This is a genomic window from Xenorhabdus stockiae (genome assembly GCF_002632825.1).
In the GTDB taxonomy this organism is placed as follows: domain Bacteria; phylum Pseudomonadota; class Gammaproteobacteria; order Enterobacterales; family Enterobacteriaceae; genus Xenorhabdus; species Xenorhabdus stockiae.
The window spans coordinates 1-57671 of record NZ_NJAJ01000027.1 but is presented as its reverse complement, the minus strand read 5'-3'; the positions used below and the strand labels follow the sequence as shown (position 1 = coordinate 57671).

Genomic DNA, 57671 nt, shown 5'->3' with positions numbered 1-57671 from the left:
CTACAACGGATGAATATGGCGTGGCTTTGACACAGGTTACCAGCAATCACGTAGTCGCTACTACAGTTACCGCTACGGCGATGGGGAAAAACGCTATGGCGCATATTGATTTCGTTCAAATAGAATCGATTTCCTTACAACCTGAAAATATCACTATAGTGGTGGGAGGTTCTGTGCAGTTAACAGCTACAGTAATGGTAACAGGGAGTATAGCTCTAAGCGGCATAGAGGTTAATTTTACCACAGATGCTCCCTACTATCTCAACATGGTTTACCCAATGTCTGCGAAAACGAATTATAAGGGGCAGGCCATGACAAGATGTAGCAGCATGGAGGGTTTAATAACCGCTACCGCCACGGCGTTGGGAAAAAGTGCTACAGCGCAGATTTATGGTGCTATAGTGAATTCTATTTCTTTACAACCAGAAAATAGCTTTGTACCAGTGGGAACCTCCGCATCGTTAACAGCTAAAATAATAGAAGAAGCAGAGGGTGTAGAGATTGTTTTCAATGCAGATAATAAAGGTATCACATTAGTCCCATTGTCTAACACAACAAACGCTAAAGGTGAGGCTACGACACAGATTACCAGCAATCAGGAGGGCTCCACTACGGTAACAGCTTCTGTTCCTATGCATATGATGCAGTGGATAGATCCTTCTGTGCACAGTACAGCGCATGTTACATTTGCTAAACCTTACATTATTACAATAGCTCCTGATAACGCTGAATTAGGAGAAGGCGGTTCTGTAACATTCTCAATCGGAGTAAAAGGTCTAAATGATAATGTTTCAGGTAACGTAGAGGTTTCTGTTAGTGCTTTTTATGTTACTTTTAGTCAACCTTCAGGATCAGTGTGGCTTGGTGGTGCTTGGTTCCACACGGTAGCCACTCTTAGCGAGCCCACCGCTATAATACAGCATGATATGTTTGAAACAGTTACCGTTACCGTTAAGGATTCACAAGGGTATGTTCAACATGCTTATGCAAAAATTAATTTGCTACAATCTGGCGCGTATGGAGGTGGTGTTGGTCTTGAGTGATATCAGTTCATTATTCCATAGTAAAAGTCGAAATCACTGGCTGTGGTATATGGTTGCTGGATTCTAGTTCTATCCAATTTCTCTATCGATTTCTGCAATTTCATTTTGTTTAATCAGCCCTTATTACTGATAATAAGGGCTGATTTCTGTCGGATTCAGTTTCAATGAGAAAATATTTCCTGCGCAGTTACCTTATTATTCTGGCCATTTTATTGATTCTGCCTGCCACTTTATGGCTGGCCGACAAAATCTGGCCTTTGCCACTGAAAAACGCCCCCGCCGCACGCGTTGTGGTAGGCGCTGATGGTTCACCTTTATGGCGTTTTGCTGATAGTGAAGGGATCTGGCGTTATCCCGTGACTCTAGAGCAGGTTTCTCCTGAATACATTCAGGCACTCTTAACCTATGAAGACCGTTGGTTTTACCAGCATCCGGGAGTGAACCCAGCTTCATTGTTACGGGCAGCTTGGCAGGATATACGCGCTGGTAAAATTGTCTCGGGGGGAAGTACGATCTCTATGCAGGTTGCCCGTTTGATTGATCCTCATTCACGTACTTTTGGTGGGAAGTTCAAACAGCTTTGGCGTACTCTGCAATTAGAGTGGTACTACTCAAAAGATGAAATTCTGGAGATGTATCTGAACCGGGCGCCATTTGGAGGTACGTTACAGGGCATCGGGGCGGCAAGTTGGGCTTATCTGGGAAAATCGCCGTCAGATTTATCATCCGGTGAAGCGGCATTATTGGCAGTTTTGCCACAGGCTCCGAGTCGTTTAAGGCCGGATCGCTATCCTGAGCGGGCTCAGGCTGCCCGTGACAAGGTATTGCAGCGATTGAAGCAATATGGTGTTTGGTCAGCAGAAAAAGTGGCGGATATTGAGGACGAAAATTTGTGGCTGGCTCCCCGTCAGGTTCCTCAACTTGCCCCTTTGTTGGCAAGGAGAATGGCTCTCAATAATCAGCAGGAAATTATCCGAACCACTATTGATACCGGCTTGCAGCGCCAACTGGAAGATATGGTGATTAACTGGAAATATCAGTTAGCGGAAAAAACATCAATTGGTGTGCTGGTGGTCGATCATACTGATATGACAGTGAAGGCTTATATTGGCTCGGCGGATTTTCAGGATAACAGCCGTTTTGGCCATGTTGATATGGTCAGCGCGTGGCGCTCTCCGGGTTCGACATTAAAACCGTTTCTGTATGCAATGGCTTTGGATGATGGCCTGATCCATGCGGAATCTCTTTTACAGGATGTTCCCCGCCGTTTCGATAATTATCGGCCGGGAAATTTTGATAGTGGGTTTAATGGCCCGGTCAGCGCCAGTGAGGCACTGACTCGTTCACTAAACTTACCTGTAGTACAGCTTCTGGAAGCCTATGGCGCGAAACGGTTTACTGCCAATTTGCGTAATGCAGGTATGACGCTGCGTTTCCCTCTGGGAAGTGAGCCGAATCTGGCGCTGATTCTGGGAGGAACGTCGGTTCGTATGGATCAGCTGGTTTCTGTTTATAGCGCGTTTGCCCGTCAGGGAAAAGTCTCTCCGTTACGCTTTACTGCACAGCAGGAACTGAGGGACAGACAGCTTTTTACTCCGGGAGCCGCCTGGATTGTCAGGCGGATTATGGCAGGGGAAAGCCGCCCGCTACCGGATAATGTCTTGCCCGCCGAAGTGCCGCTGGCATGGAAAACAGGCACGAGTTATGGCTATCGTGACGCATGGGCAATCGGTTTAAATGCCCGATACACCATCGGTGTCTGGGTCGGCAGGCCGGACGGGACACCTGTAGCAGGGCAGTCTGGTTATGCGACTGCAATTCCTATCATGAACCAGATTCATGGATTATTGATGGCTGATCTGCACTATGGTTCGCAACCTATTCCTGTTGATCCGCGACCGGAGAATGTCAGTCAGGCAGTTATTTGCTGGCCGAGTGGTACGGCATTCCGGTCGGAAGACAGCAACTGCCGTCAGCGCCGTTTGAGCTGGATTCTGGATAACACCATTCCGCCGACACTGCCATCTACGGGGCAGGAATCGATTTCGGGTATCCATGAACAGATATGGATCGATAAAAACGGTTTACGTGTTGCTGCCGATTGCACTGATGCCCGACCTGAAACAATCTCTTTATGGCCTATTGCACTGGAAGCATGGCTGCCAGAGAAAGAGCGTCGGGCAAATCGTCTTCCTCCAATTAATCCTCAGTGCCCGCCAATGAAAACAGATGACGCACCGTTATTGATTACCGGTATCCGAGAAGGGGATGTTCTGACTCGCTTGCCCGGTCAACGGACGTTGGATCTGCGGGTAGCAACACAGGGCGGTCAGGGACAACAATGGTGGTTTTTGAATGGTGAGCAGGTTACCGTGACTGAAAATAACCAGTCGTGGACGAAAACATTGTCACAGTCAGGAAAATATCAGCTTAGTGTTTTAGATCTGAGTGGGCAAATCAGCATAATTAATTTTGTATTAAAATGATCCGGTTACGATTTGTGGTGTGGGTCAAAAATTTCGTCATAGACAAAAAATTAATCGTATTTTTTGTTTTAAAGTAAACTTATTGCTGCTCTGTTCGGAATATATTGATCTTTTAAGATGTTGAGTCAGTAAGTTGTAATTTATTTAATAGCTGTATGTTAATTCAACCAGTGAGGAAATAAAGATGAAAGTTGTTTCATATGCTTTGTTACTGGGTTTATTTTATATACCCGTTTCTTTGGCAGATACATCAGCAAAAGATATTGATAATAAAATAGTCATTAAAGAAGTGGTTAATCAGGGCGCATTGAAAAAATGCACACATTTATTACCTGAAGGACATAAATATACTATTAGCATTATCGGTACTTCTGATAAGACAACAAAAGACAGTAATGAGCAGTTTACAGGGCAATTTGAAGTTTCTGATGAAACTAAAAAACCACTGGATGAGAAAAGACAAGAACAGGTTAAGCCTTTTATTCAGTGTGTGAAAGATACGGTTTTGTAACTGAAGTTGTTTAAATAATGATATAACGCGCGAAGTCAATGATCTTGGTCAGAATGCCTAAGCGGGAAATTATCGCCTGCATAGGCATTATTTTATAAAATGAATCAATAAGACAGTGCATATCGATAGAAAAGTAAGATATCTGAAATAGGAGTTAGTGCTGAAAATGTGTTTAACTCGTATCGTCTTTAATTGGTTTGTACTGCAAAAATGTGATTTGTGCTAAAAAATTATCATTTTCGCTAAGAATGTTTTAATAAAATGTTGTGTTTTTTGTAGGCAAGCCGAAAGTCTCCTCCTATAATCAACGCCTATTTTTATTCCTGTCAGGAAAACAGGATAAATTCTGTCCTTCTGTGTTATCAGGGGGAATATAAAATTAAAATGAATCATCGCTGAAAGTGCCAAAGGGGTTATCCAATGACGATTGAACGTACTTTTTCCATTATTAAACCTAATGCTGTGAAGAAAGATGTTATCGGTTCCATCTATGCTCGTTTTGAAAGTGCCGGTTTTAAAATCATCGCTGCTAAAATGCTGCATTTAACTCGTGAACAAGCTGAAGGTTTTTATGCCGAGCACAAAGGCCGCCCTTTCTTTGATGGTCTGGTAGAGTTCATGACATCCGGCCCAATCATGGTACAGGTTTTGGAAGGTGAAAATGCAGTTCAGCGTCACCGTGATCTGATGGGTGCAACTAACCCGGACAACGCGCTGGCCGGTACTCTGCGTGCTGATTATGCCGACAGTTTTACTGAAAATGCGGTACACGGCTCAGATTCCATTGAATCTGCAAACCGTGAAATTGCTTACTTCTTCAGTGATGATGAAGTTTTCTCTCGCAGCTAATATTCAATAAGTTTCGAGCCGCTTCAAAAAGACGACCTGAAAGATGGTCGGGATGTTTAGTTCTCGTAGCATCTGAACAGTAAAGTTTGTACAATGTCGCGCCCCGCTGATTTGACTTAGCGGGGCGTTTATTATTTCATTTCAACAAACGATTAACGCTGGATATGTTTTCGCAAAAGAGAACATGTATTGAGTTATGTTTATGAATATGAAGTCTGTTTACTGAATCAGTAGTCACCGCATGAAAACTTAGTGCTGAAATACAATCAGCACAGAGCCGAAAGTGTAACAACGAGGCGATGTAACAATATGTCCCAGACAATGTCCCAACCTAATACAGCCGAACAATGTTCAACTTCTGCCACTTCTTTCACACCTGATAAGACTTTTACGCGGGATAAGACAAGCGGCAAAATTAATCTGCTTGATCTCAACCGCAAACAAATGCGTCAGTTTTTCATTGAAATGGGGGAAAAACCTTTTCGTGCCGATCAGGTCATGAAATGGATGTACCACTATTGCTATGACGACTTTGAGCAAATGACTGACATCAATAAAGTGCTCAGGGCAAAACTACAACAGGTTGCTGAAATCAGAGCACCTGAAGTTGCAGAAGAACAGCGTTCTTCGGATGGTACTATCAAGTGGGCAATTACTGTTGGCGATCAACAGGTCGAAACAGTTTATATTCCGGAAGATGACCGGGCGACACTGTGTGTCTCATCTCAGGTAGGGTGCGCTTTAGAATGTAAGTTTTGCTCTACTGCCCAGCAGGGTTTTAACCGCAACCTGCGGGTTTCTGAAATTATTGGTCAGGTTTGGCGTGCCGCTAAAATTATTGGCTCGCTGAAATCCAGTGGTCGCCGCCCAATCACCAATGTGGTGATGATGGGCATGGGAGAGCCGTTGCTGAACCTGAACAATGTGGTGCCGGCCATGGAAATCATGATGGATGATTTTGGATTTGGCCTGTCAAAACGTCGCGTAACCCTATCAACATCCGGCGTAGTGCCTGCACTGGATAAACTGGGTGATATGATCGACGTTGCTCTGGCAATTTCTCTTCATGCACCCACTGACGATATCCGTGATGAAATTGTACCGATTAACCGTAAGTACAATATCGAAGAGTTTCTGGCTGGTGTCCGCCGCTATCTGACTAAGTCGAATGCTAATCAGGGACGGGTCACGGTAGAGTATGTGATGCTCGATCACGTGAATGACAGCGTGGAACAGGCTCACCAATTAGCCGAATGCCTGAAAGATACACCAAGTAAAATCAACCTGATCCCCTGGAACCCGTTCCCCGGAGCACCTTACGGGCGCAGCTCCAACAGCCGGATTGACCGTTTCTCCAAGGTACTGATGGGGTATGGCTTTACTACCATCGTGCGAAAAACCAGAGGTGATGATATCGATGCTGCCTGTGGACAGCTGGCTGGCGAAGTTATCGACAGAACCAAGCGGACAATGAGAAAACGTCTGGCAGGTGAACCTATTCAGGTAAAAACAGTCTAATTTTTTGTTCAATTCTTGTAATTGGCTAAAAATCTGGCGAAGTTTGACATATCCTTATAAATGAAAATGATATGATACGGAAATCAATAATTTGGTCTATAGTTTGTTTGAGTCTGGTGGCTGGTTGTGCGGAACATTCTCAGAACCGGTCTCATCATGCTGTTGCAGTAGATACCCGATTACAGTTAGGGAAAGCGTATCTGGCAGAACGGAATTTATCGGCTGCCAGATTTCATTTTCAGAAAGTTTTACTGGCTGAACCCCGTCATCCGCAAGCTCATTTGGGGATGGCGCTGCATGAACAATATGCGGGTCAGCCTGAATCCGCCGACCGTCACTACAGAATGGCAATGCAGTACGGAGCAGGAGATGATACTGTAATAGGTCATTATTACGTTTTTCTCTGTGAACAAAGACGGTATAAAGAAGCTAAAAATTTGGTCTCGGACAATTTGGTCACAGATAATTTGGTTATAAAGAGTAACACCGGCTTCTATGCCCATTGCGGTGAATAATTGCAATAAGTAGGAGTTGTGATAAATGATTGCCTACGTTTTATGCAGTATGAAATGATTTCGCTACACAAGTTAAATTGTGTCTGATAGTCAATTAACTTGTGTGAATATTTTAACCTGAACAGTACCAGTGTCCTTAGATAATGAAGACTGAAACTCATCCAGAAGAAGCTAATCTGACAACGGGTCAGATCTTGCGTCAAGCTCGTGAAAAACATGAGCTTTCTCAGCAGACTGTGGCAGATCGCTTGTGTCTTAAAGTGTCCACTGTTCGTGATATTGAAGAAGATAATGTTCCTGACAATATCGTACCCACATTTTTTCGCGGTTATATCCGTGCTTATGCGAAACTTGTTCAGGTGCCTGAGTCTGAGATCTTAGCCAAGATCGATGTACAGATGCAGCATAAGGCAGTAAAAACATCTCAGATGCAGAGCTTTTCTGCCCAAAAAATACGTAAGAAACGTGATGGCTGGCTGATGAAATTCACATGGCTTGTCATTATTGTGTTATTGGGTATGACAGGTGTGTGGTGGTGGCAGAATTATAATATTCAGCAAAAAGACTTGGCTTCAATGACAGAACAGTCTGATATACAGGCACAAAAGTCTGCCAGTGAACTGAGTGATACTCAATCTGTGACAGCCAGTTCCAACCTAAATACGACAGAAGTGCAATCTGGTACAGCTCAGACAGAGAAGAATGTACAAGTACCATTAAATAGCACAACTACAGACAGTCAGGTGCCATTATCTTCCGGTGCTCCTTCATCAACTCAGACTGGCTCAGTGCCACAGTCGGGTAGTCAGCCGCTGACAGCTTCTGGCAATACTGCCTCCACAGGTGTTTCTCCTGTAAATCAGGGAGCAGAGAATTCAGTTACAACGAATATCACGCCAGATGCTGTGTCATCAACGAATCCTGTATCAACAACTCCCTTATCAACAACCGAAAATCAGTCCAGTGTCGCGAACAGCAATGAACTGGTATTTAATTTCAAAGGCAGATGCTGGCTGGAAATTAAAGATGCTAACGGTAAGAAACTGTTTAGTGGTACCAAAAGTAAGGGCGATAGCCTGAAATTATCAGGAGTTTTACCTTATTCACTTAATATCGGGGCACCTGCTCAGGTTGAGGTAGAGTTTCAGGGAAAACGTGTGAATATGGATGCGTTTATTAAGAAAGGCACCAATGCCAGACTGACATTGCCATAAGCGGATTTATGGTTTTGACACGTTTACTGGGCACATACTTTGAGACGAATGTTGAGCTGGGGTTCAGGTTCGTCTATGTGTATTATTCACCACAGCATAGTTGTAATTTTTATAAATAAAATACAGGGATGTAGGGGAGTAATGTAAAAATGCATAATGAATCACCGATAACAAGACGTAAATCCACACGTATCTATGTCGGTAATGTACCTATTGGAGATAATGCACCTATTGCGGTGCAGTCAATGACGAACACACGGACAACAGATGTTGAAGCGACTGTTAATCAGATCAAATCGTTGGAGCGTGTAGGTGTTGATATTGTCCGTGTTTCGGTGCCAACCATGGATGCGGCGGAAGCCTTTAAACTCATCAAGCAGCAAGTCAATGTCCCGTTAGTTGCCGATATCCATTTTGATTACCGTATCGCATTAAAAGTTGCCGAATACGGTGTTGACTGTTTGCGTATTAATCCCGGGAATATTGGTAATGAAGAGCGGATCCGTCAGGTTGTAGATTGCGCCCGCCATCATAATATACCAATCCGTATTGGGGTTAATGGCGGCTCTTTGGAAAAAGATTTACAGGAAAAATACGGAGAACCGACACCAGAAGCCTTGGTGGAATCGGCTATGCGCCATGTGGATATTCTTGACCGTCTTAACTTTGATCAGTTCAAGGTTAGTGTCAAAGCATCTGACGTCTTTCTTGCTGTAGGTGCCTATCGTTTGCTGGCTCAGAAAATTGATCAGCCGCTTCATTTAGGCATTACCGAAGCAGGCGGTGCCCGTGCTGGTGCGGTGAAATCTTCAATCGGTTTAGGAATGCTGTTATCCGAAGGTATTGGGGACACTTTGCGTATCTCTCTGGCGGCAGATCCGGTAGAAGAGGTTAAAGTTGGCTTCGATATTCTGAAAGCACTGCGCATTCGTTCCAGAGGTATCAATTTCATTGCCTGCCCGACCTGCTCACGTCAGGAATTTGACGTTATCGGGACAGTCAATGCGCTTGAACAACGCCTTGAAGATCTGATCACTCCGATGGATGTTTCCATCATCGGCTGTGTTGTCAATGGTCCCGGAGAAGCTGAAGTTTCTACATTGGGCGTGACCGGCGCAAAAACAAAAAGTGGTTTTTATGAAGATGGCGTCCGTCAGAAAGAACGTCTCGATAATAATGATTTGATTGACCAGCTTGAAGCGAAAATCCGGGCCAAGGCTGCGATCCTTGATGCCAGTAAACGGATCAGTATTAATCAGCTCGAAAAGTAAAATTCAATACCGGCTCATGTTATTTGAGTCGGTATTATTTTGTTTGCTGATTGAACCTTGAGAATATTCGCTTTTATAATCGACTCTATTGTAAAAATATTAATAAGAGATAAAACATGGCAAAAAACATTTCGGCTATTCGTGGCATGAACGATTGCCTTCCTGCTGAAACAGCGATTTGGCAACGTGTTGAGTCTACAATAAAACGTGTGCTGGCTGGTTATGGCTTCAGTGAAATCAGAACACCGGTTGTAGAGCAGACCCCGTTATTCAAGCGAGCTATCGGGGAAGTGACTGATGTGGTCGAAAAAGAAATGTATACATTTAATGACCGCAACGGAGAAAGCCTGACCCTGCGCCCGGAAAACACTGCTGGTTGTGTTCGTGCCGGTATCGAACATGGTCTGCTGTACAATCAGGAACAGCGTTTATGGTACATCGGTCAGATGTTCCGTTATGAGCGCCCGCAAAAAGGCCGTTATCGTCAGTTTCATCAATTGGGTGCAGAAGTGTTTGGTCTTCAGGGGCCGGATATTGATGCTGAAATGATCCTGATGACTGCGCGCTGGTGGCGGGAATTGGGCATTGCTGAGCATGTGACACTAGAATTGAATTCCATCGGTTCTCTGGAAGCACGGGCAAACTATCGTGATGCTCTGGTTGCCTTCCTTGAGCAGCATAAAGATAAATTGGACGAAGATTGTCTGCGTCGCATGTATACTAACCCATTGCGCGTACTGGATTCTAAAAATCCGGAGGTTCAGGCACTTCTTAACGATGCTCCGGCTTTGTTTGATTATCTTGATGCAGAATCAAAAGAACACTTTGACGGACTGTGCCGGAATCTGGATGCTGCGGGTATTCAGTATCGTATTAACCAGCGTCTGGTACGTGGTCTTGACTATTATAACCGCACCGTTTTTGAATGGGTCACTTCTGCTTTGGGTGCGCAGGGTACAGTCTGTGCCGGTGGGCGTTATGATGGTCTGGTTGAGCAACTGGGTGGGAAATCAACACCTGCGGTCGGCTTTGCCATGGGCATGGAACGCATGATCCTGTTAGTTCAGGAAGTGAACCCTGAATTTGTTGCCGATCTCACGGTTGCAGATGTTTACCTTTCTTCCTTCGGGGAAGGTAGTCAACAGGCAGCACTGATTCTGGCAGAGAAAATCCGTGATGAATTACCGGAATTACGCCTGATGACCAATCACGGTGGCGGTAACTTTAAGAAACAACTGGGGCGTGCAGGTAAGCACGGTGCCAAAATTGCCCTGCTCTTAGGGGAAGATGAAATTAGTACAGGTAATGTCACTGTGAAAGATTTACGTAATGGTGAGCAACAAACATTACCACAACAAACGATCGCAGCACGTTTGAGCGAACTGTTAGGCTAAGGAGAGACTCTGTGGAAGTCTATACCACTGAAACTGAACAAGTTGATGCAATAAAGCGTTTTTTCGTTAACAACGGTAAATATATTGCTGTTGGCTTAGTACTGGGGATTGGGGCAATTATTGGCTGGCGTTACTGGCAATCTCATCAAACAAATCAGTTACAAGATACTGCAACAGCATTTGAGCAAATGAACCAGTCATTAGCATCAGGTTCGAAAGAAGGTATCTCGGCCGCAGAGAAATTCGCTAACGAAACGAATAATATCTACGGTGTGATGGCAGATATGGAACTGGCAAAACATTCGGTTGATAAGAATGATTTGGCGCAGGCAGAGAAATATTTACTGACTGCTTCAGGTAAAGCTAAAGATCAGGATATGCAGGCTTTGTCTGATATTCGTCTGGCCCGCATTCAGTTAGCAGAAGATAAAACTGATGCAGCATTAAAAACGCTGGAGCAGGTAAAAAGCAAAGGATGGCAAATCATCACTGAGAATATCAGGGGTGATATTCTGGCGAAGAAAGGCGATATAGCAGGTGCGCGTGAAGCATACTCCAGAGGGTTGGAATCTCAGGGAGCTCAGGCTTTGAAAGAGAGAATGCAAGTTAAACTAGATAATTTATCCAACTAAGGGAGCCAACTCTAATGCAACTGCGTAAAACACTTCTGGTTGGGCTGGTTGCTTCTGTTCTGCTGGCGGGTTGCTCAAGTGAACAGGATACGGTCATAATGTCCCCGTTGCCAAAGGTTGAAAACCAATTCAATCCTCATGTGGTGTGGGATAAGTCAGTTGGAAGTGGAGTTGGTCATTACTACTCTCACTTATCACCTGCATGGCAAGGCTCTGCTGTTTATGTTGCCGATCGTAATGGTATTATCAAAGCATTTGATATAGATAGCGGCAAAGAGTTGTGGTCTACCGATTTGTCAGAGAAAACAGGCTTTCTATCGTCACGTTTGCCTGCGTTATTGTCTGGTGGTTTGACGGTATCAGGTGATCGTCTGTATGTTGGCACAGAGAAAGCCAAAGTGATCGCATTAGATGCTACAACCGGCAAAGTTGAGTGGGAAACTCAGGTTGCTGGTGAAGCGTTATCCCGTCCGGTGTTAAGTGATAACCTTATCCTGATTCATACCGGTAATGGGATGTTACAGGCATTGAATGAGAATGATGGCTCTATCGCCTGGTCCATCAATATGGATACACCGCCATTGTCTGTCCGTGGCGAATCAGCACCCGCTGTGGCATATGGCGCTGCGATTGTCGGTGGTGATAATGGTCGTGTCAGTGCGGTGCTGCTTTCACAGGGGCAACTTATTTGGCAACAGCGTATCTCTCAGGTCACTGGCGCAACGGAAATTGATCGTCTGAATGATGTTGATATGACACCGGTCATTTCTGATAATGTCATTTATGCCATTGCCTATAATGGCAATCTGGTTGCAATGGATATGCGCTCTGGTCAGATAATCTGGAAACGTGATCTTGGTTCCGTCAATGATATGGTTGTGACTGACAACAATATTTTTGTTGTAGATCAGGATGATCGTATTTTATCCCTGCGTAAAAGTGATGGGGTAACCATTTGGTCCCAGAACGATTTGTTGCACCGTAATCTGACAGCCCCGGAAATGTATAACGGCTATCTGGTTGTGGGGGATGGAGAAGGTTATCTGCACTGGCTGAATATGGAAGATGGTCAGTTTATGGCTCAGCATAAGGTTGATAGCTCAGGCTTATTAAGCCGTCCGGTTATCGCCAGTGATAAACTGATGGTGCAGGCAAGGAATGGTAAAGTTTACCTGTATACACGCTGATATACAGTAAATATTTTAATGCGTTTTATCCGAACACGGCTCCTGTAATGACAGGAGCCGTGTCGTCTTTTTAGTATCTTGCAGTTATGAGAAGAAGATTTTGTTGTGAACGAACTTCAAGCGCCTCTTTTTTTGCGGGATATCGATTTACATTTAGTCATGAGGCATCAAAAATGATACCTGTCGTTGCGCTGGTTGGGCGCCCCAATGTCGGAAAGTCTACTTTATTTAACCGCTTAACCCGTACCAGAGATGCATTGGTCGCGGATTTTCCCGGTTTAACCCGCGACCGTAAATATGGACGTGCGGAAGTTGAAGGGAAAGAATTTATTATCGTTGATACCGGTGGTATTGACGGAACAGAAGAGGGCGTAGAAACACATATGGCTACGCAATCTTTGATGGCAATCGAAGAAGCAGACATTGTCCTGTTTATGGTTGATGCCAGATCCGGGTTGATGCCTGCGGATCATGCGATTGCAAAGCATTTACGCAGTCGTGAAAAATCGTCGTTTTTAGTCGCGAATAAGACTGACGGTATCGATATTGATACATCTGTTGCTGAATTTTATTCTCTGGGATTGGGGGATATACATTCTATCGCTGCTTCTCATGGGCGTGGCGTAACACAATTGATTGAGCACGCACTGTTGCCTTTCTATGCAGACGAGGAAGGTGCAGAGGAAATTGAATTAACGGAAGAAGAAGCTAACGCTGCTTACTGGGCTGAGTTAGAACAGGCTGAACAAGACGCTGTCGAAGAAGCTGAGCAGGAAGATGATTTCGATCCGACAACACTGCCATTGAAGTTAGCAATCGTCGGGCGTCCAAATGTGGGTAAGTCCACACTGACTAACCGTATTTTGGGTGAAGAGCGCGTTGTTGTCTTCGATATGCCGGGTACAACTCGTGACAGCATCTATATTCCGATGGAGCGTGATGGCCGTGAATATGTGCTGATTGACACAGCGGGAGTTCGTAAGCGTGGCAAGGTGACAGAAACGGTAGAGAAATTCTCTGTTATCAAAACACTTCAGGCAATTGAAGATGCGAACGTCGTTATGCTGGTGGTTGATGCTCGTGAAGGCATTTCGGATCAGGATCTTTCCCTGTTGGGCTTTATTCTTAACAGCGGCCGCTCCTTAGTCATCGCGGTGAATAAATGGGATGGCATGACTCAGGAAGATCGTGATCATGTTAAGGATATGCTGGACTTACGTCTGGGGTTTGTTGATTTTGCCCGTGTCCACTTTATTTCTGCTTTGCATGGTAGCGGAGTAGGGAATCTGTTTGATTCTATTCTGGAAGCTTATGAAAGTGCGACCCGTCGTGTGAATACGTCCATGCTTACCCGTATTATGCGTATGGCCGAAGATGATCATCAGCCACCAATAATACGCGGGCGCAGAGTCAAAATGAAATATGCTCATGCCGGAGGATATAATCCGCCAATCGTTGTTATTCACGGCAATCAGGTAACAGGTTTGCCTGATTCGTATAAGCGCTACTTAATGAATTATTTCCGCCGCTCTTTAAAAGTGATGGGTACACCTATTCGTATTCAGTTTAAAGAAGGGGCTAACCCGTATGCGGGTAAGAAAAATACATTAACGGCAACACAGTTGCGTAAACGTAAGCGTTTGATGGAACATTTGAAAAAGCGTTAATTAAGCAAAAAAATAAAGAGCTATTTATAGCTCTTTATTTTTGTTTAAGACTATTAACCATTCTGATGAATAATTGAATTGATTATCTTCTGGCTTATACTTCTTAATATCGAATGATTAATTACTTTTTTCTTTATCAATTTTAGTTATATCTTTTTTTTGTAACGAGGAATTTTGGGCTGATTTTTTCATTAACTTATTAACATCATGCAATGTTTTTAGCACATACTCCTTATCTTTTTCATCGCAGTGCTTTGCAATATACTCCAGCAAATGGGGCGGGACTATACAGCGTTGATTTGTTGTGTTGCACATAATATACCCAATTTGTTAGTGTGTGAGCCTGGTATCTATATAATATCCTCCATTTTTCAAGTGCTTCTTTGCTGGCTACACTCACGCACTCCAGTCACCGTTTTTATAAATATACGATGCGCTATGATCCCAGAGATTAATGAGCGGCTTTTGTGTTCCATCGGAAACCAGCCTTTATCATTCCTTTGCCGCCGTGATACACATTGAAACTCGTTGGATATAACATACCTTGCTAGTCTAAATGTTAGTCAAAATAATTAAATCAGTCACTACTAAAAATGTAAATTTTTTTATTCATTTATTTTGTTAATTATATATGTAATAAGAAAATAAATTTTCAGAACCACAGTTGATCTTATATTATTGGGAATTCATGTGGTTGAAGAATTTAATTAAGATAAAACTGATTTGATTAGAAAAAATCATAGCCTGATAAAAAAGAATATAGAAATAAATATGACGATAACAACAGGGGTTTTCCTAACCCCTGTGCCAAAAATATTATTTTATCGTCAGCGCAGGACACCCACTTGATGCCATGCATCAGTGACAAGATTTGAAACATTTTTACCAAAGAGCTTGCAGGCATTACTTACCGTTAATTTAGCAAAATCATCAAAATTTGCTTTGTTAGACAGATTATTATCTGTCAAAGTGCTGTACCAGATTTTACCTGCTTGCTCCCATGAATACCCTCCTAAAGCTGTTGCTAACAGGTAGAATGCTCTATTTGGAATGCCTGAATATTTATGAACTCCGCCGTTGTCATTTGAAAAAGGAAGATCTTCATACTGATCCATATGACCTATTTGATCATCATCTGAATACGCAGCTCCCGGCTCCTTGAACGAACGCAGGGCAAGATTTGGATCATTATTAGGGTTCATTTTTGGCCCGAAGATCCCCTGACCAATCAGCCAGTCAGATTCCCCTGCTTTCTGATTATTCGAAAATTGTTTCACCATAATACCGAATACATCTGAAATAGACTCGTTGAGAGCACCTGCTTGATAGGCATAGTCCAGATTTGCTTCATATTGAGTGACACCGTGTGTCATTTCATGGGCGGTAACATCAATACAGGATGTGAAGCGATTAAGATACGACTTCATACCGTCACCAAAAACCATCTGGTTGTCTGCCCAAAACGCATTTGCATAATTTTCAAGATAATGTACTGTAGCGACTAACTTAAGTCCTTTATTATCAATTGAGTTACGGCCAAAAATTTCTTTATAGAATTGATAAGTTATACCAAGATGTTCATAGGCTTCATCAACACAAATATCCTTACTTTCAGAGGAGCCTTCAGTCCGTACTGTTTTTATACCTGGATACTTATCTGTATTTTCGGCATCATATATTACTCTATCCAGATTCTCATTATCTCCTGGATTATATATCAGTGATGAACTTCCCATGCCAGCATAATAATTCATTAAATTATAAGTATGATTTAAAGCTTTTAATATTGGAGCCTTATCATTTTCATCGCAATTTTTAATAATATATTCGAATAAATTTGGAGGAATAATGTTGTGTATCGTATTTTTGTACATAATGATACCCCGATTTATTTTTAGATGCTGTGTATTTTTTGGGATCCCAATTAAATTATTAGCCTAAGTCACAAGGTTTTCTACTAATTAAATGCTTTTTTCTTATTTTGTTTTTATTAATCTATAAATATAACAAAGAGCTAAAATGGCTATTTGATATTAATTATATGATTAAGATGAAATTAATTTAATGTTGATTAATAATACTATATTAATGTTTTTTCTGCTGTTTTTTTAGGTAAAAGAACGCCAACTTCTTTCCAACACTCTTTGGTAATGTGGGCGATATTCTTGCCAAATAATCTTTCTGCACTCTTAATAGTTAATGTAGCGAACTCATCAAAAGTGGCATATGAAGATAAACGATTATCTAATAAAGTTTCATACCAGATTTTTCCAGCTCTCTCCCATGAATAACCTCCCAGTGCAATTGCAAGTAAGTAAAATGCTTTGTTCGGGATCCCTGAATATATATGAACTCCTCCATTATCCAGCGTAATTGGTAGCTCTTCATATTGATCCATATGAGCAACCTGCCTATCGTTGGAAAATGCTGTACCCGGCCTTATAAATGAGCGTAAGGCAATATCAGGTTTATTCTCTGGGTTAAAACGAGGACCCAGTATTCCTTTTCCCAGTAACCAGTCGGATTCATCCGCTCTTTGATTATTGGCATACTGTTTTACCATTATGCCAAATGCATCTGAAATAGACTCATTCAGAGCACCAGACTGGTAGGCATAGTAGAGATTAACTTCATTTTGAATAACTCCATGTGTGAGTTCGTGTGCTACCACATCAATAGCAGAGGTAAAACGATTGAAGAACTGACCATCGCCATCACCGAAAACCATTTGCTTTCTTGACCAAAAAGCATTTAAGTAATTTTTACCATAATGAACAGTGGCAACTAATTTCAGCCCTTGGTTGTCAAGTGAATTGCGATCAAAAGCCTGACTATAAAACTCATGAGTTTTTCCAAGATACTCATAGGCTTCATTAATGGCAATATCGTCGCTGTCAGGCATACCTTCACTTCGGATTAATTTCTTTCCGGGGAACTCTTCTTTCTGTTCTGCATCATAAATAGTTCTGTGTAATTTTATTTTTTCATCATGTTTTATCTCATATTCCGGCTGTGGAATACCTTCAAATGCCGTAATGTTCATTAAATTATAAACATGATCTAATGTTTTTAATACATATTGGTTAGTACACTCGTCACAGTGATTGGATATTTGTTCTAAGACAAATGGAGGAATTAAACTGCATCTATTAATTGCTTGTCTGTCCATAATTATCCCCTGTTTTGTCAGTGCTATGTTTATTGTTTTTGGCGCCCATTTGCATACTATCGATAATTAAAGTGATAGTCATCAGGGTAAATATTGACTTTTTATAACAGAATATTGTTAATGGAATGCTATCAATAAATTTATTAATCTATTGATATAAAATCAGGGTTGTAATATATACAATTAAACTCAAGGTAGATAGCCAGCAAAGAGATAACTTGAAAGACGAAGTGTATATTCAATTTTAAATTTAGATTAGAGCAGTGATAAATAGCCCAATACATATTTATTCTATTGGGCTACTCTCGGATTTATTTATATCCAATCTTTTTTTATCAGAAATGATGTATAGAGCTCTTCTTCGGAAGAATTTGGCTCAGGGGAATAATTATACTCCCAGCGAACTAAAGGAGGCATGGACATCAGTATAGATTCTGTTCTCCCGCCACTTTGCAGACCGAACAATGTTCCTCTATCCCAGACTAAATTAAATTCAACATAGCGACCACGGCGATATAATTGGAATTGCCTTTCCCGCTCTCCCCAGCCGATATCTTTTCTTCTTTCAACAATAGGTAGATAAGCTGACAGGAAACCATTACCCACAGCTTGTGTGAAATTGAAGCAAGTATCAAAATCGGGGCTATTTAAATCATCATAAAACAGCCCGCCAATACCGCGAGGCTCATTACGATGCTTAATAAAGAAATAATCATCACACCACTTTTTATATGTGGGATAAATATCCTCACCAAATGGCTGGCATAACGTACTGGCAACAGTGTGCCAGTGAACGGCATCCTCTTTAAAGCCATAATAGGGAGTGAGATCAAACCCGCCACCAAACCACCAGATGGGGGACTCGCCTTCTTTTTCTGCAACAAAAAAGCGTACATTAGCGTGACTGGTTGGAACATAAGGGTTCTGGGGGTGAATAACAAGGGAAACTCCCATTGCCTGATAGCTGCGCCCCGCCAGTTCAGGGCGGTGAGCTGTTGCTGACGAAGGCAGGGAATCTCCGGTTACATGGGAAAAGTTCACGCCTGCCTGCTCAAAAACCTTACCTGATTTTAAGACACGGCTGCGTCCGCCACCACCTTCCTCCCGTTGCCAGCACTCTTCGATGAAATGGGAATGATCATCCAGACGTTCAAGTTGTTTACAGATTTCGTCCTGTAATGAGAGGAAAAAAGTCTTAACTTGAGATATATTAGCTATATTCATAATTAAAGTATAACCATTTGATATTATTTAAAATAATTACAATTATTTAACGAGGTTGTTTTTGTTTGTTTATGCAATTGTTTATACATAGAACGCTGAACAAACTTATAAACAAGACATAAGATAAGAACAGTGTAAAAGAAAAGACAGGAAAGAATAAGAGTGAATTTGTGCTCAATAAAACGAGGCTAATGTGCTAACCGTTCTGATCTTGTGAAGAAGTTGCGGTTTATCTCGCTGAAAGTTTTTAGGAGGGACAATTACGAATGTTACTGCTAGTGAGAAGATACCCCGTTACGGCTATCTTCCCGATGATTTTCAAGTGGTGGATTACTATTTTTATGATTTATCTCGAACCTTACGTTCAATCAATTCACCATACGAATCAAAATAACGGCTAGGCCAAATTTCTGAGGGATGTATTTCAAGATAGTTAGCTATTATCCATTCGCCTTTCGGCCACGGTCTGCTGAGAGTATTTGCTAATGTAGATGAACTGAGGCCGGATTCACGAGAAACAGCCGCTAAGGTTGTACCACGTTTACGTAATGCGGCGATAATGTCGGCTTGATGCCAATCATTTTTAACGTTATTCATTCCTGCTACCCCTTCCATTAATTGAGAAAATTGATGGTGGCGATTCAAGCAAGGTTCGCATTACCGGGCTAAGATTCCGGTGAGGCCGAAGCCTCCCCTGCCTGAATCACCATTGAAAGGGTGAACGAGGCCACTGGTAGAAACATCCTACCAGTGTTCTTAGCTCAGGGATGCGAAGCCCTGACCACTAGATTTTGCTAATGGCGGGGCTACTTTAACTGATTGGTTTATCGGACTCAATAAGCGAATCAGTATAAACGCTTAACTTTTTGTGTTATATGCCGTCTAGATGAGATTTGATACCTTGCTACTTTGAGTTCAAGCAAATATGACAGTCAACTCCGTGCTAATAAAGGATGTTGGGGCGATCCCAAACTCAGAATAATTGTTCTTTCTCCATCAAATTTTTTGTAACGAAAAGAATAAAGCCAGAATTATTATTCTGGCTATGGGATATATATAAAATATCATTTAGTTTTGGCTATTAATTTTAAAGAAAGTATCCCATTGTTTAGCATCATCACTATTCAAAATAACACAAGTATCAGTCATGTTTTTTAGTTTTTTTTCACTGTCTTCACTATCAGAGGAAGTAATTAAATCGTAATTTCTTCCATTAATATTTTTTTTAAACTCACCAACACTATCTGGGCATATTAAATTTTTATTTCCGGCTGAAAATATTCTTATTCCATAGATGAAAAAGCTTTTCTCAATCTTGTTTGTTGTCGATGTCATCCATAAGTGCTGGGGAAACATGTTTGGCTGGTACTTGTTACCATCAATTAGAAAATGATGGCTTTTATTATCCATGATTCCAATAGAGTAAAGAGAACTATTCACTAGCATAGAGGTTATATTAGGAAATAGAATAGATGTGGTTATTATGGTTAAAATAACAGAAATTGATAATTTTTTTGCTAATGGAATTATATTTCCATTTCTGTTTTCACTACTTGATGGAGCGTTTTTTATATCATCAAAATATACTATTGCTGGAAGAAATGATGATAGTGAAAATATAATCATGAAAACCCATGCTATTAGCAATGATATTATTTTCTCTCCTGTACTATTCTTTAACAGCAAACTAACAGGAAGCGATATTGATAATGTAGCGAATACTATTATGAATGTAGCTATTAGTACTTGACCGACCTTTTTAAACTTATCCGAAATACTATTATTTTTAAAATCCCCTTTAAATAATGAAATTGATATAAACATTAAAAAAGATAATGTTGCTATTATGGTTATGGCTAGTAATGCAGAAGGAGGTGAGATTATTTTTTTAACACAAGGAACATGAGGAAGGAATGCTAATGTTAAGAATAAAGTTGAACCTCCCCAACCTAGCAACGGCATATATATTGGTTTTTTAATTATATCAGGAAATATGGAATGGTGAAAAATAAGTATGGAGCTAGGTAGAATGAGGGTTATAACTATAGCGATCGAGAGAATTACCGAAGATATTAATAAAGGTATCAATCCTATATTAATTGAGAAAGAGTCTATTAGTAAATCTAGTCTACCAATATTATTTAAATAACTCCATACCATTATGCCGGACAAAATCGTCAAATAAGGTATTAATTTAACCATTCTCTTACTAATTTTTTGGTAAATTTCTTTCAACGCTTCTGTTGTTTGACTTGTCATAATGCATCTCGTTAAATATTGAATTATTAATAATCAAGAATCACCTTGTAGACAATAAAGATACAGTTGTAAAGTATCTTATTGTCCGATTTAGTCGCACTTTTATACAGAATACTGTCAAATAAGCTAGAGACTAACCCCCAAAATGTGTGCAATATCTAACCTTTTGATCATTTGATTTCATTAATTTTTATACTCCACAGGCATTAAAAAAATCAATCCGTTATCTAAATTCCATCAAAACTATTCAATCGCTGCTGCTGTTCCTCACTTAAGCTAAATGCAAAGTCTTCATGCTCATTCTGCCATGTGCCAAAACTCATCAGGAACGCAATCGCAGGGTCTATTTTATTCGCGGATGTCTTCTTATTCGGTTTGATATTGGCGTTCGCATCGGTTTCCATCACCACATTAGACATCGCCCATGCCAGCACCGGGTCACCGTTGTGACGAATAATCTTGCGGTTAACGAACACCTCAGCCGATTTTGCCACAGGGCTAAAGCGCATATAGGTTTGCGGGAAGGGTTCAACATCCAGCCCCACACCCTGTAGTTGCGTGCGTAGATGCGTGGCATTCCATGTGTCGAAGCCGAACAGCTTGATATCAAAGTGTTGACTGTCTTTGAGAATATCATCTCGAATACGATCATAATCAATACAATCGCCTGTCGTGGTACGTATCCAGCCCATTTGCGCCCATTGACGGTAGATTGTCCGGTTCTTATTGGCGGGGGTTTGTAACTAGGCTTCGGGTAGGTAATGGCGGGTCAGCAATAACAGCTCATTATCCACAGGAAAGGTGTAACAGATGCTGGTGATATCGCCTGTGGAGGATAAATCTAACCCAGCGTAACACTCCAAGCCTTCCAGGTCGTTTTCGTCATAGTCGAGTTGGCAGGCTTTCCATGCCCCTTCGCCCATCCACGGCGTTTCACCCTGACACCAGATATTAAAGCGTTTGGTTAACATTTCCGTCCATTGTGAGGGAATGCCCTGCGCTTTCTGGATGGTGTCATGCAGTGCGGTGCTGTCTACGGAAATATCCAAATTCGGATTGGCTTTAATCCAGAGCGATTCATCATCAATCTCGTTCACATCATCCAGCTCGTAAATCAGGGCAAACAGCGATGCGTTCTGTTTTTCGCCGTCCAGTATCTGACAACAATAATCATAGTGCTGTTTACAGGCTGAGATTACATTACTGCCCGCCGTGGTAATGGCAAACAAAATACCTTCGGGACGTGCGCCCATACCTAATTCAAGGGCAGAGTAGACGGCGTTATCAGGGTGCAAATGATATTCATCGACAATCGCCAGACTGGGGTTAGTACCTTCGATGGTAGCAGCTTTGGCTGCCAGCGGTTTTAGCAGGTTATTGCTCTTCGGATAGGTTATTTTGTGTTGCTGGATAACAACCCGTTTTTTCAGGGGCTTTGATAACAGACTCATCTGGCGGGCATCATCGAATACAATACGCGCCTGATCGCGACTCACGGCGGCGGTGTAGATATCCTGCTGGCCGTCCTCCATCAGCAGAAACCAATTTGCCAGTATCGCGGCAACGGTAGACTTTGCATTTTTGCGTGGGACTTGAATATAAGCACTGCGATATTTCCGCCTTCCGGTTGCTTTGACTTTGAAGCCAAACAGGTTGGCAAAGGCGAACTGCTGCCACGGCTCCAGCATAATCGGTTTACCCCGCAAATGACCTTTGACGTGCGGACAGTAACGGGAAAAGGCAATAAACCGTGCCACCACCTCCGAATCAAACAGATAAAGTGAGTTATTCAGGTCGTTAAGGTAGCGTTTCATCGCCTGTTTTACCCGTTTACAGGCCGGAATTGTGCCGTTTTCGATATCAAAAGCGTACTGTTCCCATGCGTTCATAGTCGGTCTAGCTCGTCCTCTTCTTCCGTTTCCACCGGATTTTTGCGCCGTGATACGGGATCAAAACCCAGCAACGCCGACATTTTTATCATGATTTTTTCAGCATCGGCTTTGGCACTCAATGATGGATTACGGCTTTCGCTGCCCTGACTGTTCACAATGCTAAAGCCTCGGATATCAAGGTCTGCCACCGCTTTTCGGTAAATGGCATAGTTGACGCAATACAGCTCTAAGTTGTTCCAGTCGGCGGCGTTCAAATCTTCCCGTTCGTTTAAGATTTTGCTTTTGGCCTTCCATTGACTGGCGGCAATCTCATTTAAATAAGTGGGCGGTTTGGGTGCTCTTGCCATAATGTTTTCTGTTCCTTGTGATTTATTTTCAAAAAAATTGCCGTACGTAAAAATTGAAGGAGGGGGCGGTTCTGCTCAGAGGAGCATTTGTCATTTTTGATACCCCCCACCCCGTTATTTCATTTTGTTATTATTCCAAAGCTAACCAACCGTGCCGCTTCTGCTTCCTGTTCCTGATAGCTTCCCTGTTTGCGCTTGGTTTTGGTGATGGGGTCTGTCTGGACGGTCTTACGGTTATGGCAGGCATGGCATAGTGCTTGATGATTAGATGCAGGCCAGAACAACACATCACTATCACTATTAATTGGGATAATGTGATCCACAATGGTGGCAGGTGTGTAACTGTTTTGTTTGAGACAATGGACACATAAGGGATTCGCCCTGAGATACATCAGTCTGTACTTACCCCATCGGTTACTATAGCCACGTTCGGTACGTGTACCGCGCTGCCTGTTCTGTTCCTGCCGATGTTCTTCACAGCGACCAGACTTTACCCGTTGTTTACAACTCGGATAGCTACAACGTCTTAACGGTTGCCACGGCATCAGTAGATCCCCACATCACGATAGACAGACCACAGTGATTTGATGGTAAAAGGCACTTCTTTTAGCTCAACATCGGTTGCCATTTCCCGATTTTCATACAACAAGCCGATATAGAGCAGGCAACCAACTTTAATCGCTGGCGTGAAAACCAATCCTTTATCAAAGCGTTTACCGATATGTTGCTGGCAGACTTCCAACGCAGCGGCGGCATAGCCCGTTAATAAGCTATCATCAAGGGTGTAATCTTCCTCCAGTCGGCAATGCTGTTTGATTTCACTCAGGGGAATTTCAATCCGGCTCATCGGAATATGCCTCCCTTGCAAAGCAGCTCTAGGCGGGGGTATTTCGCATCGGGGATGACCGCCATAATGCTAAAAGCGGTGCCCGTCGTGTTCGCGCCGTGAAAGGTAATGCTGTTCGCTGTGGTCACATCCGCACGATAACGCAGCCAGATACGCACGGTGGCTTCGGAGAACACGGCGCCGGATGCCACCAGCTCCCGCCCGCTAATCGCTTTGACTTCTGCCCAGACCGTGGCTAAATCCACCCAGTTGTTGAGCACTTCACCAAATTTACCCCGACTGGCTTCATTTTTTCGGATTGTCACCCGATGCCGTAATCTGCCTGCTCTCATGCCTTCCCCTCCGGTTGTTGTTTGATTTCCACGGTTTGCTTCCATGCCTGACTGAATTCATCGCCACCAGCACGGGGCGATAATCCCTCGCGTTCACGGGCTTCATTCGGACACATCACACCGGATTTAATCGCCGTCTCATAACTCTGGAAACGCTCTTTCGGATTGGTGCGAAGCAGATCGGCGGTATCAAATTCCACCTGATAGCGAATGCCTCGTTTTGGTGAATTCATCAGTAAGGCGGATTTGATTTGCTGCTCAAAATTGGCAAGCCACGGGCGCATAGTGATTGTCAGAAAAGCACGGGAAGCCTCGCTAAAGTTACTGTAGGTACTGTTCGAATACTCTTGCAGAAAGATAGGACTAACGTTGAACATCCGGGCGATATCGTCAATAGTGAAACGGCGGGAGGCCAGCCACTCCGCATCTTGGTTATTCATGCCTAATTGCTGGTATTCCATCCCGCCTTCAAGTATTGGCGTTTTCCCTCGCATTGCGAGCGCCCTTATAACGTTCGAGGGCTTCCAGTGCCTTATTGCCCTTGATGCCATCCAGCCAGTCAGCGGCTTTAATCACTCCCGCTGCCATCATGCCCTCTTTCATTATGCTGGCACCGTGGCGCTGTTGTGCCAGCCCCAAACCCAGTGTTTCACGGCAGATGGTGACTGGCGAACGCCCCAAAAAGCCATCTTCGGTGGCATAACGCAAATGCAATACTTCTTCTTGTAGGTAGGTTTTGACCTTGCCGCTATAAGGTTCGGTAATGGTGTAAGCAAAGCGGTGATCCGATAATCGTTGCGGCACAACCGCTGACGGTGGGTAAGGGTGCAACGATTGTGGCTGTCCGTCTTTGCCCCAGACTATGACTGCATACGCATTACCATTGAGTAAGCAATGGCGCATTAAGGTTCGTTTAAGCTGAAACGGAGTCTGGCAGTCATTCGGGCGTTCATTAAGCAAATAATCTACCGGATGATCGCTCAACCATTCGCGAGACTCTTTACCGTGCTGGTGCTGAACCCGATAGAGATAACAAGGCATGGTGGCTATGGCTTCACTAATCACAGTGACGGCATTCATCACGGCAGGCAGACCTTCGGCTGTCGAGGGTGAAACATGCTCGCCGGATTTGGTGTTAGACATACCTGCCAGAGAAAAAAATTCATCAATAGTCATACTGCGGGTTTCTGGGGCTTTACGGGTAAAAGGCCACATGATTACACCTCAGACAGTTGCAGCCAGTAATGACGCAAATCCGGATTACTGAGCTTAACCGCATTGAGTGAGCGTTTGGCAATTTCTACGCCACTATCAGGATAAGCGGGTAAGCTGGTGATCGTGATTTCCCGAAGTTCTGCTTCCAGAACGGTTCTGATATAAGGCTCTTGACCTATACCCCACTGATCTTTGATTGTCCTGAATCCGAAGCTCATTCCGGCAATATCACCACGTTCAACCAATGTCAGCACATCGCGGCCTAATTGGGTATCTGGCGGGGTTAACTCGAAACGTAATCCGGTGGTATCTTCGCTAAGTTGCAATGTACCGGACGTAGTGCGGCCTAACAGGTTCATATGATCATGCTCATACAGTGCTCTGATATCTGCACCCGCTGCTAAGCTGGCACTAAACGCATTCGGGGCGAATTGTTCGACAAACTCATCCCACAAGACTTGTGATCGGCTGTTCCACTTAATCACGTAGCCTGTCAGTTTCTTATCACTGGCAGAAAGTGATGCCGTTCTTAATTCAATATCATTCATTCGATAGACTCCAAGACTACGAAGGGGCATCGTACCCCTTGTCGTTAACCCGCTTTCATGCCTTTGATTTCCAGCACTTTGATTGCGTTGGAATCCACCAGCCCACCGCCCAGATATTTATCGGTATGTACCTTATAGAACCCCGGTTCGGTGATATTATCAGGACGGGTACGGATGCCCGTTTGATGGTCAACAATGAAGTAACCGCGTTTGAAGTCACCCAGAGCAATGATGTTATCTGGCATAAATTCGAGATAGTGGACAGGCAAACCCAGCAACATATCAGGATCACCCGCTTGTAGACGTTCGCGCCAGATGTAATCCCCGCTGCCATTTTTCAGCTTCTGTACGTTGGCGGCTGTTGTCGAATTCATCACCCATACGGCGTTTTTGCGGTATTTGTTTTTGAGTAAGAATTTCAGGTCAATCAGGCTATCGGCTTCAAGGCTAGTTGCTTCCAGCTTTTGTAGTGTACCGAACGCACGTACCTTGTCAGTTTGGGTGTCACGGGGATAAGACAGAAAGCCTTTTGCTTTCTTACTGCCGTCACCACTCACGAGATCGGTTTCTTCGGTATCAACAAAGGTGTCAGCGATTTCTGAGGCTAACCAGCCCAGAATATCGACATCGCTAAAATCGATGATTTCTTGGGTAGTCTTAGGATAGGCATAGATAGGAAACAGCTTGATACTGACTTCTTCCATCTTCGGTGTCGCCGTCTCACTGCGTATCTTGCCTTCTTCTCCGTGGACTACGGCTGCGCCACCGACCGAAACAAGCTGTTTATATTCGTTGCTGCGTGTGGTCTTCATCGTACAAATCCGGCGCATGACCGACTCATCAGCTAGTTGCTGCATGATCTGCCTGTTCAGTTCCGGGATAACGGTATAGCCGCCGTCTGAGGGGATGTTTGTAGACAAGGAACGGGCTTCGCCAGTCAGGATATAGTGGCGCAGTTCATCATTGCTGAGTGTTTTATTGGCGGGCTGGTTCTTGGCCTGATTGCGTTCTTCATCCGATAAAGCCTCATAACGGGCTATTTCTGTATTCAGCGCATCAGACTGAGTGCGCAGCTCGTCGAACTGTTTGGCTTCATCGGGATTCAGTGAGCGTTTTTCATCTTCGGCTTTGGTCAGCAGCGAACGCATTTGTTGGGTTAAATCGGCTTTTTGTTGGCGCAATTCGAGTAACTTTTTCATGATGTTTTTAATATTCCGTTTTTCAGTAAAAGATATTTAACAACATGAAAAATAATAAAAAATACCTCTAAGCAAAAGGTCTAAACAAGGGGAAACATGAGGGCGGAATATTTACAAATCTTTGCGTTTCGTGGGTGGTGTGGGTATGCGATATTTACGAAGGGTGTAGATTAGACTTCAGTGTTCAGCCCCCAGAGAATTCAGTGTGTAATTTGAAAAAGAAGGCTGTAGAGGTTGAATTGAGTGAGCAAGTGAAACGGATGGAGTAAATTCGTTGATGAATATGCTGATATATTTAAGTCCTCAGTATCTTTCCTGTCTTGAAAAGCAAGGATGGATAAGATGCATATAGTAGATAAGCTAACTAACCGATCTCACTGTTGCGTAGGCATATTTTTTTGGGGGGGCATATGACTTGTAGAGTCCAGCTTATAGGCATATATCCAGACGCACATATGTACATCACATCAACCTTTTATGATGGATATGCAATAAACGAATTCACTGTTGCTTGCCATGGCGTGGCGGATGGTCTTTTGATAGATGGAAATATCTGGCCTCCTGATGCAGTGGCTGAATGTATTCAGTCATGCACAACCGTTTATCCATTGCATAAAATCCATATAATTGCCTGTAACTCAGCGAATCATGATATCGCCTCTACCGCCGCAAAAATATCATCAATAATACGGGATACTGAAGTTAAGGGATATGTAGGCTCAGTTTATATTAATTTCAGGCATGAGGACGTTTATCAAAATTATTTAGCTAGTGGGAATAATTCCGCTTCTATTGAAAGATATCTTGAAAGAACTGCTGTAACCGGTCGAATACATACAAATAATGTTAATAATTATTACTGTATAGTATTCAAAAATGGCATAATGGAAAGGTGGAGAAGTATTTGAAAGCTGAATCAGTCGAAGCGGAATTTTCTGTTAGTTAACGGAAAAATCGAAAAATAACTGTACCATCTGTACCACTTGTAATATTTTACTTTTATATCAATTAATTAAGGTGATACAGATAGGGGGGTAACTGTTAATAACTGTCCATATCTGTACCATTGAGATTAAAACTCCTGCCTTAAATCTATGCCTAAATCTGTCGGCTCAATGAACCTTTGCAGACCACGCAGGGTAATATCAACTCACAGGGATCTTCTTTGTGGTTCTGGATTTCAACCACAGCCCATGCAACCACCAGATCGCTATCACCATCATCAAACCAGACGCGCCATTTTCCCGTTGTAGGGGATACTGCTTTAACTGCATAAAAAGGGGTAGACATCATAATGAGTACCTCCTGCCAGAGAAGGAAAGGTTTCTTTCTGGCTGGCTTCCTCTCTTTAATAGGTACAGTTGTGGTACAGATATGGCACAGATATTTAAATAACTGTACTAACTCAATACATTGATAAATATATGTTTATTGTTAACTGGTACAGATATCACAGTTATTTTCTGTTTTAGCTTAGAAAGCATCATTTACCCCCATACCTATCATTTGAGCAAAACGTACTCTCAATTCGTTGACACTGGGTAACTCATAAACAATACCTATTCCCCGGCCTCGCCTGCCTGAGCTATCAAGCCCCATCTTAACCATTGTGCTACCGACCCGCCGACGAGCAGCAGGCTCTGTTTCTTCCTCGTTGTTTTCCCTGCACCACAGTAAATAGCTGTCTATCAGTTCACTGACAGGAATTCTTGCCATGCCCCGAAATGGTTCGTCTTTAGATAATTCAGCATATAGGTACGCATATAGGCCAGTCAGACCGAACAGAATTTCTTCCTTAAGTGCATCGGTCTGCGGTGCGCGGTGGCGGTCAAATTGTGAGATATCGTAATGCAGCAGATAGTGAAGTAACTTAGATGCTCCGTTATCATTCAGCCATTGATAAAGATTATCGAAATAGGCTTTATCCTGTGCCTTCGTTCCGTCTGGCTCAAGTACCAGATAACGCCGCTCTCTGATACCCGCTTTCAATGCCTGAGTGCTGTTACTGGCAAAAATCAGACGCGAAAAGTTCACCATAGGCTCAGCATCTATACCTTTACGCTCAAGGTTAAACGTGGGTTCACTAATGATCCCGCGCAACTTTTCTCCGTCACTGGCTTTTGCTACCGTGGCCTCGTCTGCAAAAACCAGCAATTTGTTTGCCATCATTGAATTGAACTTATTGGTGATCTGTTCAGCGCCGTTCACTTGTACACCGTATTGCCCCAGTATTTCAAGTAATGGCTTGGCTAATGTCCCTTTACCCGTTCCCGGAACGGACTTCATCGCAATAGCCACAGAGGGTTTTTCATCTGGCCTCTGGAACAAATGCGCCAACCATGAAAGTACATACTGGTAAGCGCGTTCGTCACCTGCGCAAATCACCTGTTTGATATGGTTAAGGAAGGTATCGCAATCGCCCTCCATCGGTTCAACCGCCAGCCCCATAAACAGGTTATATACGCTGTCCGGGCATCTTTTAGGCTCAGGGTAAAAGCCCACACCATTGGGTTTATAGTTCTTACCTTTCCATTTCAGCCACGCATCCCCTAGTGATAGCTTTTTAGCGATCCGCCCTTCATGCAGAAAGTAATTCTTAAACTGGGTCAGTTCCTCGAAAACATGCGTGACCCCATTCACCTGACACGGCTTTAAGCTGACAACCCGATGTTTACCCCCGATGGTGATATGCGTGTAGGTTTTGTTCATTTTCTCCAGCAAAGCTAATTCCGCGCCCGTAATGACTTCACCGCTACCCAGCTCATACATATCAAGTTCCGCCCCTACATAATACTGATACAACCCTTCACTGAATGCCTGCTTTGCTGCCTCAATACCGTGCTGCTGGCGATAATCGTCCCAATCGGCTTTTAATGCCGTAGGCGGTAGTGTGACCCAGCCGTTAATCGCTTTAGCGGCTTTCTCTGCCGCTATCTTGCCAACATTCTTTTTTAGTCTGCCGTTTTTGTCCCGCTCTTCCGGTTCGTGCCAGTCATTATCAGCAGCAAGGATGATTTTTGCGTCTGGCCATTGCGCTCTGATCTGCTCGGCAACACTCAGTAAATTGCTTTCATCAATCGCCGCCAGCACAACGCCCTGATATAGCTGGCTGACGGTTAACGCGGTGGCGTAACCCTCGGTAATGATGAACGTGTCCGACATTCCGGTAATCTCGGATACGGAGATAAAACTTCCTTTTTTCTGAGTGCCTGCAACAAGGCGTTTTTCACCGTTTGGCTTGATGGTTTGTCCGCCTGTGATCGTGCCGTCCAGTGCCTGAGTCACCAGCAACAAAGAACCATCTTTCAATAACCGCTGATTGGGGCATTGCAGCCCCTTTTTAGTCAGATACTGAGATTCACCGATGACAGAAGTTGCGACCAGCGCAGCGATGCGCTCTGCAATTGGCTTTACTGTTCGGGGCTGCTCTTTGGTGGACTTGGGTTCAGGTAAAGGAAGTGCCAGCGCATCGGCTACCAACTTAGCGGCAGCAAAGACCGTGATCCCTTTGGTTCTTGCCACTAAATCCAGACCATCACCATGATTCGGCTTATCGCACTGGCGACAATGCCAGTCGCCATGATGGTTATCATCGATAAAGTGAAAACGATCAGTGCCGCCGCATATCGGGCAGGCGCCATGTTTACCCTTTGCCGGAACATCAACACCACAGGCTGGCAATAGGTTTTGCCAGTGATTGATGGCTGATGTTTTCACTGTTCGAATCACATCTAACGGGCGGCTTTTCTGATTATTATTTCCCTGATTCATGATCACTCGTCCTCGCCATTAACTGCTGCATAAAGCGAATAGTAGACTTCCTGATTGATGTCACAGGCCAGCGAAAGCAAATCATGTAATTCTTCCGAACAGTGTTGGCTGGCCTGCTCAAGAATGGCCTCATATAAAGAGATACATAAACCCGCACGAAATGAGGCCTGACCTAATGGATCGGATTTCCTGTATGCAATGCAATTTAATAATTTATTCATCGGTGGCTGCGGAGCATGTTTCAACAGGGCGCGGTGAACCTCCTGATGAATGCCGTGTGCCAATGCAATCAAGTTATTTAAATTGATTTCACAGCGTTCATCTTTGGCTTTTTGGGTAATGAATGTGAAAAGTGAAATACCCAGACCTGCACGATATAGCGCCTGTTTTAGTGAGATAGGTTTATTACTCATAGTATGCCCCCTGACGTAATGCGAAGATCAAAGAGGACATATCAGCCAGCCGCTGAGTGTCGGATGTAATAAGGAATGTAAATTTAAGGCGAGTTTGGTTAGACTGTGTATCAGCCATAGCATTAGCTCCGATAATGTTGTGGTCAGACGCCTCGATAGTGTTAGCGCACTTCGAGGCGTTGCTATTTGTATCACCTGAATAAAGCATGGTGTCAGCCACCATCGTATTTTTAAGTGTCAGCCACGTCAATTCTTTTTTATAAAAATTTTTTGCGTATACTGTCAGCCACCAACTACTAATGGATGCAGATATGGCAACGAAAGCAGTAAACGCAAAGTCAAAAAAATTAGAAGCTCGTGTACCGCATGAGCTTGTTGATTCAATGGAAAAATTTAAAGAAGAAGGCGAAAGCACAGCGCAATTCATAATTTCGGCTATGTCAGGTGAAATCAAACGCCGCCAACGTAAAACCAAAGTATCATCTGAGTAAGAATCATCAATTAACCCTCTTAAAGAGGGTTGTCTCTCAAATTGATGGTTATTAAGTATCAAAGAATTTCTATAACTAATATCTACCATCACACCAACTATTCCCGAAATTAAGCTGCTTTTAGGGTGAATTTGACCGCTGCCAATTAAGGCAGTTAGTTTTTTATGACGTTATTATTTAATTGGTAGATTTGCGGCTATATGGGTTATTCACGTTTTCTACTGTGGGCGGATTACGTACCCAATGCAGTAGATCACTAAGCAACCAAGCACACGAATTGCGGCCTAATGGTTTACGGGCAGGGAAACGACCTTCATTTTCCAGCTTCCATGCTGATGTTCTGGAAATAGAGGTGATGTGCTGGCGTTCTTTTTCACGGATAAGACGATCATAAGGTTCACCATATTCGGAAAGGATAGAGCGACGTTCTTCTGGTGTAGGAGTGCTGTATTGCATGATTATGTTACCCTCACTGTTTAATTGTTTTTGTGAGGGTATTTTACTTAATGGAAATTATTACGAAAGAAAGACACATTTGTTACGTATATATCACAATGATCATGTTCATCATCAAACTCATTAGTTCCCATTATTGAGCTGCTTTTAATATAACCACGTTATCATGATTAGCCGCCAATAGATCTAGCCTCTCGCACCACTGGTTTAAAGCAACTCGTTTCTCTGGTAGGTATTGGCTCTTGTTGTATATCGCCATGACGCCCGGCAAAATATGGCCTAAAAGTTGATCAACAATATGTGGGGCTACTTTCATATCATTTAATTTTGTGGAAAAAGTGCGCCTTAAATCATGCAAAGACCATTTATCTACATGGCCTAATCTTCTCCATATCTTCGTTCCATACTCAGATACTGTTTCGGTGCTTTTAAATTCCCCTAATAGGTAATCACTTTTATTATTTTGATAAACAAGGTTTTCTAAGAATGATTTCATACACTCAGGTATCGGGCGAATAATTCTTTCACCTGTCTTGCTATTTTCTTTTGGGACAGTCCATAGCATAGAATTCAAATTCCATTCTGAACATTTAGATAATCTGATCTCTCTCGTCCGGCAACCAAATACAATCAAAATTTTCAATAAATTATTATAATAGGGCAGGTAGCTTCCTGATCTTATAGATTCCCATAATTGACCAAGTTCATTATCTTCTAAATAACGCTGGCCTTTAGTTTGTTTTTTTCCGACATCAGAAATAGTCAAATCATCCAATACATGGCTAATTGCATATCTTCTTACACGGCAAAATTTTAGAGCTTGTTTGCATAATTGAAGCATCCCGCCAGCAGTCACCGGCGCTTCCTTTTTCATTTTATCAAAGCATTGTAGCCAATATGTTATTTCACAGTCAGATAATGCCATTTCACCAATATAGAGATAAATATGCTTTTCTAATTGGCGAATGAGGGCATCAATATTGGCTCGATTGTCTCTGCCATAGTGTTCAATCCAATACTCAATGGCGTCTTTTACGGTGACTGGTTTTAATGATTCCTGCATCGTTAAATTAAATTGCAGCTTTGGATCTTTACCGGATGCCAACCAGTTACGGCATTTATCCCGCGTTTCACGCGCTTGCTTGAGGGGCATATCAGGATAGCGCCCAATGGTGAGACGATTTAACTTTTTTCCATCAAGTCGGTAGGTAAAGACCCAGCTAATACCACCAACTTTAGAGGCTTTTGCACTCAATCCAGCGCCATCGGCAAAAAATTCAATTTTATTCCTTTCTTTTCCGTGTAGGGTTTTAAGTTTTTTATCACTGAGCTTGTTTAATTCGGCAGCCATGTTCATTAAAGATATTTATATAATTGTTTATACACAGTGTGCTGCAAGAGAGGTAAAACGTCAATAAGCACTGGAACAATATACAGGTAGGTAAATAATTAATCATTTGATTTTAAAATAAAAACAATAATCATAGACAAACATCGAAACATTAAACTAATATATATTAGCTATATTCATTTCTGCTTTCATTCTGGTTAGTTTATGGCTATAGGCAGTATACCTGTTAGTATCAATGAACGCATTTTCATATTGATTCCGAAATGAAAGTAGTGATTATTGACATTAAACTGATTGCTTATTAAACAGGCTGGCTAACTATGGAAATTAGGGTATTTCGGCAAGAAGATTTTGAAGCCGCTATCACGCTTTGGGAGCGTTGTGATCTGATTAATCCCGGTGATGATCCGGAACTCGATATTGAGCGTAAATTAACTCATGATGCTGATTTATTTCTGGTTGCCGAAGTGGCAGGAGAAGTTGTTGGGACTGTAATGGGTGGCTACGATGGGCATCGTGGTCATGCTTATTATTTAGGTGTTCATCCCGAATTCAGAGGGAGAGGCATTGCTAATGCATTGGTTTCCCGTCTTGAGAAAAAATTATTAGCGAGAGGTTGCCCTAGTATTCTAATCATGGTTCCAGAAGAGAATGATGCCACAATTTGTATGTGTGAAAAAATGGAATATGATTATTGGGGGCAGGAACATACTGTATTTAATAAGCGTCTGATTATTGATTAAATATTGAAGGTAAATGGCTGGGAAATATTATGTTGTTCGGCCATGAACCGCCCCTTTATACAAAAAGCTCAATAATTTCCTCGCTGTTTTTTTTATCGCATGATGGAATTTGAATTTATATTTACTTTCTGCAATGAGACTTTTTGATATTAAATAATTTTCACGTTCAATTTCAGGCGTAATCACAACCTGAATTTTTCCATTGCTATCTTTGAAGAAATAATAATGATATTTAATTGGTGATTCAGGTTTTTTTATTAAAATCCGCCAGTTGATTAAAGGAAGATTGCAGACTTTATTATCCGTTATATTTTCGGGTGTCTTTTTATTTTTCTGAATTATAATATCTTTTTTTATATCATTTGTCAGATATAGCATTTGAGGTATTGCTGTTTTGATCATATCCCTTGTTGTTACAAAACTGTTTGTTACAGTAGGGATATCTAGAAAATTAATAAATGTTGGGATCATTGCCGCCACCACGCACTTTCACCATTGGTTTATATTTATTCCATGATCCGATATGATATCTACCTATTTGTAAATAATTGCACAATGGATTTATAAAACTGTATTTTTATCTGTCTTTTTTATAGGCCTCTGTATTAAGGAAGTTATTCATTCTTAACTTGCTGTTTTTGAATGATATCAATAATAAGATGTTAGAATAGTCAAAGGTAATGATTTGTAATGAAAAGATATTTTTTATTTAGCCTGTTATTTAAAAAAAGAATTATGGCGTTCAGTGGCCTGATAGGCGGTTCATTGTTATTAACTGCCTGTGCAGGAACATCAGGGTTTTCATGGTCTTCCCTGTCTCCTTTAAATTGGTTTAGTCATACTTTGGAGGTATCTGAACAGGGCGTAGGGAAAGTCAATAAACAGACAGATATGAACTTATCTGTCATTCAGCAGGGGTTGGATAACAGATATCGCCTGCGTAGCGGTATGGAGATGAAAAATGGTCAATTTTTCAGTGTAATACAAGGAATGGAGGGAGATCAGGTCAGAATTGAATTATCGGGTCTGAATAATGGAAAGGTAGCTCATATTATCATTCTGGATGAAGGGATTAAGACCGCTTGGGGAACAAAAATAGGTACATCTTTCTCTACGCTGTATGACAAAGCTTATGGTGCCTGCCAGCGTTCCGACGACATAATAACTGTGCAGCAGGAGATTGTCTGTATTGCTCCCCAAAGCCGAAATATCAGTTATGTATTTACCGGAACATGGAATGGTTCGGAAGAGTTGCTCCCTCCAGATGATGTGCTGAAAACATGGAAAATTTCCCGCATTATCTGGAAAGCCAACTAAAAGATATATCTAATAAATTTCAAATTATTGTGGCGGCAAGGGAGTGCTGCCAATAAAGAGACCATTTGAACGATGGAGGTTATACAGGAAGTATTTTAATCAAGTCAATATTCCGGTCGACAAAATCAGCTCCAGTATGTCAGATGTTAATTCCCTCAGCCCTCAGTTAATAACCCTTTATTTTTTATAGCTTATCTCGTTTCATCATTTCTCATAAAAATTCGGTATATAAAACAGGAGATAGTTAACTATCCTGTTATAAATATTCTGGATACAGTATGGATAACTTATTGTTAAAAACAGTCGTTAAAAAATTCTTGCTGAATAGCTTGATGGGTAAGGTTTGAATGAAGCTTGTGGTCGAGTTACTGAGTAATTCTGATAAAAATTTACTTCAACACTGGGAATGTGTGGGAGCAACTTTGAGAAATGGGTGCCAATAATGTTTGTTGCATCCAGTAAACGAGTATTACCCGGATTTGGGCTGAGTCTGGGTTGTAGCCTGCTTTATACTTGCCTGATCCTGCTACTACCGCTAAGCGCATTGGTCATACAGCTTTCCAGCATGACATGGGAACAATATTGGCAGGTCATTGCGAATCCACAGGTTGTCGCAGCTTATCAGGTAACTTTATTGGCAGCGGCTGTCGCTAGCTTATTCAATATGTTTTTTGGAATGCTAATGGCGTGGATACTTACCCGCTATCGTTTTCCGGGGCGCTACTTGCTTGACGGATTAATGGATTTACCTTTTGCATTGCCGACAGCAGTCGCAGGGCTAACTCTAGCAACTCTATTTTCTACAACCGGATGGTATGGCTTTTGGCTTGCTCATTTTGATATTAAAGTCGCCAATACTTGGCTGGGGATTTCGGTTGCAATGGCATTTACCAGCCTGCCTTTTGTTGTTCGTACCGTTCAGCCGATACTCGAAGAATTAGGGCCTGAATATGAAGAAGCAGCTCAGACATTAGGGGCGAATCGCTGGCAGACTTTTCGGCGGGTGATTCTGCAAGAAGTCTCTCCTGCATTGATAGCAGGCACAGTGCTCTCTTTTACTCGTAGTCTGGGAGAATTCGGCGCAGTTATTTTTATTGCGGGTAATATTGCGTGGCAAACCGAAGTGGCTTCCCTGATGATTTTCGTCCGGTTGCAGGAGTTTGATTATCCCGCGGCCAGCGCAATTGCTTCAGTTATTCTTGCGGTATCACTGTTATTGCTGTTTAGCGTTAACTTATTACAAAGTCGCTTTGGTAAGCGGATCGGGGGACGTTAGTGGCTGATTTCTCTGAATACACGCAGATGATGCGCCCCTCAATAAACTGGGGAAAATGGTTCCTGATTGGGGCGGGAGTGGTTATTTCCATCCTATTTCTGGTCATTCCGATAGCGTGGATTTTTCTGACTGCTTTTTCGCAGGGAATCGATATTCTTACCCAGAATCTTATTGATCCCGATATGCTCCATGCTATTTGGCTAACCGTACTGATCGCACTTATTACTGTTCCTATTAATCTGATTTTTGGCGTAGTCACTGCATGGCTGGTAACCCGCTTCCAATTTCCCGGCAGACAATTGTTGCTGACATTAATTGATATTCCATTCGCCGTTTCACCTGTTGTGGCTGGGTTGCTTTACCTGCTGTTTTACGGTGTTAACGGCTGGATGGGAGAATGGCTGGGAAACTATGACATCCAGTTAATGTTTTCATGGCCGGGTATGGTTCTGGTCACGGTATTTGTTACATGCCCATTCGTTGTCCGTGAATTGGTGCCGGTAATGCTGAGTCAGGGCAGTCAGGAGGATGAAGCGGCAATATTATTAGGTGCTTCTGGCTGGCAAATGTTCTGGCGTGTGACATTGCCGAATATTCGTTGGGCATTGCTGTATGGCATTGTTTTAACTAATGCCCGGGCAATTGGTGAATTTGGTGCGGTATCTGTGGTATCCGGCGCAATCAGAGGGGAAACATACACTTTACCTTTGCAGGTTGAACTGCTTTACCAGGATTACAACACTGTTGGTGCATTTGTGGCGGCGGCTTTATTGGCAGTGATGGCGATTATTACCCTGATTGTCAAAAGTGCTTTGCAGTGGCGTTTGAGTCATTTGAATCGCCAGTAAATAAAGGTCGGGAGCAGGATATGAGTATTGAAATCAGCAAAATCAGTAAATCTTTTGGTCGCGTTCAGATACTGAATGATATATCACTGAATATTGAATCTGGTGAAATGGTTGCTTTGCTTGGCCCATCCGGTTCCGGCAAGACGACTTTACTGAGGATTATTGCCGGACTTGAACAGCACAGTGCGGGGCAACTTAAGTTTCATGGTAAGGATGTCAGTCAGGTACATGCAAAAGATCGGCAAGTTGGTTTTGTTTTTCAGCATTATGCTCTGTTTCGTCATATGAGCGTGTTTGATAACGTTGCTTTTGGTTTAACTGTACTTCCACGGCGTCAGCGGCCTGAGCGAGAGGCACTGCACCGCAAGGTAATGTCGTTACTTGATATGGTGCAATTATCCCACCTTGCAGATCGCTATCCGTCACAGCTTTCTGGTGGTCAGAAGCAGCGAGTGGCTTTGGCAAGGGCACTCGCTGTTGAGCCTCAGATCCTCTTACTGGATGAGCCATTTGGTGCTCTGGATGCGCAGGTTCGAATGGAATTACGCCGTTGGTTACGCCAGCTTCATGAAGAATTGCAATTTACCAGTGTTTTTGTCACACATGATCAGGAAGAGGCAATGGAAGTTGCTGATCGGATTGTAGTGATGAATCAAGGTGCTATCGAGCAGGTTGGCACGCCACAGCAGGTATGGAAAGAGCCGGAAAGCCGTTTTGTGATGGAATTCATGGGCGAAGTGAATCAGTTACATGGTGAGATTAAAGGCTCTCAGTTGTGGGTTGGCGGAAAAACTTTTCCATTGGAAGTGGCACCATTGCATCAGGGAAGTGTTGATGTATTCCTGCGACCGTGGGATATGAACCTCAGTAAACAACAAACATCATCCTGCCCTTTGCCTGTTAAAGTGACGGAAGTTAATCCACGGGGGCATTTTTCACTGTTGTCTGTCCAGCCTGTTGGTTGGGGAGACGAGAGTTTATCGGTTATCTGGTCGGATAGTTCATCAATTCCAGTTCGTGGCAGCCAGTATTTCATGGGAGGCAAAGGTGCCCATCTGTATGAAGGGGATTCACCATTAAAAGTATTAAAACTCGCTGAATCTGCTTAATTTTTCATTATTCTCTTAACCCTTGGGTTTCCCCTGTTTTCTATAAGAAAACAGGGGTTTTTTATTTAGAGCTTGCGACAGTTTTCTGAATACGATTATTCTGTTGCCTATTCTCATATGTGATTCAGGTAATGCAGTGGCAAGCTTAGAAAATTTTATCGGTAATACTCCGTTGGTGAAATTACAACGAGTTACTGAAAGTATTGATGCAGAAATTTGGGTGAAACTTGAGGGCAACAATCCTGCTGGCTCTGTAAAAGACAGGGCCGCTCTCTCAATGATCCAACAAGCCGAACTACGGGGAGAAATTTCACCGGGGGATGTCCTGATTGAAGCCACAAGTGGTAATACGGGCATTGCATTGGCGATGATTGCAGCAGTAAAAGGTTACCGGCTTAAGCTACTGATGCCTGAAAATATGAGCCTTGAGCGTCAGGCATCAATGCGGGCTTATGGTGCTGAATTAATTTTGGTCAGTAAAGAATTGGGAATGGAAGGTGCCAGAGATTTAGCACAGCAAATGGAGCTGAATGGCGAAGGAAAGGTGCTTGATCAATTTAATAATACAGATAATTCGCTGGCACACTTCAAGACAACAGGGCCGGAAATTTGGCAGCAAACGCAAGGGCGTATCACCCATTTTGTCTCCAGTATGGGCACTACCGGCACTATTACCGGAGTGAGCCGTTACCTGAAATTTCAGTCAGATAATATACAAACCATAGGATTACAGCCGGCAGAAAACAGCCATATTCCCGGTATTCGGCGTTGGTCACCAGCATATATGCCCGGAATTTATCAGAAAGATCTGGTGGATCAAATACTGGATATTACCCAGAATGAGGCGGAAACGATGATGCGGTTGTTGGCACAGAAAGAGGGTATTTTCTGTGGGGTGAGCTCTGGCGGAGCTGTTTCTGGAGCGCTGCGTATCGCAGCTGAAAATCCGGGAGCCGTTATTGGGGTAATTATTTGTGATCGCGGCGATAGATATTTATCTACAGGTGTTTTTAATTAACTTTTTTATTTACTGAATCTAACTTAGTGAGTAAAGGTTATGTCGTTATTTTCAATACCGATGCCAGATTGATAATTTTGCGTCTTTGGCATTGGCAAAGTCTGCCGGATTGACATTGTTTGGCAAATGGGAAATGGTTTCTCCTGATTCAATTAGTTAATAAAGAAATCGCCTCTGTTTTATCGGGTTAAATGATAAAACAGAGGCGACCCACAACAGCTTACCAGTGATGTATTCAGCTACTTCTTAATTCGCATGATAACAGATTCACCAACGACCACTGATCCACTGACTTTAGATAATTCTTTGATTTCATCCATGTTAGAGATAACAACAGGAGTTAAGGTTGACTTGGCTCTTTCTTCCAGAAACGCTAAATCAAACTCTAAAACCAAATCACCTTTCTGTACTCGCTGGCCCTCTTCGGCAATCCGTTTAAAGCCTTCACCTTTCAGTTCAACGGTATCAATACCGAAGTGAACGAAAAGCTCTATCCCGTTATCAGATTCGATGGAAAAAGCGTGATTAGTTTCGAAGATTTTACCAATGGTGCCATCAACAGGGGAGACAATCTTATTACCTGTAGGTTTGATAGCGATACCATCACCTACAATTTTTTCCGCAAAAACAACATCCGGAACATCTTCGATATTAACTATCTCACCTGATAATGGAGCGATAATTTCAATACTGCCGCTGTTCTTTTTATCATCTGAAACTAATGATTTCAGTTTATCAAGCAGACCCATAAATCTTCTCCTAATTGTTTTAATGGGACCGTGTACTGGCTAAGGTGCTGTCTTGGTCAATTGACTTAGCAGAGAGTTTTTTCTCTGATAAAAGTATCAACCAATTCCATCAACTCCTGTGCAGTTGGCTGAGTTAAAGCTTGTTCTGCTAGCGCTTTTGCATCACCGTAATTCGCATTACGAATGATTTTCTTGATGCCTGGAATGGATATTGCACTCATACTGAATTCATCCAGTCCCATGCCCAGAAGCAATAGTGTAGCACGCTCATCTCCAGCCAGCTCACCGCACATGCCCGTCCATTTACCCTCTGCGTGTGAGGCGTCAATCACCTGTTTGATCAGATTCAACACTGCTGGCGACATTGGATTATAGAGATGAGAAATCAGCTCATTACCACGGTCTACCGCAAGAGTATACTGAGTTAGATCGTTTGTCCCAATACTAAAAAAGTCAACTTCTTTTGCAAGATGTTTAGCAATGGTTGCAGCAGCAGGCGTTTCTACCATGATGCCGACTTCAATCGATTCATCGAACGCTTTATTTTCGTTACGTAGCTGATCTTTAAGCATCAATAGTTCTGCTTTCAGTTCCCGAATTTCTTCAACAGAAATGATCATTGGGAACATGATGCGAAGTTTACCGAATGCAGAGGCTCGGAGAATAGCACGTAACTGAGAATGTAATATTTCTTTGCGATCCAGGCAAATACGGATTGCACGCCAGCCAAGGAACGGGTTCTCTTCTTTGGGCAGATTCATATAAGGCAGTTCTTTATCACCGCCGATATCCATAGTACGGATAATAACAGCCTGATTACCAACGGATTCGGCAACAGCCTTATAGGCTTCAAACTGTTCTTCTTCAGTTGGCAGAGAATCGCGATCCATAAACAGGAACTCGGTACGGTACAAGCCGACGCCTTCTGCCCCATTACGTTCTGCGCCCGCAATATCACGGACTGTGCCGATATTGGCGCAGACTTCTACCTGATGACCATCCAGCGTAATGGCTGGTAAATCCTTCAGTTTTGCTAATTCGGTTTTTTCTGACAGATATTCGTTTTTGATTTTTTTGAGTTGTTCAATTTCAGTGTCAGATGGATCTATATAGATATGATTATTAACAGCATCCAGAATAAGGTAGCTGCCATTTTTAATCTGAGTTGTTGCGTTGGTTGTCCCGACAATGGCAGGCAGTTCCAGAGAACGTGCCATAATTGAAGTGTGAGATGTCCGGCCACCTAAATCTGTAATGAACCCCAGTACTTTATCCAGATTGAGCTGTGCGGTTTCTGAAGGTGTCAGGTCATTTGCAACCAGAATAACTTCTTCTGCAATGGAGCCTAAGTCAATAATCGGCATACCCAGAATATTTTTCAGCAGGCGCTTACCAATATCACGAACATCAGCGGCACGCTCTTTTAAATACTCATCATCCAGCTCTTCCAGTGCCTTAGCCTGATCTTCGATAACAGAGTGTACGGCGGCATCTGCTGTAGCCAGATTTTTCTTTATCAGCGTAATAATTTCCTGTTCCAGCTCTTCATCTTCCAGCAACATGATGTGGCCTTCGAAGATTTCGGCTTTTTCTGCACCCAGATTTTTTTCAGCTGTATCTTTGATGACTTCTAACTGAGCAGAGGCTTTATCCCGGCCTTGTTTAAAGCGTGAGATCTCTTGTTCGACCTGTTCAGGAGTGATTTTTTTATGATTGATAATGATGGGGTCTTCTTTCAGCAATAATGCCTTACCGAAAGCAATACCTGGTGATACTAAGATGCCTGAAATCATACTATATGACCTTAACTGCGGGTGATTATATTTCATTGCGCCTTCAGAGGCAGGCTCTAAATATCCCCAGATTTTGTATTCCGGGGATGGTACTGGATGAAATAGACTGGCTTTGTATACTCGGTGTATTTCAAGTTGGTTCTTTTTTGGCTGTACTTACTATAGACACCGTTTTATAAGAATACGGTGCTCTATACTCCAAAGATTAGCTCCCTTGCCATCGTGATGCCACTTGAAATCCATTGAGTATGAGTGAGTGACTATTCCAGTTCACCCATCAGTTTCACTAAATGTTCAACAGCTTGTTGTTCATCTTCACCTTCAGCAGAGATTGTAACAACAGTTCCTTGAGTCAGTCCCAGCGTTTGCAATTTAAACAGACTTTTCGCACTGGCTGATTTGCCGCCAGAAGTAAGAGTAATATCGGAAGAAAAACCCTTCGCTTCTTTAACAAATTGTGCAGCAGGGCGAGTGTGCAGGCCATTTGGTGCAGTAATAGTAACTTCTTGCTGGAACATAGTATTTCCTCAATAACTTAAATTTTTGTTGGTAAGCCAAGAGAATACTAAAACTAGTTTAGCTGGATTAATCCTGACTTGTACAACCGTTAAATGAATAATGATATATGCCTTTACTCTTTCAGGTCGTTTTTTAGCAGCTTTATACATTTGCAGCTTTGATACAGCACGAAATCCATAGGTATAAAATGCATGAAATCATTATCAAAAAATTAACATATTTGATGCCACTCTATTGTTGACTGGATGTTAATACACACTAACCCAATATGAGTTGAACCAAACAAGATTCTTTATGGCAGTCTTACGATTAATTTCGTGCATCAAAATAATTACTGGTTAAATACTAAAGCTGCCTGAATAAATCATCTAAGAAAGTTTTAAACTTTGATCTGATGCACAAAAAAGCACCCTTGAGGTGCTTTTTTGTCAATAAAGTTGAAAAAGGAATGAGGTGAAGATTTAATCGTTGGCTAAATCGGCAAACAGTGCAGTGCTCAGGTAACGTTCAGCAGAAGAAGGCAGAATGACAACAATATTCTTATCCTTGTACTCGTCTTCCTGTGAGAGTTTAATGGCCGCAGCAACCGCAGCACCTGAAGAAATGCCAGAAAGAATTCCTTCTTTTTCAGTGATTTCGCGAGCTGTTTTAATGGCTTCTTCGTTACTGATTTTAAATACACGGTCAACTAATGTTAAATCCAAGTTATCAGGGATGAAACCTGCACCAATCCCCTGAATTTTGTGTGGGCCTGGTTTCAGTTCTTCACCTGCCAGTTTTTGGCTGATTACGGGTGAATCTTCAGGCTCGACAGCAACAATTTTTACTTGCTTACCTTGTGTATTCTTCAGATAGCGGGCAACACCGGTAATAGTGCCTCCTGTACCTACACCAGCGACAAAAACATCAACATTTCCATCGGTATCTTCCCAAATTTCTGGCCCTGTCGTTTTTTCGTGGATTTCAGGGTTTGCTGGGTTACTAAATTGCTGTAGCAGGACATATCGTTCAGGCGCACTGTCACGGATTTCATTCGCTTTATCAATAGCACCTTTCATGCCCTTAGCGCCTTCGGTCAGCACTAATTTTGCTCCCAACGCTTTTAGCAGCTTACGGCGTTCTAAGCTCATGGTTTCCGGCATTGTTAGTGTCAATTTATAGCCACGGGCCGCAGCGACATAAGCAAGAGCAATTCCCGTATTACCACTGGTCGGCTCGATAAGCTCTTTATCCTTTGTCAAAATGCCACGTTTTTCTGCATCCCAAATCATGTTGGCACCGATACGGCATTTCACACTGAAACTCGGATTACGAGACTCTATTTTGGCCAGAATGCGACCATTTCCGAAATTTTTCAGGCGTACCAGTGGAGTGTGACCGATGGTCAACGAATTATCTTCATAAATTTTGCTCATTGTCCGATTGCCCTTAAGATGCTCATGAGTTGTGATTAATTAACCATACGCGAACAGCTTATGAATGGAAATAAAGTTTCAGTCTATTCTTATTATATAAAAGAATATTTAACGATTTCTGATAGCATGCTGAGCACGGTAACGATCAACCCACATAGCTGTAGCACCACAAACGGCAACAGGCATAATGAACAAATTGATGACTGGGATCATCGTTAATATACTTACTGTTGCTCCAAATTGCAGGTTGTCAATTTTGTCCTGTCGCAGGGTATTACGCATACCTATAAAACTGACCTTGTGGTTATCAAAAGGGTAATCGCAATATTGGATAGCCAGCATCCAGGCACTGAAAATAAACCAGAGAACGGGGGCTATAGTTTGCCCAATACCCGGAATAAAATACAATAATAATAGAGCGATAGCGCGAGGTAGGTAGTAGAGGATTTTGACTATCTCACGTTTCAGAATACGGGGAACATCTTTCAGTAAATCAAAAATGTCTGTATCGGGTGCAGGAATGCCAGTCAATTGCGCTTCCAGTTTTTCTGCTAATAATCCGTTAAAGGGTGATGCAATAAAATTTGCCAGTGTGCTGAAAAAATAGGTAAAAATAAGTAAAACAGAAATAACAGCCAGCGGCCATATTAAATAGCTGAGCCATTGCATCCAGTCCGGTACTTTATCTAGCACCCACTGTATCCAACCATCCATTTTCTGATATAGCCACCAGAAAGCACCACCAATTAATAAGATATTAGCCAGTAAAGGCAATAAAACGAATCTTTTGATGCCCGGGCGGGTTACCAGATGCCAACCTTGTACAATATAATGAAAACCGCCTAGATGTTTTGGCAATTTTGTCGAATTCGTCATATTTTCTTATTCTCTCCTGAGTGATTGAGACGGTATGATATAGGCAGGATTTTCCACTGACCAGTGGTTTTATGTGTAAAAAACACTCGAAAAAACAGGGGATATCTCTCTTTATGATAAGAAAAGTACGCAGAGGCTTGCACTTGTGCTATTTGACAAATACTCTTATCTAAAGAATATTCAGCCGTGGTGGCAATTAATTTAAACAACAGAGATAGCAATGATGCAGGATTTGCGTCTGATATTAATCGTTGTTGGTGCGATAGCCATAATAGCTTTGCTATTACATGGGTTGTGGACCAGCCGTAAAGAGCGTTCGTCACTCTTTCGTGATCGCCCAGTGAAACGTCGTAAACAGGAGCGTGAGAAAGAGTCAGAGGATAATGATGGCGATGAGCTGTTTAATAATCCGTCAAATTCACCTGTTCATGAATCAGCGAAATCTCGCCATGAACATCGTGAAGAGCCGGTTATTGAGCGTAATGCACCTGATTTGTCAGAAGTAACATCGGATAATGGAATCGATCCTTTACTCTCAAAACAACAACCTGAAGCACCAGTGGCAAAAGAGAAAGCCATTGATGAAAGCCAGAAAGAATCGCAGCTTGGCCTGTTTGAATCTGCTGAGCAAAATGGTGCGGAAGGTAAGGAAGCGGAGGCTGTCAGCGAGCAGTCTGAGTTGGAAAATGCCGCGAAAACTGAAGCTGAGCAAGCTAAAAAAGAGACTGTCTTGGTACTGCATGTAGCGGCTCATCATGGTCAGGAGCTGAATGGCGAAGTGTTGCTTCAGAGCATTTTACAGTCCGGTTTCCGTTTTGGGGATATGAATATTTTCCACCGCCACCTTAACCCGTCGGGTAGTGGTGCAGTACTGTTCAGTCTGGCTAATATGGTTAAGCCGGGGTCATTTGATCCAGAACGTATGAATGATTTCAGCACTCCGGGGATCTCCATGTTTATGCTCGTTCCTTCATATGGTGATTCTAATCAGAATTTTAAACTGATGTTGCAGGCAGCACAGCGTATTGCTTCTGATGTAGGAGGAGTGGTGTTAGATGCCGAGCGTAAGATATTAACACCGCAAATGATTGAGAATTATAAGGCACGTATTCGCAATACACTCAGTGCTCAGGAATAAATTTTCTTTTTAGTATTAAGCCCCCGCTCAGTCGGGGGTTTTTATGATGTAATGCTTTGATTATTAATGGATTTTATAATGAAGCATCCACATTTCATCCACTTTATGACTGAAATCTTTAGCAAAAGCCCCTCATACTTTGAGGGGCTTCATATAATCCACGTCACATTTCCTTTTTGACCTACTGAATCACAGATGAAATGCCACACGCTTTCCTCAGAAAAGCCCGGCTATTCTTCTGGCGGTATGCAATATTCTAAGAACCTTTATCGTTTCCCTATCCTCATCGTAACGGTAGAGCATAATGAAGGGAAAATGCGGGATAACGAGTTTTCTATAACGTTCGTCCTGACTGTTACGCGCCTTTATGCCTGCATATGGGGTCACTTTCAAAAGCTCAGCCATTTCCACGAATTTTGCATCTACCTCATCAGCCAATAACAGCCCAGCCTGCTCAAAGAAGTAGAGATAAATTTGCTCTCGGTCAGTTTGTGCGCTTTCTTCCCATAAAATAGTGATCACTTTATCCCCTGCTCAGCTTAGTACGCAGTAGAGCCATCCGGCGCTGGCTTTCAGCCTCATCAATAAAGTGAGCTGACCCGTTTTCACATTGGTCAATCGCTTTTTCAATTTCCGCTTCTAACCAGTAAGCATGGGTATTCTTTTGATACTCACGTTCTTCATTTGCCAATTCTTCGGCTTTTTGTCTCATTAGCTTTGTTAAGTCTGTTTGCTGACGTTTGGCCGCTTGCATGGCTAAGCGTTTGGTTTCTTCATCAATACGAAAATGAATCGTCTCCATTCATTCCCCCTTAATCGCTATCATTTCAAAATATGTTGTCATTTGTGTTGTCATATTAGCATAGCCGACTAAAACAACAATGTTGTTTTAAAAAAGAACAATCTTGTTGATTGAGTAAATTTCGGGGCAACGACTTGAATAAACGGAAGGGTAATGCAAAAAGCCCCTCAATAATAAGGGGCTAATGATTTTAAGGGCTATCAAAGCACATGACCGTTTACTGCCCCTTTTCAGGATGTGGCGGGGCAAACTCAACTAACGTTGGCTTAGCCACCCAGCGGACAAAGGTTTCATGGCTGACGAACGTGGCACCGCAATTGATATTCTGGCACTGGTTATAGCGTTCTTTGGTTTCGGTGGTGTGTTCAAAACTGCTGCGTGTATGGGCCACATGGCTGCAAAGGGGGCATCTCATCATAATGTGAGTACCTCAAAATCAGGAAAGCGCCAGCTGTGTTAGGCGATGGCTCGATTATAACAAATCAGACGCCCATGTCAGCATCCGATATTTTCACTTCCAGTTCTAAAGCAGAAGTTAACCCACTATCATTTAAGGTGTGTGTGACGGTGACCAGCGTCCAGTCGGTGCCGTCGATTTGCGGTTTAAAGCCGCTGACCCGGACTTTCATTTCCGGTAACAGCTCCGGCCTACCCTTTGCCAGTTGGATAGAGAACGAAGCGACACCGCGCTGAATTTTCTCCCACTCGGCTTTGGCGGCTCGCTCAACATTGGCCTTGTTGGCGTAGGTGTGTTTCATGATGAACACATTCCCTTCACTGCCGACCAGATAATCTCCCTGTTTTTCTTCTTTTTTCTGCGGTGTGGCTTTGCGTTTCCGACGCTTGACCGTTATCGGGGTTTTCTACTTCGGTTCACGGGTATTCAGCCAGCTGGCCGAGACACCGGTAACTAATTCCCTCATCGCATGGCATCCTGATAAAACTGTCACTGAGTGTGAATTTGATAAATTCAGTGACAGCGTTCTTTTTCTTTCGCATACCGGGTTGCTCCTTTTCCATACTTATTCTCGCAGACCACATACCCGGCATCCAGCAACCTGAAATGCATATACCAAGATAGCGGAATACTCACGACAAGCCCGAGAAAGGCAATGGCGAGAACAAAAATCATAATCCGCTCGTATAGTGTTGGTGATTGTTTCTTTTTTTTCTTTTTTCTGACTTTTTCTAACTCTGCTGGTTTGTAAGTGATGCCCAGATAGATTAACAAAAGAAAAACATACAGCATGAATGGCGAGAAAAAAATAAGCGCGAACATGACATAAGAGGATTTCACCTGGTCTTCCATCCTCAACGCCGCTATCAGCTCACTACCTGAAGTAAAGACTGTCACCCCGCCCATTATTAAAGCGACTAATGACACTAAAATCATTCCAACCCTTTTTTCTATTGTCATAACTCTTATTCCCTCTACTCGCAACGTATTGCCCTGATTATTCTAATAGTCATCAGGATTTCAAAACATGACGTTATTATCAATACTGACAATGGGCTAAATATCATCACAATATGCTCGTTTGAGATTTAAACCTGCTATCGCCACAAAAACACACGTCTGTCATTGTGAGTCAGGCTCAATGTGTTTCTACGTTCTCACGTTTCGTCATGTTGATTTTTTGGTGGTTGGCATGGCTAATAAACACCGCTGCGCGCAGTCGTGACCCCGCCGCGCCTGCTCACTAAATTCAGTGCTTTTTATGCACCTGCACGGGATCGTTTGAAGCGCGTCAGTACTGGGGCTTGGCGGGGTAGGTGATCCTTGTTTGATCTTGCGGATTGGTGCGGAGAATAGGCCGTTTTATGCAAGTAAAATCTATTACATCTGAAAGTAAAATCTATTACGTTTTTTGGGTTAGTTTGAACTACATTTATTCATAATTATCCGTAATGCTTAAGGTGATATTATGCTTAGAGCAGGAAGTGGAAATGAATTTTCCAATGCATTTATGGAACTCGAAATGAGTGAACATAATAGATTTTGGAATTCTGTTAACTCTCAGGAAATCACTTACATTCCGAACACGACTGGCAATAGATACCCACGATTAAGACTTCACTTTATAGACAGTCAACTATTTGATTTACAGTACTGTACTGCCCCCGGCTCCAATAATGAAAGAACACTATATTCTAATTATGCAGGTCGCCCCGGTCATCCCGGTGTATGGAATCCTCTGTTTCAGGTAATAAGCAGCACAAATCCGCATTACGATAACATAAGCGCCGCCGTTGAAAGTGTTCGGCGCTTTTGGACATAATTTTTTCAATGTGAATAGTATTACTCATGCTAACTTGCTTTCCGTCCATCAAAAACGGAGAAAATAGCAGTGTCGTGACATGTCACACCATCACAATTTAACTTCATGCCAGCCCAAAGTTGCCCAACAGGCTGAATCACCAGACAGGCAGCATTCTGTCACCGGAAGTGCATCACCACATTTTTGACATTGCTGTGCTGCCAGTGTTTCTATTGCCTGACGTAATTCCGCATCGTCTTTGCGGATAAGTAGTGCGAGATATTCAACTACGTCATAGGGATCGCGTCCCGGCCGTCTCAGTTCACAATTGCGTTTCAGCATGTCCAGTTCTTGATTATCAACCAGCAATTCTATTTTGGTGACGCCAGCTTCCTGCTGGCGTTGACGTTGGGTGGCTTTGCGTTCTGCGGGGGATTTCGCCATTGCGTTTATTTTCCTTGATTACCAACGTGGATGAGGCAAGCGGCATAAAAACAGCTCTTCAAATGCCTGCGGTGACCACATGTTACGAATCCGTTCCTCATCTAAGCGACATTCAACATCATCAAATAACGTCACCGTATCGAAAAAAGCCGGTTCTCCCTTGACTCGGTTTAAGGTAAAGAACTTTTTATAAGCCTTCTCGCCGTTATCGCCTGAACATCGTGAGGAATAAAACGTTCTATGCCACTTATCATGCATGGATAAAGGAACTCATCCAATCAAGGGCATGAAACCGCTCAAGGAAAAAACGCCGGAGATGTCTTATCTTACTGAATCAGAGATTGCTGCATTATTGAATTCGATTACTGATGATGCTTGGCGTTTAACGATTCTATGTTTAAACACTGGCGCAAGGTGAGGAGAGGTTACTAAGTTAAAGGCGGAAAACATGCTGCATAATCGTGTTACATTTACTGAAACAAAAAATGGTAAACACAGAACTCTCCCTATTTCTGATGAAGTAATGGGGGCGGTTAAGACTAAACAGTCAGGTCTCTTATTTGATGTTAATTATCAATCTTACAGAAAGATGCTGAAAGAGATAAAACCAGACCTGCCTGTTGGTCAAACAGTGCACGTTTTGCGACATACTTTTGCTGCCCATTTTATGATGAATGGAGGAAATATATTAACCTTACAGAAGATAATGGGGCATGCCAGCATTCAGCAAACTATGACCTATGCGCATTTTGCTCGAGATTATCAATTGGATGCGATCAAGTTTAATCCACTAAGGGGATGTATCCACATTCCAATCCACATTATCGGGGAAACATGGGCATCAATAGCGCCCCGATAGATTCATAAACTATTGAAACATAATAGCAGCCCTTGTATAAAGGACTGCTTTATCCCCGCTCACTCAGTCGGGGGTTTTTCATCTCTGGTGAGAAGTCATGAAAAATATTATTCAAAAAATTAACGAACTAAGAACAACATTGCGTCATCATGAGTATTTGTACCATGTTATGGATGCACCAGAGATCCCGGATGCGGAATATGACCGCTTGATGCGGGAACTAAAATCACTGGAAGAACAGCACCCGGAACTTATTACCGCAGATTCTCCTACCCAGCGGGTCGGGGCAGCACCATTAACTGAATTTGAGCAGGTGCGTCATGAAATCCCGATGTTATCTCTGGATAACGTATTTGATCAAGAAAGCTATTTGGCGTTTGATAAACGTGTTCGTGATCGTCTGAAAGACAGTCGTGAACTGGTATTTTGCTGTGAACTCAAACTTGATGGTCTGGCTGTTAGCTTGTTGTATGAAAACGGCGAGTTAGTGCGGGCAGCTACCCGTGGTGATGGTACTACGGGAGAAAATATAACCGCTAATGTTCGTACAATCCGGGCAATTCCTCTGCGTTTGAAAGGAGACAATATTCCAGCTCGTGTCGAGATCCGTGGTGAAGTCTTCATGAAGCAGGCAGGTTTTGAAAAACTCAACGAAGAAGCCCGCCGGACAGGTAATAAAGTATTTGCCAATCCTCGCAATGCCGCCGCCGGATCATTGCGCCAACTTGATCCGCGGATTACAGCTAAACGCCCACTGACTTTTTATTGTTATGGTGTTGGCGTTATTGAAAGCGGAGATTCGGAAAATGGGCAGCTGCCAGCAAGCCATTACGGGCGCCTGATGCAATTCAGGCAGTGGGGGCTTCCGGTCAGTGACAAAGTGAAATTATGTCAGGGAACCCAGCAGGTATTGGATTTTTACCGTGAGATAGAGCAACAGCGCCCTGAGCTGGGTTTTGATATTGACGGTGTTGTTATCAAAGTTGACTCCCTTGAATTGCAGGAAGCATTAGGATTTGTAGCCAGAGCACCTCGCTGGGCGACAGCATTCAAGTTTCCGGCACAAGAACAAATAACCATCGTGCGGGATGTTGAATTTCAGGTAGGGCGTACGGGGGCTATTACACCGGTTGCACGTCTGGAGCCGGTACAGGTTGCAGGTGTAATCGTTAGTAATGCCACTTTGCATAATGCAGATGAAATTGAGCGTCTGGGATTACGTATAGGCGATACTGTTGTTATCCGCCGTGCAGGTGATGTTATTCCACAGGTTGTCGGTGTCATTCAGGAAAAAAGGCCAACAGAGAGCCAGGAAGTTGTTTTCCCGGAGCATTGCCCTGTTTGTGGCTCTGATATTGAACGTGTTGAAGGGGAAGCGGTAGCACGTTGTACCGGTGGATTATTCTGTGGTGCACAGCGTAAAGAAGCATTAAGGCATTTCGTTTCCCGTCGTGCAATGGATGTGGATGGAATGGGAGAAAAAATTATTGAGCAGCTGGTTGATAAGGAATATGTAAAAACTCCGGCTGATCTATTCCGTCTTACCGCAGGGAAATTAACGGGTCTTGAGCGTATGGGACCAAAATCCGCTCAGAACGTGGTGAATGCGCTGGAAAAATCCAAGAAAACAACCTTTGCCCGTTTTATTTATTCACTGGGAATTCGCGAGGTCGGAGAGGCGACGGCTGCTAATTTAGTTACTCATTTCGGTACACTGGAAAAATTGCGTGTAGCAGATACGCAAGCTTTGATTGCTGTTCAGGATGTGGGAGAAATTGTTGCCAGTCATGTGGTTAATTTCTTCAATGAACCACATAATCAGGCAGTCATTGATGATCTCGTCAATAATATTGGTATCCACTGGGAATCGGTAGAAATACCACAAGCCGCAGATATTGATAGCCCATTTGCTGGTAAGACTGTGGTGTTGACCGGATCACTAAGTCGTTTATCCAGGGATGAGGCTAAAGACAAATTGGCTGCTTTGGGAGCTAAAGTTACAGGCAGTGTTTCCAAAAAAACCGATCTGGTGATTGCTGGTGAAGCAGCTGGCTCCAAATTAGCGAAAGCCACAGAGTTGGGGATAGCTGTTATTGATGAAGAAGAAATGCTCCGTCTTTTAGGTGAGTAACAAGTAGGGACGTAATCTTCAGAAAGGCGCTATTTGAGGTTTCCGTAGCGCCTATAATTTGCATGCATGATAGCCATGTTTTGGTTAAAAATGTGATCCGGTTTGCTAAATTTAGGTTTTGTTGCCTCTTACATAATGAATTAATGTGATAATTGTCACGATTTATTATCGTGTATTACGAAATGCGGTTATAAATTTGCACCTCGTCAGATTTGGAGTTCCTTTTATGTCTCATATTTTTCATTTTGTCCTCGCTTTAGTGCTCATTGGTGGCCTGGCGATTTTGGCGAGTAATAACCGGAAGGATATAAGGGTCCGGTATATTATTCAGTTACTTGTTATTGAACTTGTTCTGGCGTGGTTCTTCCTGAATTCGAATGCCGGACTAGGGATCGTCAAAGGATTTGACAACCTGTTTGTTCACTTGTTGTCTTATGCCGCAGAAGGTACTAACTTTGTTTTCGGTGGTATGATTGACGCAAAACTGGCGTTTTTCTTCCTGAACGTACTTTGTCCTATCATCTTTATTTCCGCCCTGATTGGTATTCTGCAGCACATTAAAATTCTGCCGATTGTCATTCGTGCTATTGGTACAGTGCTCTCCAAAGTGAATGGTATGGGGAAACTGGAATCTTTCAATGCAGTCAGTTCATTGATTCTGGGCCAGTCAGAGAATTTCATCGCTTATAAAGATGTATTGGACAAAATGTCTGAACGCCGGATGTACACCATGGCAGCAACCGCGATGTCTACAGTATCTATGTCCATCGTGGGTGCTTATATGACGATGCTGGATGCAAAATATGTGGTTGCAGCTCTGATACTTAATATGTTCAGCACCTTTATCGTTCTGTCTCTCATCAACCCTTACTCTGTTAAAAGTGAAGGGGATATTCATATGAGCAACTTGCATGAAGGGCAAAGTTTCTTTGAAATGCTCGGTGAATATATTCTGGCGGGTTTCAAAGTAGCATTGATCGTATCGGCCATGCTGATTGGTTTTATTGCTCTGATTGCGGCTATCAATGCTGTCTTTGATATTATCTTTGGCATTACCTTTCAGGAATGTTTGGGTTATGTTTTTTATCCGTTTGCCTGGATCATTGGTATTCCTAGTGATGAAGCATTGAAAGTAGGTAGCATCATGGCGACTAAGCTGGTTTCTAATGAATTTGTTGCTATGCAGGGTTTACAGGAAATTGCCGGGCAATTGAGTGAGCGTTCAAAAGGAATTCTGTCGGTATTTTTGGTTTCTTTTGCCAATTTTTCCTCTATCGGAATTGTTGCCGGAGCTATCAAGGGATTGAATGAAAAACAGGGAAATACTGTTGCACGTTTTGGTCTGAAACTGTTGTTTGGTTCAACATTGGTGAGTTTCCTGTCCGCAGCCATCACCGGACTGGTAATGAGTTTTTAAATTCACAGTGACTTGTGTTTCAGAATGAAAATGGCATCTTACAGATGCCATTTTTTTACATAAAGAAAAAGGCTTAAAGAATGAATAAAGAAAACCTATTGGAAATTGCTAATACGGTAATGCCATTTGGAAAATATAAAGGAAGAATGTTAATTGACCTTCCTGAAGAATATTTGCTTTGGTTTTCCCGTAAGGGAGAATTTCCACAAGGCAAACTAGGGGCACTAATGGAAATGACCCTTGCAATTAAGATTGAAGGGCTGGATTCACTGGTAAAGCCACTGAAGAAATCTTAGTTAACCGTAAGTTGGATCAAGTGGCGCTATCGGTGATGAAATATCGATTAATGCACCACTTTTATCCTTGATTAACATGCGCCGTTGCCCATAAGGTAAGTCACGCGGTGGTTCTATAATATCCAGCTTAAGTGTTTTGGCTGTTTCAAAATAAGCGTCAATATTTTTTACAACAAAGGTGATAATTACGCCTTGGCAAGCTTGTTGATATGCTTTAGGAATAAATTCACTTGTTTTTAAAAATGCAGAAACTTGCTCATTTGATTCAGAAGACATGGAGATGAACCAGCAGGATTCATATTCAATACTAAATTTCAATAAGTTAACAAATAAATCCCTCGTGCTTATCAAGTCATCACTGAGAATATTAACTAACATATTGATTTACCTTTAAAGGTTAGTGAGATGATACTTAACGTTAAACTTTTTTACATGGTCATAAATCTATACGAAAATTTATGATGCATGTTTAAGTATTCTCTTAAATTTGAGAGCTAATACGATTGATAGAGTGATACAGTTTGTTAATAAGCCAAAAACAAGCCCATACCAAAAGCCAATCAAGCCCATTTTCTCTGTTATCAAGTCTGTTAACCCTAATGTAAAAGCCAAAGGGACGCCAATAAACCAATAACCGAAGAGAGGAACATAGAAAACTATTTTTGTCTCATGAAACCCACGTAAAATGCCTGATAATATGGAGTGTATAGAGTCAAATAGTTGAAATAAGAATAAAAAGACGATTACTCCGAGAGCTATCTTTATTACAAGAATATCTTTTGTATATAAACTGATAATATGTTCAGCATAAAGAAAAAACATAATTCCTAGTATAAGGGTAATCAATGTAGTAGATATTAAAGAGAGTAAACTAAATCTTAGTGTTGATGAATAATCTTTCTTAGCACTCAAGTAGCTTATTTTTACTGTTGTGACAGCAGAAAATCCACCGCTAATAGCTAGTATCATGGATGATATGATAATCATAATATTATTGGCTGCAATATATACGGTACCTAAGGTTGCAATGCCAAGTGAAATGGCATCAATAAATATCACTTCAACAAAGAGTGCTAATCCACTTGGGATACCGATCAAAAACAATCTTTTTAATCCTGAGTTGAGTTTTAGAGATAATCTAAATCTGTATTTTTCATATTCTTTTTTCCGTAAAAAATAGATAATCAGTAAAATAGCACTGAGAGTGTTGATAATCGCAGTTGTGATCCCTGCTCCTACTCCGCCCATTTCTGGTACGCCAAATTTACCAAAAACGAAAATGTAGTTTAAAGGTATATTGACTATAAGAGCAAAAATAGAGATATACATCGCAACTTTGGTGTTTTCAAGTGCTTGCAACAAAGAACGAAAAACATTGAATATCATCACACCCGGTACACCAAATGCCATAGCTGTAATATAACCTTTTGTGATGTGTACAACATCTTCATCAATACCAATAAGCGATAAAAGTTGAACCGCTAATAATAAGAAGACAACAATAGGAATAGATAAAATCAATGCGGCAGATATGTAGTTATTAACACACTCTTTAATGCCTTCGATATCATTATTTGCCCGAAGTTTAGCAACATCAGCTGATAGCATCAGAATAACGCCAAAACCCAATACAAAGATGGGGAACCAAATACTACTCCCTAGCGATACGGCAGCGAGCGCATTTGTCGAGTAGTGGCCTGATACGATAACATCCACGGCACTCATTGCTATTCTGGTAAGCTGCGTTACTATGATTGGGGTTGATAGTAAAAAAAGATACTTTATATCGTTCAACAAGGCAGTTTTTTGCATGATTTTCCCTGTAAAAATATTATTTTTTTAATTACCCTGTATTAATTTCAACATAATAGAATGATCGTATAAGTAGCTACGGTTTTTATTTTTTTTGAAAGTTTATTACTGAGTGGCTGAGATAAATAGTAGAGTATGTTATTAGGACTGAAATTTTTTAGATTAATTAAAACTAATACTTATTATAATCATCAAATAAAAATAAATGCAACATATTGTTAACACTTTTTTCGTAAAATATCACTTTTATTAGGTTTTGAGAGTATGGCTACTTTGGGAATTTTATTAACTATTTGATATGTAGTGAATTAATTCTTTTGTTCTATATTAATGACGGACAGGTTTTGTTGTAAGGGTAGTATTTTAACTTTTGTGATTGTATTTTCAGGTGATAACTATTTTTCATTATCAAAATAATTTCTATTTCTTTAAAGTGTTTTATGGTTTTCTTATATTGAATATGATGTTTTTTATTTTATTGGGTTTATACTAAATTATTTTAAGGTGGTAATATGAATATTGATAATAATATAGTTTTATCTGAGAAAAAAGAAGAGTCGTCACCTATTACTGTATCTATACCTGATGGTGCTGATGTTATTGTTGGGCAACATATATATCTAGTTGTAACAGTGAAATCACCACAGGTTAAGTCTATTAAAAGTATCACAATAGATGTTCCAAATAATAATATAGTGGTAAAAAAGAAAGAGGACTGGAAGCTCATTGATGATACCTCTGGGAAAGCTATATTTACATTGGAGGTTGATGATAAATTGTCATCAAATACTTCAATTAGCTATACGGTTCATGCTTATACGGATAAGAATGTTGATGTGGAGGGAATTGCACCTTTGATAGTAAATTATACAACAAAAAAAGTGAATGAATGGGGGAGCTCTATTTCATTATCACCAAATATGATTCTTATTCGGTAATCCCCCCTAAAAGCCGGAGTGTCCATAAGTAGAATTTTCTCATACGCTTAATGTAGCAGAGGAGATCGAAATCTTATGAAAAAGTCACGTTTTACTGACAGCCAGATCTTAG

57 protein-coding genes and 3 pseudogenes (1 of these 60 running past the window's edge) are annotated in these 57671 nt (G+C 42.2%); 26 read left to right on the top strand and 34 right to left on the bottom strand.

Annotated elements, in window-relative coordinates:
* The 12 genes from Xsto_RS14230 to der form a co-directional block, all read left to right on the top strand.
* On the top strand, positions 1 to 1043 hold the 3' end of the coding sequence (locus Xsto_RS14230) for an Ig-like domain-containing protein (protein ID WP_099125459.1). It extends 1675 nt beyond the left edge of the window; only the last 1043 of its 2718 coding nucleotides appear in the window; the start codon falls outside the window, past its left edge; it ends in the stop codon at positions 1041 to 1043.
* A 164-nt stretch (positions 1044 to 1207) separates the two neighbouring features.
* A complete protein-coding gene (gene pbpC / locus Xsto_RS14225; protein ID WP_099125458.1) occupies positions 1208 to 3529 on the top strand; it encodes a peptidoglycan glycosyltransferase PbpC in 2322 nt (773 codons plus the stop codon).
* 184 nt (positions 3530 to 3713) lie between these two features.
* Positions 3714 to 4040 (top strand): hypothetical protein, encoded by a 327-nt coding sequence (locus Xsto_RS22210; protein WP_241537967.1) that lies wholly within the window; start codon positions 3714 to 3716, stop codon positions 4038 to 4040.
* Between the two features lie 420 nt (positions 4041 to 4460).
* The gene (gene ndk, locus Xsto_RS14215; protein ID WP_086956086.1) at positions 4461 to 4889 is read left to right on the top strand and encodes a nucleoside-diphosphate kinase; all 429 of its coding nucleotides are present in this window, start codon (positions 4461 to 4463) and stop codon (positions 4887 to 4889) included.
* A 321-nt stretch (positions 4890 to 5210) separates the two neighbouring features.
* Positions 5211 to 6407 (top strand): dual-specificity RNA methyltransferase RlmN, encoded by a 1197-nt coding sequence (gene rlmN, locus Xsto_RS14210; protein WP_099121952.1) that lies wholly within the window; start codon positions 5211 to 5213, stop codon positions 6405 to 6407.
* A 71-nt stretch (positions 6408 to 6478) separates the two neighbouring features.
* A complete protein-coding gene (locus Xsto_RS14205) occupies positions 6479 to 6922 on the top strand; it encodes a tetratricopeptide repeat protein (RefSeq protein ID WP_099125457.1) in 444 nt (147 codons plus the stop codon).
* Between the two features lie 143 nt (positions 6923 to 7065).
* Entirely contained in the window at positions 7066 to 8136 is a 1071-nt protein-coding gene (gene rodZ, locus Xsto_RS14200) for a cytoskeleton protein RodZ (RefSeq protein ID WP_099125456.1), read from the top strand.
* A gap of 149 nt (positions 8137 to 8285) precedes the next feature.
* The gene (gene ispG / locus Xsto_RS14195) at positions 8286 to 9407 is read left to right on the top strand and encodes a flavodoxin-dependent (E)-4-hydroxy-3-methylbut-2-enyl-diphosphate synthase (protein ID WP_099110579.1); all 1122 of its coding nucleotides are present in this window, start codon (positions 8286 to 8288) and stop codon (positions 9405 to 9407) included.
* A 116-nt stretch (positions 9408 to 9523) separates the two neighbouring features.
* Positions 9524 to 10801, top strand: coding sequence for a histidine--tRNA ligase (gene hisS / locus Xsto_RS14190; RefSeq protein ID WP_099121858.1), 1278 nt, complete (start codon positions 9524 to 9526; stop codon positions 10799 to 10801).
* Between the two features lie 11 nt (positions 10802 to 10812).
* Positions 10813 to 11433: a YfgM family protein gene (locus tag Xsto_RS14185; protein ID WP_099125455.1), complete on the top strand. Its 621-nt coding sequence runs from the start codon at positions 10813 to 10815 to the stop codon at positions 11431 to 11433.
* A 14-nt stretch (positions 11434 to 11447) separates the two neighbouring features.
* A complete protein-coding gene (gene bamB / locus Xsto_RS14180; RefSeq protein WP_099125454.1) occupies positions 11448 to 12620 on the top strand; it encodes an outer membrane protein assembly factor BamB in 1173 nt (390 codons plus the stop codon).
* 173 nt (positions 12621 to 12793) lie between these two features.
* Positions 12794 to 14287, top strand: coding sequence for a ribosome biogenesis GTPase Der (gene der, locus Xsto_RS14175; RefSeq protein WP_099110573.1), 1494 nt, complete (start codon positions 12794 to 12796; stop codon positions 14285 to 14287).
* 117 nt (positions 14288 to 14404) lie between these two features.
* On the opposite strand, the gene Xsto_RS14170 is transcribed toward der, so the two are convergent.
* The 14 genes and pseudogenes from Xsto_RS14170 to Xsto_RS14100 all read right to left on the bottom strand — a co-directional run bounded on the left by Xsto_RS14170 (position 14405) and on the right by Xsto_RS14100 (position 27319).
* A complete protein-coding gene (locus Xsto_RS14170) occupies positions 14405 to 14602 on the bottom strand; it encodes a protealysin propeptide domain-containing protein (RefSeq protein ID WP_099125453.1) in 198 nt (65 codons plus the stop codon).
* Between the two features lie 512 nt (positions 14603 to 15114).
* Positions 15115 to 16161, bottom strand: coding sequence for a M4 family metallopeptidase (locus Xsto_RS14165; protein ID WP_099125452.1), 1047 nt, complete (start codon positions 16159 to 16161; stop codon positions 15115 to 15117).
* A 206-nt stretch (positions 16162 to 16367) separates the two neighbouring features.
* On the bottom strand, positions 16368 to 17456 hold the full coding sequence (locus Xsto_RS14160) for a M4 family metallopeptidase (protein ID WP_099125451.1): 1089 nt from the start codon (positions 17454 to 17456) through the stop codon (positions 16368 to 16370).
* A 315-nt stretch (positions 17457 to 17771) separates the two neighbouring features.
* Positions 17772 to 18680, bottom strand: a complete 909-nt coding sequence (gene hemF / locus Xsto_RS14155; RefSeq protein ID WP_099110568.1) for an oxygen-dependent coproporphyrinogen oxidase — start codon at positions 18678 to 18680, stop codon at positions 17772 to 17774.
* Positions 18681 to 19019: 339 nt separating this feature from the next.
* Positions 19020 to 19277: a helix-turn-helix domain-containing protein gene (locus tag Xsto_RS14150; protein WP_099110566.1), complete on the bottom strand. Its 258-nt coding sequence runs from the start codon at positions 19275 to 19277 to the stop codon at positions 19020 to 19022.
* A 471-nt stretch (positions 19278 to 19748) separates the two neighbouring features.
* Positions 19749 to 20939: a hypothetical protein gene (locus tag Xsto_RS22205; protein WP_244590405.1), complete on the bottom strand. Its 1191-nt coding sequence runs from the start codon at positions 20937 to 20939 to the stop codon at positions 19749 to 19751.
* 227 nt (positions 20940 to 21166) lie between these two features.
* A pseudogene (locus Xsto_RS14135) lies at positions 21167 to 22828 on the bottom strand (terminase large subunit).
* A complete protein-coding gene (locus Xsto_RS14130; RefSeq protein ID WP_099125449.1) occupies positions 22825 to 23178 on the bottom strand; it encodes a phage terminase small subunit P27 family in 354 nt (117 codons plus the stop codon). Before Xsto_RS14130 ends, Xsto_RS14135 begins: the two are co-directional and overlap by 4 nt.
* A gap of 119 nt (positions 23179 to 23297) precedes the next feature.
* A complete protein-coding gene (locus tag Xsto_RS14125; protein ID WP_099125448.1) occupies positions 23298 to 23723 on the bottom strand; it encodes an HNH endonuclease in 426 nt (141 codons plus the stop codon).
* The gene (locus Xsto_RS14120; RefSeq protein ID WP_099125447.1) at positions 23723 to 24025 is read right to left on the bottom strand and encodes a head-tail connector protein; all 303 of its coding nucleotides are present in this window, start codon (positions 24023 to 24025) and stop codon (positions 23723 to 23725) included. Before Xsto_RS14120 ends, Xsto_RS14125 begins: the two co-directional genes overlap by 1 nt.
* Positions 24022 to 24357: a phage head closure protein gene (locus Xsto_RS14115; RefSeq protein ID WP_099125446.1), complete on the bottom strand. Its 336-nt coding sequence runs from the start codon at positions 24355 to 24357 to the stop codon at positions 24022 to 24024. The genes Xsto_RS14120 and Xsto_RS14115 overlap by 4 nt, the downstream gene beginning before the upstream one ends.
* A pseudogene (locus tag Xsto_RS14110) lies at positions 24354 to 25572 on the bottom strand (phage portal protein). Before Xsto_RS14110 ends, Xsto_RS14115 begins: the two are co-directional and overlap by 4 nt.
* A 2-nt stretch (positions 25573 to 25574) precedes the next feature.
* On the bottom strand, positions 25575 to 26150 hold the full coding sequence (locus Xsto_RS14105; RefSeq protein WP_244590404.1) for an HK97 family phage prohead protease: 576 nt from the start codon (positions 26148 to 26150) through the stop codon (positions 25575 to 25577).
* 14 nt (positions 26151 to 26164) lie between these two features.
* Positions 26165 to 27319: a phage major capsid protein gene (locus Xsto_RS14100; RefSeq protein ID WP_099125444.1), complete on the bottom strand. Its 1155-nt coding sequence runs from the start codon at positions 27317 to 27319 to the stop codon at positions 26165 to 26167.
* A gap of 410 nt (positions 27320 to 27729) precedes the next feature.
* Here Xsto_RS14100 and Xsto_RS14095 point away from each other — a divergent pair, with 410 nt between their 5' ends.
* Positions 27730 to 28227, top strand: coding sequence for a hypothetical protein (locus Xsto_RS14095; RefSeq protein ID WP_099125443.1), 498 nt, complete (start codon positions 27730 to 27732; stop codon positions 28225 to 28227).
* A 190-nt stretch (positions 28228 to 28417) separates the two neighbouring features.
* Here Xsto_RS14095 and Xsto_RS14090 read toward each other — a convergent pair whose 3' ends face one another.
* The 4 genes from Xsto_RS14090 to Xsto_RS22475 all read right to left on the bottom strand — a co-directional run bounded on the left by Xsto_RS14090 (position 28418) and on the right by Xsto_RS22475 (position 31621).
* Positions 28418 to 28612, bottom strand: a complete 195-nt coding sequence (locus tag Xsto_RS14090; protein WP_099125442.1) for a hypothetical protein — start codon at positions 28610 to 28612, stop codon at positions 28418 to 28420.
* A gap of 180 nt (positions 28613 to 28792) precedes the next feature.
* Positions 28793 to 31090, bottom strand: a complete 2298-nt coding sequence (locus Xsto_RS14085) for a DUF5906 domain-containing protein (RefSeq protein ID WP_099125441.1) — start codon at positions 31088 to 31090, stop codon at positions 28793 to 28795.
* A gap of 2 nt (positions 31091 to 31092) precedes the next feature.
* Positions 31093 to 31503 (bottom strand): hypothetical protein, encoded by a 411-nt coding sequence (locus Xsto_RS14080; protein ID WP_099125440.1) that lies wholly within the window; start codon positions 31501 to 31503, stop codon positions 31093 to 31095.
* Entirely contained in the window at positions 31496 to 31621 is a 126-nt protein-coding gene (locus tag Xsto_RS22475; RefSeq protein WP_256376545.1) for a hypothetical protein, read from the bottom strand. Before Xsto_RS22475 ends, Xsto_RS14080 begins: the two co-directional genes overlap by 8 nt.
* Before the next feature lie 193 nt (positions 31622 to 31814).
* Here Xsto_RS22475 and Xsto_RS14070 point away from each other — a divergent pair, with 193 nt between their 5' ends.
* The gene (locus Xsto_RS14070) at positions 31815 to 31994 is read left to right on the top strand and encodes a YlcI/YnfO family protein (protein WP_099122890.1); all 180 of its coding nucleotides are present in this window, start codon (positions 31815 to 31817) and stop codon (positions 31992 to 31994) included.
* 177 nt (positions 31995 to 32171) lie between these two features.
* Here the strand turns inward: Xsto_RS14070 and Xsto_RS14065 are convergent, their stop codons facing one another.
* Positions 32172 to 32450, bottom strand: a complete 279-nt coding sequence (locus Xsto_RS14065; RefSeq protein WP_211284322.1) for a helix-turn-helix transcriptional regulator — start codon at positions 32448 to 32450, stop codon at positions 32172 to 32174.
* A gap of 133 nt (positions 32451 to 32583) precedes the next feature.
* Positions 32584 to 33801, bottom strand: a complete 1218-nt coding sequence (locus Xsto_RS14060) for a tyrosine-type recombinase/integrase (RefSeq protein WP_099125437.1) — start codon at positions 33799 to 33801, stop codon at positions 32584 to 32586.
* Positions 33802 to 34121: 320 nt separating this feature from the next.
* Between Xsto_RS14060 and Xsto_RS14055 the strand changes: the two genes are divergently transcribed.
* Positions 34122 to 34544, top strand: a complete 423-nt coding sequence (locus Xsto_RS14055; RefSeq protein WP_099110548.1) for a GNAT family acetyltransferase — start codon at positions 34122 to 34124, stop codon at positions 34542 to 34544.
* 27 nt (positions 34545 to 34571) lie between these two features.
* On the opposite strand, the gene Xsto_RS14050 is transcribed toward Xsto_RS14055, so the two are convergent.
* Positions 34572 to 35024, bottom strand: coding sequence for a hypothetical protein (locus Xsto_RS14050; protein ID WP_141554514.1), 453 nt, complete (start codon positions 35022 to 35024; stop codon positions 34572 to 34574).
* Positions 35025 to 35234: 210 nt separating this feature from the next.
* Between Xsto_RS14050 and Xsto_RS14045 the strand changes: the two genes are divergently transcribed.
* The 5 genes from Xsto_RS14045 to cysM all read left to right on the top strand — a co-directional run bounded on the left by Xsto_RS14045 (position 35235) and on the right by cysM (position 40112).
* Positions 35235 to 35861 carry an RpoE-regulated lipoprotein gene (locus Xsto_RS14045; RefSeq protein WP_099125435.1) on the top strand — a complete coding sequence of 209 codons (627 nt, stop codon included), beginning with the start codon at positions 35235 to 35237 and terminating at the stop codon, positions 35859 to 35861.
* 442 nt (positions 35862 to 36303) lie between these two features.
* On the top strand, positions 36304 to 37137 hold the full coding sequence (gene cysT / locus Xsto_RS14040) for a sulfate/thiosulfate ABC transporter permease CysT (RefSeq protein WP_099125434.1): 834 nt from the start codon (positions 36304 to 36306) through the stop codon (positions 37135 to 37137).
* Positions 37137 to 37985, top strand: a complete 849-nt coding sequence (gene cysW / locus Xsto_RS14035; RefSeq protein WP_099125433.1) for a sulfate/thiosulfate ABC transporter permease CysW — start codon at positions 37137 to 37139, stop codon at positions 37983 to 37985. The genes cysT and cysW overlap by 1 nt, the downstream gene beginning before the upstream one ends.
* A gap of 20 nt (positions 37986 to 38005) precedes the next feature.
* On the top strand, positions 38006 to 39094 hold the full coding sequence (cysA, locus tag Xsto_RS14030; protein WP_099125432.1) for a sulfate/thiosulfate ABC transporter ATP-binding protein CysA: 1089 nt from the start codon (positions 38006 to 38008) through the stop codon (positions 39092 to 39094).
* A gap of 136 nt (positions 39095 to 39230) precedes the next feature.
* Entirely contained in the window at positions 39231 to 40112 is an 882-nt protein-coding gene (gene cysM / locus Xsto_RS14025; RefSeq protein ID WP_099110539.1) for a cysteine synthase CysM, read from the top strand.
* A gap of 239 nt (positions 40113 to 40351) precedes the next feature.
* Here cysM and crr read toward each other — a convergent pair whose 3' ends face one another.
* The 5 genes from crr to cysZ form a co-directional block, all read right to left on the bottom strand.
* Positions 40352 to 40861: a PTS glucose transporter subunit IIA gene (crr, locus tag Xsto_RS14015; protein WP_099110538.1), complete on the bottom strand. Its 510-nt coding sequence runs from the start codon at positions 40859 to 40861 to the stop codon at positions 40352 to 40354.
* A 65-nt stretch (positions 40862 to 40926) separates the two neighbouring features.
* On the bottom strand, positions 40927 to 42654 hold the full coding sequence (ptsI, locus tag Xsto_RS14010) for a phosphoenolpyruvate-protein phosphotransferase PtsI (protein ID WP_099110537.1): 1728 nt from the start codon (positions 42652 to 42654) through the stop codon (positions 40927 to 40929).
* Positions 42655 to 42914: 260 nt separating this feature from the next.
* A complete protein-coding gene (gene ptsH / locus Xsto_RS14005) occupies positions 42915 to 43172 on the bottom strand; it encodes a phosphocarrier protein Hpr (RefSeq protein ID WP_038262654.1) in 258 nt (85 codons plus the stop codon).
* 462 nt (positions 43173 to 43634) lie between these two features.
* Positions 43635 to 44588: a cysteine synthase A gene (gene cysK / locus Xsto_RS14000; RefSeq protein WP_099110535.1), complete on the bottom strand. Its 954-nt coding sequence runs from the start codon at positions 44586 to 44588 to the stop codon at positions 43635 to 43637.
* A gap of 108 nt (positions 44589 to 44696) precedes the next feature.
* Positions 44697 to 45464 carry a sulfate transporter CysZ gene (gene cysZ, locus Xsto_RS13995; protein ID WP_099125431.1) on the bottom strand — a complete coding sequence of 256 codons (768 nt, stop codon included), beginning with the start codon at positions 45462 to 45464 and terminating at the stop codon, positions 44697 to 44699.
* A gap of 220 nt (positions 45465 to 45684) precedes the next feature.
* Here cysZ and zipA point away from each other — a divergent pair, with 220 nt between their 5' ends.
* Positions 45685 to 46602, top strand: a complete 918-nt coding sequence (zipA, locus tag Xsto_RS13990) for a cell division protein ZipA (protein ID WP_099125430.1) — start codon at positions 45685 to 45687, stop codon at positions 46600 to 46602.
* 216 nt (positions 46603 to 46818) lie between these two features.
* On the opposite strand, the gene Xsto_RS13985 is transcribed toward zipA, so the two are convergent.
* The 6 genes from Xsto_RS13985 to Xsto_RS13955 form a co-directional block, all read right to left on the bottom strand.
* Positions 46819 to 47124 carry a type II toxin-antitoxin system RelE/ParE family toxin gene (locus Xsto_RS13985; protein ID WP_099125429.1) on the bottom strand — a complete coding sequence of 102 codons (306 nt, stop codon included), beginning with the start codon at positions 47122 to 47124 and terminating at the stop codon, positions 46819 to 46821.
* Position 47125: 1 nt separating this feature from the next.
* Entirely contained in the window at positions 47126 to 47404 is a 279-nt protein-coding gene (locus Xsto_RS13980; protein ID WP_099125428.1) for a damage-inducible protein J, read from the bottom strand.
* A gap of 217 nt (positions 47405 to 47621) precedes the next feature.
* The gene (locus Xsto_RS13975; RefSeq protein WP_099125427.1) at positions 47622 to 47822 is read right to left on the bottom strand and encodes an ogr/Delta-like zinc finger family protein; all 201 of its coding nucleotides are present in this window, start codon (positions 47820 to 47822) and stop codon (positions 47622 to 47624) included.
* Between the two features lie 64 nt (positions 47823 to 47886).
* Complete coding sequence (locus Xsto_RS22880; RefSeq protein ID WP_422646199.1) at positions 47887 to 48162, bottom strand: hypothetical protein; 276 nt, start codon at positions 48160 to 48162, stop codon at positions 47887 to 47889.
* Between the two features lie 212 nt (positions 48163 to 48374).
* Positions 48375 to 48821 carry a DUF1240 domain-containing protein gene (locus Xsto_RS13965; protein ID WP_099125426.1) on the bottom strand — a complete coding sequence of 149 codons (447 nt, stop codon included), beginning with the start codon at positions 48819 to 48821 and terminating at the stop codon, positions 48375 to 48377.
* Between the two features lie 952 nt (positions 48822 to 49773).
* A complete protein-coding gene (locus Xsto_RS13955) occupies positions 49774 to 50106 on the bottom strand; it encodes a hypothetical protein (RefSeq protein ID WP_099125424.1) in 333 nt (110 codons plus the stop codon).
* A gap of 433 nt (positions 50107 to 50539) precedes the next feature.
* Here Xsto_RS13955 and Xsto_RS13945 point away from each other — a divergent pair.
* From Xsto_RS13945 to Xsto_RS13930, 4 genes and pseudogenes are all read left to right on the top strand, one after another.
* A pseudogene (locus Xsto_RS13945) lies at positions 50540 to 50965 on the top strand (tyrosine-type recombinase/integrase); the annotation flags it as partial.
* A gap of 97 nt (positions 50966 to 51062) precedes the next feature.
* Positions 51063 to 53096 carry an NAD-dependent DNA ligase LigA gene (ligA, locus tag Xsto_RS13940; protein WP_099125423.1) on the top strand — a complete coding sequence of 678 codons (2034 nt, stop codon included), beginning with the start codon at positions 51063 to 51065 and terminating at the stop codon, positions 53094 to 53096.
* 226 nt (positions 53097 to 53322) lie between these two features.
* The gene (locus Xsto_RS13935; protein ID WP_099125422.1) at positions 53323 to 54513 is read left to right on the top strand and encodes a NupC/NupG family nucleoside CNT transporter; all 1191 of its coding nucleotides are present in this window, start codon (positions 53323 to 53325) and stop codon (positions 54511 to 54513) included.
* 80 nt (positions 54514 to 54593) lie between these two features.
* Positions 54594 to 54809 (top strand): DUF3820 family protein, encoded by a 216-nt coding sequence (locus Xsto_RS13930; protein WP_099125421.1) that lies wholly within the window; start codon positions 54594 to 54596, stop codon positions 54807 to 54809.
* On the opposite strand, the gene Xsto_RS13925 is transcribed toward Xsto_RS13930, so the two are convergent.
* Both Xsto_RS13925 and Xsto_RS13920 read right to left on the bottom strand, forming a co-directional pair.
* A complete protein-coding gene (locus Xsto_RS13925) occupies positions 54810 to 55187 on the bottom strand; it encodes a VOC family protein (RefSeq protein WP_099125420.1) in 378 nt (125 codons plus the stop codon).
* A 78-nt stretch (positions 55188 to 55265) separates the two neighbouring features.
* Positions 55266 to 56621 carry an MATE family efflux transporter gene (locus tag Xsto_RS13920; protein ID WP_099125419.1) on the bottom strand — a complete coding sequence of 452 codons (1356 nt, stop codon included), beginning with the start codon at positions 56619 to 56621 and terminating at the stop codon, positions 55266 to 55268.
* A 512-nt stretch (positions 56622 to 57133) separates the two neighbouring features.
* Here Xsto_RS13920 and Xsto_RS13915 point away from each other — a divergent pair.
* On the top strand, positions 57134 to 57559 hold the full coding sequence (locus tag Xsto_RS13915) for a hypothetical protein (RefSeq protein WP_099125418.1): 426 nt from the start codon (positions 57134 to 57136) through the stop codon (positions 57557 to 57559).
* Positions 57560 to 57671 lie beyond the last annotated feature (112 nt).

Coding starts and splice junctions, on each gene's coding strand:
- ispG (WP_099110579.1), top strand. CDS start 8,286: ATGCATAATGAATCACCGATAACAAGACGTAAATCCACACGTATCTAT.
- bamB (WP_099125454.1), top strand. CDS start 11,448: ATGCAACTGCGTAAAACACTTCTGGTTGGGCTGGTTGCTTCTGTTCTG.
- Xsto_RS22475 (WP_256376545.1), bottom strand. CDS start 31,621: ATGGCTGATACACAGTCTAACCAAACTCGCCTTAAATTTACATTCCTT.
- Xsto_RS22205 (WP_244590405.1), bottom strand. CDS start 20,939: ATGACAAGTCAAACAACAGAAGCGTTGAAAGAAATTTACCAAAAAATT.
- Xsto_RS14080 (WP_099125440.1), bottom strand. CDS start 31,503: ATGAGTAATAAACCTATCTCACTAAAACAGGCGCTATATCGTGCAGGT.
- zipA (WP_099125430.1), top strand. CDS start 45,685: ATGATGCAGGATTTGCGTCTGATATTAATCGTTGTTGGTGCGATAGCC.
- Xsto_RS14115 (WP_099125446.1), bottom strand. CDS start 24,357: ATGAGAGCAGGCAGATTACGGCATCGGGTGACAATCCGAAAAAATGAA.
- Xsto_RS14130 (WP_099125449.1), bottom strand. CDS start 23,178: ATGGCAAGAGCACCCAAACCGCCCACTTATTTAAATGAGATTGCCGCC.
- hisS (WP_099121858.1), top strand. CDS start 9,524: ATGGCAAAAAACATTTCGGCTATTCGTGGCATGAACGATTGCCTTCCT.
- Xsto_RS13980 (WP_099125428.1), bottom strand. CDS start 47,404: ATGGAGACGATTCATTTTCGTATTGATGAAGAAACCAAACGCTTAGCC.
- Xsto_RS14060 (WP_099125437.1), bottom strand. CDS start 33,801: ATGGCTGCCGAATTAAACAAGCTCAGTGATAAAAAACTTAAAACCCTA.
- ptsI (WP_099110537.1), bottom strand. CDS start 42,654: ATGATTTCAGGCATCTTAGTATCACCAGGTATTGCTTTCGGTAAGGCA.
- Xsto_RS14100 (WP_099125444.1), bottom strand. CDS start 27,319: ATGAAAAAGTTACTCGAATTGCGCCAACAAAAAGCCGATTTAACCCAA.
- Xsto_RS14125 (WP_099125448.1), bottom strand. CDS start 23,723: ATGCCGTGGCAACCGTTAAGACGTTGTAGCTATCCGAGTTGTAAACAA.
- Xsto_RS22210 (WP_241537967.1), top strand. CDS start 3,714: ATGAAAGTTGTTTCATATGCTTTGTTACTGGGTTTATTTTATATACCC.
- Xsto_RS14160 (WP_099125451.1), bottom strand. CDS start 17,456: ATGGACAGACAAGCAATTAATAGATGCAGTTTAATTCCTCCATTTGTC.
- Xsto_RS13930 (WP_099125421.1), top strand. CDS start 54,594: ATGAATAAAGAAAACCTATTGGAAATTGCTAATACGGTAATGCCATTT.
- rodZ (WP_099125456.1), top strand. CDS start 7,066: ATGAAGACTGAAACTCATCCAGAAGAAGCTAATCTGACAACGGGTCAG.
- cysK (WP_099110535.1), bottom strand. CDS start 44,588: ATGAGCAAAATTTATGAAGATAATTCGTTGACCATCGGTCACACTCCA.
- Xsto_RS14120 (WP_099125447.1), bottom strand. CDS start 24,025: ATGAGCCGGATTGAAATTCCCCTGAGTGAAATCAAACAGCATTGCCGA.
- Xsto_RS14170 (WP_099125453.1), bottom strand. CDS start 14,602: ATGTGCAACACAACAAATCAACGCTGTATAGTCCCGCCCCATTTGCTG.
- Xsto_RS14055 (WP_099110548.1), top strand. CDS start 34,122: ATGGAAATTAGGGTATTTCGGCAAGAAGATTTTGAAGCCGCTATCACG.
- Xsto_RS13920 (WP_099125419.1), bottom strand. CDS start 56,621: ATGCAAAAAACTGCCTTGTTGAACGATATAAAGTATCTTTTTTTACTA.
- Xsto_RS14165 (WP_099125452.1), bottom strand. CDS start 16,161: ATGTACAAAAATACGATACACAACATTATTCCTCCAAATTTATTCGAA.
- Xsto_RS14070 (WP_099122890.1), top strand. CDS start 31,815: ATGGCAACGAAAGCAGTAAACGCAAAGTCAAAAAAATTAGAAGCTCGT.
- Xsto_RS13975 (WP_099125427.1), bottom strand. CDS start 47,822: ATGATGAGATGCCCCCTTTGCAGCCATGTGGCCCATACACGCAGCAGT.
- Xsto_RS14095 (WP_099125443.1), top strand. CDS start 27,730: ATGACTTGTAGAGTCCAGCTTATAGGCATATATCCAGACGCACATATG.
- rlmN (WP_099121952.1), top strand. CDS start 5,211: ATGTCCCAACCTAATACAGCCGAACAATGTTCAACTTCTGCCACTTCT.
- Xsto_RS13935 (WP_099125422.1), top strand. CDS start 53,323: ATGTCTCATATTTTTCATTTTGTCCTCGCTTTAGTGCTCATTGGTGGC.
- Xsto_RS13915 (WP_099125418.1), top strand. CDS start 57,134: ATGAATATTGATAATAATATAGTTTTATCTGAGAAAAAAGAAGAGTCG.
- Xsto_RS14205 (WP_099125457.1), top strand. CDS start 6,479: ATGATACGGAAATCAATAATTTGGTCTATAGTTTGTTTGAGTCTGGTG.
- Xsto_RS13925 (WP_099125420.1), bottom strand. CDS start 55,187: ATGTTAGTTAATATTCTCAGTGATGACTTGATAAGCACGAGGGATTTA.
- cysT (WP_099125434.1), top strand. CDS start 36,304: ATGTTTGTTGCATCCAGTAAACGAGTATTACCCGGATTTGGGCTGAGT.
- Xsto_RS14090 (WP_099125442.1), bottom strand. CDS start 28,612: ATGATGTCTACCCCTTTTTATGCAGTTAAAGCAGTATCCCCTACAACG.
- Xsto_RS14065 (WP_211284322.1), bottom strand. CDS start 32,450: ATGCAATACAGCACTCCTACACCAGAAGAACGTCGCTCTATCCTTTCC.
- Xsto_RS22880 (WP_422646199.1), bottom strand. CDS start 48,162: ATGAAACACACCTACGCCAACAAGGCCAATGTTGAGCGAGCCGCCAAA.
- Xsto_RS14085 (WP_099125441.1), bottom strand. CDS start 31,090: ATGAATCAGGGAAATAATAATCAGAAAAGCCGCCCGTTAGATGTGATT.
- Xsto_RS14150 (WP_099110566.1), bottom strand. CDS start 19,277: ATGAATAACGTTAAAAATGATTGGCATCAAGCCGACATTATCGCCGCA.
- ndk (WP_086956086.1), top strand. CDS start 4,461: ATGACGATTGAACGTACTTTTTCCATTATTAAACCTAATGCTGTGAAG.
- Xsto_RS14045 (WP_099125435.1), top strand. CDS start 35,235: ATGAAAAGATATTTTTTATTTAGCCTGTTATTTAAAAAAAGAATTATG.
- Xsto_RS14105 (WP_244590404.1), bottom strand. CDS start 26,150: ATGCCCCTTCGTAGTCTTGGAGTCTATCGAATGAATGATATTGAATTA.
- Xsto_RS13965 (WP_099125426.1), bottom strand. CDS start 48,821: ATGACAATAGAAAAAAGGGTTGGAATGATTTTAGTGTCATTAGTCGCT.
- cysA (WP_099125432.1), top strand. CDS start 38,006: ATGAGTATTGAAATCAGCAAAATCAGTAAATCTTTTGGTCGCGTTCAG.
- ptsH (WP_038262654.1), bottom strand. CDS start 43,172: ATGTTCCAGCAAGAAGTTACTATTACTGCACCAAATGGCCTGCACACT.
- Xsto_RS13955 (WP_099125424.1), bottom strand. CDS start 50,106: ATGGCGAAATCCCCCGCAGAACGCAAAGCCACCCAACGTCAACGCCAG.
- crr (WP_099110538.1), bottom strand. CDS start 40,861: ATGGGTCTGCTTGATAAACTGAAATCATTAGTTTCAGATGATAAAAAG.
- cysZ (WP_099125431.1), bottom strand. CDS start 45,464: ATGACGAATTCGACAAAATTGCCAAAACATCTAGGCGGTTTTCATTAT.
- pbpC (WP_099125458.1), top strand. CDS start 1,208: ATGAGAAAATATTTCCTGCGCAGTTACCTTATTATTCTGGCCATTTTA.
- hemF (WP_099110568.1), bottom strand. CDS start 18,680: ATGAATATAGCTAATATATCTCAAGTTAAGACTTTTTTCCTCTCATTA.
- ligA (WP_099125423.1), top strand. CDS start 51,063: ATGAAAAATATTATTCAAAAAATTAACGAACTAAGAACAACATTGCGT.
- der (WP_099110573.1), top strand. CDS start 12,794: ATGATACCTGTCGTTGCGCTGGTTGGGCGCCCCAATGTCGGAAAGTCT.